55 protein-coding genes (2 of these 55 cut by a window edge) are annotated in these 55,226 nt (G+C 72.5%); 22 read left to right on the top strand and 33 right to left on the bottom strand.

What is annotated here, in order from left to right; genetic code table 11:
* Nucleotides 1-622: the 3' portion of an alpha/beta fold hydrolase gene (locus tag ACZ4QV_RS01050; protein ID WP_467762451.1), read on the top strand. Its footprint begins 236 nt before the window's first position; only the last 622 of its 858 coding nucleotides appear in the window; its start codon lies off the left edge, out of view; its stop codon occupies nucleotides 620-622.
* A gap of 142 nt (nucleotides 623-764) precedes the next feature.
* Here the strand turns inward: ACZ4QV_RS01050 and ACZ4QV_RS01045 are convergent, their stop codons facing one another.
* Nucleotides 765-1,718, bottom strand: a complete 954-nt coding sequence (locus ACZ4QV_RS01045; RefSeq protein ID WP_361146958.1) for an NYN domain-containing protein — start codon at nucleotides 1,716-1,718, stop codon at nucleotides 765-767.
* 212 nt (nucleotides 1,719-1,930) lie between these two features.
* On the opposite strand from ACZ4QV_RS01045, the gene ACZ4QV_RS01040 reads away from it, so the two are divergent.
* Nucleotides 1,931-2,083 (top strand): hypothetical protein, encoded by a 153-nt coding sequence (locus ACZ4QV_RS01040; RefSeq protein WP_361146961.1) that lies wholly within the window; start codon nucleotides 1,931-1,933, stop codon nucleotides 2,081-2,083.
* Between the two features lie 172 nt (nucleotides 2,084-2,255).
* Here ACZ4QV_RS01040 and ACZ4QV_RS01035 read toward each other — a convergent pair whose 3' ends face one another.
* From ACZ4QV_RS01035 to ACZ4QV_RS01025, 3 genes are all read right to left on the bottom strand, one after another.
* Nucleotides 2,256-2,861 (bottom strand): MarC family protein, encoded by a 606-nt coding sequence (locus ACZ4QV_RS01035; RefSeq protein WP_073758457.1) that lies wholly within the window; start codon nucleotides 2,859-2,861, stop codon nucleotides 2,256-2,258.
* Nucleotides 2,862-3,119: 258 nt separating this feature from the next.
* Complete coding sequence (locus ACZ4QV_RS01030) at nucleotides 3,120-3,974, bottom strand: PHP domain-containing protein (RefSeq protein ID WP_361639256.1); 855 nt, start codon at nucleotides 3,972-3,974, stop codon at nucleotides 3,120-3,122.
* Between the two features lie 139 nt (nucleotides 3,975-4,113).
* Entirely contained in the window at nucleotides 4,114-4,752 is a 639-nt protein-coding gene (locus ACZ4QV_RS01025; protein WP_030020315.1) for a DUF6758 family protein, read from the bottom strand.
* 216 nt (nucleotides 4,753-4,968) lie between these two features.
* On the opposite strand from ACZ4QV_RS01025, the gene ACZ4QV_RS01020 reads away from it, so the two are divergent.
* Nucleotides 4,969-6,285: an MFS transporter gene (locus ACZ4QV_RS01020; RefSeq protein ID WP_467762450.1), complete on the top strand. Its 1,317-nt coding sequence runs from the start codon at nucleotides 4,969-4,971 to the stop codon at nucleotides 6,283-6,285.
* A 125-nt stretch (nucleotides 6,286-6,410) separates the two neighbouring features.
* Here the strand turns inward: ACZ4QV_RS01020 and ACZ4QV_RS01015 are convergent, their stop codons facing one another.
* Nucleotides 6,411-7,007: a suppressor of fused domain protein gene (locus tag ACZ4QV_RS01015; protein ID WP_361146970.1), complete on the bottom strand. Its 597-nt coding sequence runs from the start codon at nucleotides 7,005-7,007 to the stop codon at nucleotides 6,411-6,413.
* Nucleotides 7,008-7,516: 509 nt separating this feature from the next.
* On the opposite strand from ACZ4QV_RS01015, the gene ACZ4QV_RS01010 reads away from it, so the two are divergent.
* Nucleotides 7,517-8,659 (top strand): magnesium and cobalt transport protein CorA, encoded by a 1,143-nt coding sequence (locus tag ACZ4QV_RS01010; protein ID WP_361146973.1) that lies wholly within the window; start codon nucleotides 7,517-7,519, stop codon nucleotides 8,657-8,659.
* 50 nt (nucleotides 8,660-8,709) lie between these two features.
* Nucleotides 8,710-9,279 carry a hypothetical protein gene (locus ACZ4QV_RS01005; RefSeq protein ID WP_361146976.1) on the top strand — a complete coding sequence of 190 codons (570 nt, stop codon included), beginning with the start codon at nucleotides 8,710-8,712 and terminating at the stop codon, nucleotides 9,277-9,279.
* Nucleotides 9,280-9,334: 55 nt separating this feature from the next.
* Here the strand turns inward: ACZ4QV_RS01005 and ACZ4QV_RS01000 are convergent, their stop codons facing one another.
* Genes ACZ4QV_RS01000 through ACZ4QV_RS00990 form a run of 3 tightly spaced genes read right to left on the bottom strand, consistent with a single transcriptional unit; the run spans nucleotide 9,335 to nucleotide 10,851 of the window.
* Nucleotides 9,335-9,733: a hypothetical protein gene (locus ACZ4QV_RS01000; protein WP_361146979.1), complete on the bottom strand. Its 399-nt coding sequence runs from the start codon at nucleotides 9,731-9,733 to the stop codon at nucleotides 9,335-9,337.
* Nucleotides 9,730-10,014: a hypothetical protein gene (locus ACZ4QV_RS00995; protein ID WP_361146982.1), complete on the bottom strand. Its 285-nt coding sequence runs from the start codon at nucleotides 10,012-10,014 to the stop codon at nucleotides 9,730-9,732. The genes ACZ4QV_RS01000 and ACZ4QV_RS00995 overlap by 4 nt, the downstream gene beginning before the upstream one ends.
* 42 nt (nucleotides 10,015-10,056) lie before the next feature.
* Complete coding sequence (locus ACZ4QV_RS00990) at nucleotides 10,057-10,851, bottom strand: hypothetical protein (protein WP_467762449.1); 795 nt, start codon at nucleotides 10,849-10,851, stop codon at nucleotides 10,057-10,059.
* Nucleotides 10,852-11,131: 280 nt separating this feature from the next.
* Here ACZ4QV_RS00990 and ACZ4QV_RS00985 point away from each other — a divergent pair, with 280 nt between their 5' ends.
* The 3 genes from ACZ4QV_RS00985 (at nucleotide 11,132) to ACZ4QV_RS00975 (ending at nucleotide 14,291) form a co-directional block, all read left to right on the top strand.
* Nucleotides 11,132-12,430, top strand: coding sequence for a magnesium transporter MgtE N-terminal domain-containing protein (locus tag ACZ4QV_RS00985; RefSeq protein ID WP_361146985.1), 1,299 nt, complete (start codon nucleotides 11,132-11,134; stop codon nucleotides 12,428-12,430).
* Nucleotides 12,420-13,010, top strand: coding sequence for a DUF1003 domain-containing protein (locus tag ACZ4QV_RS00980; RefSeq protein ID WP_361586456.1), 591 nt, complete (start codon nucleotides 12,420-12,422; stop codon nucleotides 13,008-13,010). Before ACZ4QV_RS00985 ends, ACZ4QV_RS00980 begins: the two co-directional genes overlap by 11 nt.
* A gap of 120 nt (nucleotides 13,011-13,130) precedes the next feature.
* Nucleotides 13,131-14,291, top strand: coding sequence for an Mrp/NBP35 family ATP-binding protein (locus ACZ4QV_RS00975; RefSeq protein ID WP_361146989.1), 1,161 nt, complete (start codon nucleotides 13,131-13,133; stop codon nucleotides 14,289-14,291).
* A gap of 126 nt (nucleotides 14,292-14,417) precedes the next feature.
* Here the strand turns inward: ACZ4QV_RS00975 and ACZ4QV_RS00970 are convergent, their stop codons facing one another.
* From ACZ4QV_RS00970 to sigE, 5 genes are all read right to left on the bottom strand, one after another.
* On the bottom strand, nucleotides 14,418-15,143 hold the full coding sequence (locus ACZ4QV_RS00970; protein ID WP_361146992.1) for a hypothetical protein: 726 nt from the start codon (nucleotides 15,141-15,143) through the stop codon (nucleotides 14,418-14,420).
* A 127-nt stretch (nucleotides 15,144-15,270) separates the two neighbouring features.
* Nucleotides 15,271-15,765 carry a sec-independent translocase gene (locus ACZ4QV_RS00965; protein ID WP_361146995.1) on the bottom strand — a complete coding sequence of 165 codons (495 nt, stop codon included), beginning with the start codon at nucleotides 15,763-15,765 and terminating at the stop codon, nucleotides 15,271-15,273.
* A 146-nt stretch (nucleotides 15,766-15,911) separates the two neighbouring features.
* Nucleotides 15,912-18,065, bottom strand: coding sequence for a S1C family serine protease (locus ACZ4QV_RS00960; RefSeq protein WP_467762448.1), 2,154 nt, complete (start codon nucleotides 18,063-18,065; stop codon nucleotides 15,912-15,914).
* Between the two features lie 137 nt (nucleotides 18,066-18,202).
* Entirely contained in the window at nucleotides 18,203-19,216 is a 1,014-nt protein-coding gene (locus ACZ4QV_RS00955) for an anti-sigma factor family protein (RefSeq protein WP_467762447.1), read from the bottom strand.
* Complete coding sequence (gene sigE / locus ACZ4QV_RS00950; RefSeq protein WP_030020300.1) at nucleotides 19,213-19,902, bottom strand: RNA polymerase sigma factor SigE; 690 nt, start codon at nucleotides 19,900-19,902, stop codon at nucleotides 19,213-19,215. The genes ACZ4QV_RS00955 and sigE overlap by 4 nt, the downstream gene beginning before the upstream one ends.
* 276 nt (nucleotides 19,903-20,178) lie before the next feature.
* On the opposite strand from sigE, the gene ACZ4QV_RS00945 reads away from it, so the two are divergent.
* On the top strand, nucleotides 20,179-20,862 hold the full coding sequence (locus tag ACZ4QV_RS00945) for an O-methyltransferase (RefSeq protein ID WP_030020299.1): 684 nt from the start codon (nucleotides 20,179-20,181) through the stop codon (nucleotides 20,860-20,862).
* A gap of 220 nt (nucleotides 20,863-21,082) precedes the next feature.
* Here ACZ4QV_RS00945 and ACZ4QV_RS00940 read toward each other — a convergent pair whose 3' ends face one another.
* Nucleotides 21,083-21,250 carry a DUF3117 domain-containing protein gene (locus ACZ4QV_RS00940; protein ID WP_125045128.1) on the bottom strand — a complete coding sequence of 56 codons (168 nt, stop codon included), beginning with the start codon at nucleotides 21,248-21,250 and terminating at the stop codon, nucleotides 21,083-21,085.
* A gap of 314 nt (nucleotides 21,251-21,564) precedes the next feature.
* Between ACZ4QV_RS00940 and chcB the strand changes: the two genes are divergently transcribed.
* A complete protein-coding gene (gene chcB, locus ACZ4QV_RS00935; RefSeq protein WP_361147006.1) occupies nucleotides 21,565-22,365 on the top strand; it encodes a 2-cyclohexenylcarbonyl CoA isomerase in 801 nt (266 codons plus the stop codon).
* Nucleotides 22,366-22,407: 42 nt separating this feature from the next.
* Here chcB and ACZ4QV_RS00930 read toward each other — a convergent pair whose 3' ends face one another.
* Both ACZ4QV_RS00930 and ACZ4QV_RS00925 read right to left on the bottom strand, forming a co-directional pair.
* Nucleotides 22,408-23,016 carry a DNA-3-methyladenine glycosylase I gene (locus tag ACZ4QV_RS00930; protein ID WP_361147009.1) on the bottom strand — a complete coding sequence of 203 codons (609 nt, stop codon included), beginning with the start codon at nucleotides 23,014-23,016 and terminating at the stop codon, nucleotides 22,408-22,410.
* Nucleotides 23,013-23,453: a DivIVA domain-containing protein gene (locus ACZ4QV_RS00925; RefSeq protein WP_361147012.1), complete on the bottom strand. Its 441-nt coding sequence runs from the start codon at nucleotides 23,451-23,453 to the stop codon at nucleotides 23,013-23,015. The genes ACZ4QV_RS00930 and ACZ4QV_RS00925 overlap by 4 nt, the downstream gene beginning before the upstream one ends.
* An 89-nt stretch (nucleotides 23,454-23,542) precedes the next feature.
* Here ACZ4QV_RS00925 and folP point away from each other — a divergent pair, with 89 nt between their 5' ends.
* Entirely contained in the window at nucleotides 23,543-24,442 is a 900-nt protein-coding gene (folP, locus tag ACZ4QV_RS00920) for a dihydropteroate synthase (protein WP_361586475.1), read from the top strand.
* A gap of 21 nt (nucleotides 24,443-24,463) precedes the next feature.
* Here folP and ACZ4QV_RS00915 read toward each other — a convergent pair whose 3' ends face one another.
* Nucleotides 24,464-25,216: an LOG family protein gene (locus ACZ4QV_RS00915; RefSeq protein WP_361147018.1), complete on the bottom strand. Its 753-nt coding sequence runs from the start codon at nucleotides 25,214-25,216 to the stop codon at nucleotides 24,464-24,466.
* A gap of 111 nt (nucleotides 25,217-25,327) precedes the next feature.
* A complete protein-coding gene (gene dapE, locus ACZ4QV_RS00910; protein WP_361147020.1) occupies nucleotides 25,328-26,419 on the bottom strand; it encodes a succinyl-diaminopimelate desuccinylase in 1,092 nt (363 codons plus the stop codon).
* Nucleotides 26,420-26,460: 41 nt separating this feature from the next.
* On the opposite strand from dapE, the gene ACZ4QV_RS00905 reads away from it, so the two are divergent.
* On the top strand, nucleotides 26,461-27,483 hold the full coding sequence (locus tag ACZ4QV_RS00905; protein ID WP_467762446.1) for a VldE C-terminal domain-containing protein: 1,023 nt from the start codon (nucleotides 26,461-26,463) through the stop codon (nucleotides 27,481-27,483).
* A 573-nt stretch (nucleotides 27,484-28,056) separates the two neighbouring features.
* Entirely contained in the window at nucleotides 28,057-28,623 is a 567-nt protein-coding gene (locus ACZ4QV_RS00900; RefSeq protein WP_361147026.1) for an ATP-binding protein, read from the top strand.
* A gap of 126 nt (nucleotides 28,624-28,749) precedes the next feature.
* Here ACZ4QV_RS00900 and dapC read toward each other — a convergent pair whose 3' ends face one another.
* Nucleotides 28,750-29,847, bottom strand: coding sequence for a succinyldiaminopimelate transaminase (dapC, locus tag ACZ4QV_RS00895; RefSeq protein WP_361586483.1), 1,098 nt, complete (start codon nucleotides 29,845-29,847; stop codon nucleotides 28,750-28,752).
* Between the two features lie 132 nt (nucleotides 29,848-29,979).
* Entirely contained in the window at nucleotides 29,980-30,300 is a 321-nt protein-coding gene (gene fdxA, locus ACZ4QV_RS00890; RefSeq protein ID WP_003985062.1) for a ferredoxin, read from the bottom strand.
* Nucleotides 30,301-30,439: 139 nt separating this feature from the next.
* On the opposite strand from fdxA, the gene ACZ4QV_RS00885 reads away from it, so the two are divergent.
* The gene (locus ACZ4QV_RS00885; RefSeq protein ID WP_361586487.1) at nucleotides 30,440-31,450 is read left to right on the top strand and encodes a GNAT family N-acetyltransferase; all 1,011 of its coding nucleotides are present in this window, start codon (nucleotides 30,440-30,442) and stop codon (nucleotides 31,448-31,450) included.
* A gap of 17 nt (nucleotides 31,451-31,467) precedes the next feature.
* Nucleotides 31,468-32,322 (top strand): transglutaminase-like domain-containing protein, encoded by an 855-nt coding sequence (locus tag ACZ4QV_RS00880; RefSeq protein ID WP_361147035.1) that lies wholly within the window; start codon nucleotides 31,468-31,470, stop codon nucleotides 32,320-32,322.
* On the opposite strand, the gene ACZ4QV_RS00875 is transcribed toward ACZ4QV_RS00880, so the two are convergent.
* The 7 genes from ACZ4QV_RS00875 to ACZ4QV_RS00845 form a co-directional block, all read right to left on the bottom strand.
* Nucleotides 32,289-33,473: a PP2C family protein-serine/threonine phosphatase gene (locus ACZ4QV_RS00875; RefSeq protein ID WP_467762445.1), complete on the bottom strand. Its 1,185-nt coding sequence runs from the start codon at nucleotides 33,471-33,473 to the stop codon at nucleotides 32,289-32,291. The two genes, ACZ4QV_RS00880 and ACZ4QV_RS00875, sit on opposite strands and share 34 nt — an antisense overlap.
* Nucleotides 33,474-33,579: 106 nt before the next feature.
* Nucleotides 33,580-34,218 (bottom strand): response regulator transcription factor, encoded by a 639-nt coding sequence (locus tag ACZ4QV_RS00870; RefSeq protein ID WP_361147039.1) that lies wholly within the window; start codon nucleotides 34,216-34,218, stop codon nucleotides 33,580-33,582.
* Between the two features lie 83 nt (nucleotides 34,219-34,301).
* Nucleotides 34,302-34,493 carry a hypothetical protein gene (locus ACZ4QV_RS00865; RefSeq protein WP_361147042.1) on the bottom strand — a complete coding sequence of 64 codons (192 nt, stop codon included), beginning with the start codon at nucleotides 34,491-34,493 and terminating at the stop codon, nucleotides 34,302-34,304.
* 113 nt (nucleotides 34,494-34,606) lie between these two features.
* Entirely contained in the window at nucleotides 34,607-35,851 is a 1,245-nt protein-coding gene (locus ACZ4QV_RS00860) for a sensor histidine kinase (RefSeq protein ID WP_361147044.1), read from the bottom strand.
* Nucleotides 35,848-36,585 carry an ABC transporter permease gene (locus tag ACZ4QV_RS00855; protein WP_361147047.1) on the bottom strand — a complete coding sequence of 246 codons (738 nt, stop codon included), beginning with the start codon at nucleotides 36,583-36,585 and terminating at the stop codon, nucleotides 35,848-35,850. The genes ACZ4QV_RS00860 and ACZ4QV_RS00855 overlap by 4 nt, the downstream gene beginning before the upstream one ends.
* The gene (locus tag ACZ4QV_RS00850; protein WP_361147050.1) at nucleotides 36,582-37,541 is read right to left on the bottom strand and encodes an ABC transporter ATP-binding protein; all 960 of its coding nucleotides are present in this window, start codon (nucleotides 37,539-37,541) and stop codon (nucleotides 36,582-36,584) included. Before ACZ4QV_RS00850 ends, ACZ4QV_RS00855 begins: the two co-directional genes overlap by 4 nt.
* Nucleotides 37,542-37,687: 146 nt before the next feature.
* On the bottom strand, nucleotides 37,688-38,548 hold the full coding sequence (locus tag ACZ4QV_RS00845; RefSeq protein WP_361147053.1) for a helix-turn-helix transcriptional regulator: 861 nt from the start codon (nucleotides 38,546-38,548) through the stop codon (nucleotides 37,688-37,690).
* Nucleotides 38,549-38,635: 87 nt separating this feature from the next.
* Between ACZ4QV_RS00845 and ACZ4QV_RS00840 the strand changes: the two genes are divergently transcribed.
* Complete coding sequence (locus tag ACZ4QV_RS00840; protein ID WP_467762444.1) at nucleotides 38,636-39,481, top strand: SDR family NAD(P)-dependent oxidoreductase; 846 nt, start codon at nucleotides 38,636-38,638, stop codon at nucleotides 39,479-39,481.
* Nucleotides 39,482-39,558: 77 nt separating this feature from the next.
* Here ACZ4QV_RS00840 and ACZ4QV_RS00835 read toward each other — a convergent pair whose 3' ends face one another.
* The 5 genes from ACZ4QV_RS00835 to ACZ4QV_RS00815 form a co-directional block, all read right to left on the bottom strand.
* A complete protein-coding gene (locus tag ACZ4QV_RS00835) occupies nucleotides 39,559-40,800 on the bottom strand; it encodes a serine hydrolase domain-containing protein (RefSeq protein ID WP_467762443.1) in 1,242 nt (413 codons plus the stop codon).
* A gap of 665 nt (nucleotides 40,801-41,465) precedes the next feature.
* Complete coding sequence (locus ACZ4QV_RS00830) at nucleotides 41,466-43,721, bottom strand: hypothetical protein (protein ID WP_467762442.1); 2,256 nt, start codon at nucleotides 43,719-43,721, stop codon at nucleotides 41,466-41,468.
* A 164-nt stretch (nucleotides 43,722-43,885) separates the two neighbouring features.
* Nucleotides 43,886-44,464: a DUF6113 family protein gene (locus ACZ4QV_RS00825; RefSeq protein WP_361147065.1), complete on the bottom strand. Its 579-nt coding sequence runs from the start codon at nucleotides 44,462-44,464 to the stop codon at nucleotides 43,886-43,888.
* Nucleotides 44,461-45,399 (bottom strand): N-acetyl-1-D-myo-inositol-2-amino-2-deoxy-alpha-D-glucopyranoside deacetylase, encoded by a 939-nt coding sequence (mshB, locus tag ACZ4QV_RS00820; protein ID WP_361586506.1) that lies wholly within the window; start codon nucleotides 45,397-45,399, stop codon nucleotides 44,461-44,463. The genes ACZ4QV_RS00825 and mshB overlap by 4 nt, the downstream gene beginning before the upstream one ends.
* A 136-nt stretch (nucleotides 45,400-45,535) precedes the next feature.
* Nucleotides 45,536-45,730, bottom strand: a complete 195-nt coding sequence (locus ACZ4QV_RS00815; RefSeq protein ID WP_030020272.1) for a hypothetical protein — start codon at nucleotides 45,728-45,730, stop codon at nucleotides 45,536-45,538.
* A gap of 233 nt (nucleotides 45,731-45,963) precedes the next feature.
* On the opposite strand from ACZ4QV_RS00815, the gene ACZ4QV_RS00810 reads away from it, so the two are divergent.
* Nucleotides 45,964-48,147 carry a S9 family peptidase gene (locus ACZ4QV_RS00810; protein WP_361618319.1) on the top strand — a complete coding sequence of 728 codons (2,184 nt, stop codon included), beginning with the start codon at nucleotides 45,964-45,966 and terminating at the stop codon, nucleotides 48,145-48,147.
* A gap of 16 nt (nucleotides 48,148-48,163) precedes the next feature.
* Here ACZ4QV_RS00810 and ACZ4QV_RS00805 read toward each other — a convergent pair whose 3' ends face one another.
* Complete coding sequence (locus tag ACZ4QV_RS00805) at nucleotides 48,164-49,150, bottom strand: hypothetical protein (RefSeq protein ID WP_467762441.1); 987 nt, start codon at nucleotides 49,148-49,150, stop codon at nucleotides 48,164-48,166.
* 445 nt (nucleotides 49,151-49,595) lie between these two features.
* On the opposite strand from ACZ4QV_RS00805, the gene ACZ4QV_RS00800 reads away from it, so the two are divergent.
* The 5 genes from ACZ4QV_RS00800 to ACZ4QV_RS00780 form a co-directional block, all read left to right on the top strand.
* Complete coding sequence (locus tag ACZ4QV_RS00800; RefSeq protein WP_361147076.1) at nucleotides 49,596-50,627, top strand: ABC transporter permease; 1,032 nt, start codon at nucleotides 49,596-49,598, stop codon at nucleotides 50,625-50,627.
* 89 nt (nucleotides 50,628-50,716) lie between these two features.
* Nucleotides 50,717-52,519: an ABC transporter substrate-binding protein gene (locus ACZ4QV_RS00795; RefSeq protein WP_361147079.1), complete on the top strand. Its 1,803-nt coding sequence runs from the start codon at nucleotides 50,717-50,719 to the stop codon at nucleotides 52,517-52,519.
* A 129-nt stretch (nucleotides 52,520-52,648) separates the two neighbouring features.
* Complete coding sequence (locus tag ACZ4QV_RS00790) at nucleotides 52,649-53,626, top strand: ABC transporter permease (RefSeq protein WP_361147080.1); 978 nt, start codon at nucleotides 52,649-52,651, stop codon at nucleotides 53,624-53,626.
* Nucleotides 53,627-53,636: 10 nt separating this feature from the next.
* Nucleotides 53,637-54,698, top strand: coding sequence for an ABC transporter ATP-binding protein (locus ACZ4QV_RS00785; RefSeq protein ID WP_467762440.1), 1,062 nt, complete (start codon nucleotides 53,637-53,639; stop codon nucleotides 54,696-54,698).
* Nucleotides 54,699-54,715: 17 nt separating this feature from the next.
* Nucleotides 54,716-55,226 carry the beginning of an ABC transporter ATP-binding protein gene (locus tag ACZ4QV_RS00780; protein WP_361147086.1) on the top strand. Its footprint extends 644 nt past the window's final position, so the window shows 511 of its 1,155 coding nt (coding positions 1-511); its start codon is at nucleotides 54,716-54,718; the stop codon falls past the right edge of the window.

Genomic DNA, 55,226 nt, shown 5'->3' with positions numbered 1-55,226 from the left:
CGGTCCGCACGACGAATCGGCTTACGCGCAGCACGAGTTGGCGCAGGACGTGGCCGCGCAGGCGCGCGCCCTGGGCGACGGCCCGGTGCATCTCCTCGGGCACTCCCTCGGTGGCCTCCTCACCCGGGCCGCCGTCCTGCACGACCCCGCGCCGTTCCGTTCCCTGACCGTCATGAGCTCGGGCCCGGCCGCCATCGCCGCCTCCCAGCAGGCCCGCGTACGGATGCTCATCGACGCCCTCGGGACGCTGGACATGCAGGCGGTGTGGCTGGCCATGCGCCGGCTGGATCCGCCGGAGGCCGAGGACGCGACCACCCCGCCGGAGATCGGCGCCTTCCTCCACCGGCGCTGGATGAACACCGCCCCGCAGCAGTTGGTCGCCACCGGGCGGCAGATGGTGTCGGAGCCGGACCGGGTGGCGGAGCTGGCCGCCGTACCGCTGCCCAAGCACGTCGTGTCGGGCACCGTCGACTACGCGTGGCCGGTGCCGGAGATGGACGTGATGGCCGGACGGCTGGGAGCCCGGCGTACGGTCGTCGAGGGCGCGGAGCACTCCCCCAACGCGGAACGTCCGGCCGAGACGGCGGCGGCGCTCGCGGAGTTCTGGCACGGCACCCACTGAGCGGGGCGCGCGCCCCGGCGCGCGTCGCCTCCGTACCCCTGCGCAGCCGTCGACGCGCCCGTACGTACGGCTCTCGGCCCTCCCGCGCATCGGGCGCCGGAGCCGACGCCGGGCGCCCGCCCACCAGGCCGCCCGGCCCCCGTCAACACTGTGCCTGTACGTGCTCCCAGAAGCCGTCCCGCAGCGCCCGCCGCAGGTCCGCGTGCCCGCGCAGCGAGTGGTGCAGCAGCGCCTCGGCGGCCGTCAGCAGCTCCTGGTCGACCGCGCCCGGCAGGTACGGGTGTCCGGGCAGCAGCTCGGTGACCCAGGGGACGCCGCGTTCGCCCAGCCATCGCGCGGCGACCCGCGCGCCGACGAAGCGGACCTCGTCGCGGGTGGGCGGTGTGCCGCCGGTGCCGGTGCCGGTGCCGTCGGCCGCCGCGTCGCCGTGGTCGTGGACGACGGCCCGCCGGGTCACGTACGGCTTGCAGAACTCCAGGTCGAAGGTGCGCTGGCTGTCGACCTCCCACAGCAGCGGCTCGGCCTGGTTGCGCCCGCCGACCGCCTCGATGCCCCACAGGTGGACCCGGGCGCCGTAGCCCTGCGCGGCCTCCACCGCCGAGACCAGGTCCTCGTCGCCGCCGATCAGGACCGCGTCACTGATCGCGCGGTGCCGGGCCAGCGACTCCAGGTCGGAGCGGATCAGCGAGTCGACGCCCTTCTGCTGGTTGTTGGCGTTCAGGTTGCCGAGCCGCACCTTGACGTCCGGGAGCTCGGCGACGCGCTGCTGCTCCGTGGTGTGGATGCGGCGCCGGGCGCCGTCGTACCAGTACACGCGGAGCAGCCGGCTGTCCGGGAAGATCGTGCGGGCCTTGTCGATGAATGCCTCGATGAGGCCCTCCGCGTCCAGCTCGAAGGCCCTGCGGTCCTCGGTGCCGGCGACCAGCCGCCCGGCGGCCGCGTACACATAACCCGCGTCGACGAAGGCCGCATGGGTGGACGGGGTGGTGGCGACCTCGGCGAGCACCCGCGTGAGCAGCTCGTTGGTGCGCTCGATCCCCGCGAGTACCGCGGTGAGGTCGGGTGTGGGGCCGGTGGGCCGGGCGTCGTCGTTCATACGGGCCCATTGTCCGGCCGGTCACTCAGCGCGCACAACCGCTCTCTCTACCCACCAGTACTTAGACGACCGAAAATTTTCTTTAGCGTAGGGAATGATTGCAGGCAGCATGTCGTTGTACCCACTGGGAACGCAGGGCACCGTCGCCCCGCGGCCACCCCGTACAACAGCAAAGTTCTCCGCAGGAGGATCAGACGAAGGGAGAAGCCGTTATGCGCTTCGAGATCATGCGCCTGGACGATGTCGACGGCAACGCCGTGGACAGCACCGTCGTGGACGCCGCCTCCGTCAACCGGATCGTGCAGCAGGCCGCCGCAGTCGGCCAGCGCATCTACATCCGCCCAGCCGATACCGCCGCCCGATGACGCCCGAACCGCGTCACTCATGAGCGCGTGACGCGCACATGTCCGGCGCACGGAGCGCCCCGCACGAAACCTTTCGCGCGGGGCGCTTCGCGCGTCCGGACCCGGCCGGGCGCGTCGGGCGCCCGGAACCGTCGACGGCTCGACCGGCCCGGCGCCCCGGCGCGCCGACGGCTCAGCCGCCGCGTACGACCTGCATGACGCCGTTGATGATCTGCTGCACCGCGAGCGCGGAGAGCATCATGCCGGCCAGCCGGGTCACCAGCACGACCCCGCCGTCCTTGATCACCCGGATGATGACCAGCGAGAAGCGCATCACGAGGTAGAGCACCACATGGATGGCGGCGATCGCCGCCCACACCGACAGTTCCCCGCTGATCCCGTCCGCGTGCTGCACCGCGAGGATCACCGAGACGATGGCCCCCGGCCCCGCCAGCAGCGGCATCCCCAGGGGCACCAGCGCCACATTGACGTCCTTGGTCTGCGTGGGCTGCTCCGACTTGCCGGTCAGCAGGCTGAGCGCGACGAGCAGGAGCAGCAGCCCGCCCGCGATCATCAGCGCGGGCGGGGTGATGTGCAGCCGGCCGAGGATCTGCTCGCCGAAGAGACCGAAGACGGCGATGACGCAGAACGCGACGGTGGCCGCCTGCCAGGCCATCTTCCGCTGGACCTTGGCGGGGCGGCCGGAGCTGAGGGCGAGGAAGATCGGGATGATTCCCGGTGGATCCATGATCACGAACAGGGTGACGAAGAGCGTACTGAAGACAGCGAAGTCGAACACAGTGATGGCCTTGCGAGAGGTGGTACGAGAGAGCGGTGTGACGAGAGAACAGCGGTAGGAGAGAGCGGCGGTACGGGAGGGAAAAGGCGGAAGCGTGGTGCGAGAGAGGGGAGCGCGCGCAGCCTCACGCGCGCGGGCGCGTGAGCGGGCGGCAGTGGCCCGGACAGGCACGGCGGGGCGAACACCCGCCGGCCCGGAGCACGAACGTGCCCGTCCGGCCGGGACGGGGACCTGCCCGCCGGCCGGAGCGCGGTACGGTCAGCCGCCCGCGCCGGGAACGGGGAAGGCGCCGAAGGCACGGCGCACGATCTCGCCGTATATCTCGGGGTCGGTGGTGTACTCGCCGAGCGCGACGGTCTTGCGGCTGCCGTGGTAGTCGCTGGAGCCGGTGGTCAGCAGGCCGAGGTCGGCGGCGAGTCCGCGCAGCCGGGACCGCGCGGCGTCGTCGTGGTCCATGTGATCCACCTCGACGCCGTCCAGCCCCGCCGCCGCCAGCTCGGCGATGACGTCCTCGGGGACGGTACGGCCGCGCTTGACCGCCAGCGGGTGGGCGAAGACCGTCACCCCGCCCGCGGCCTTGACCAGGCGGATGGCGTCGAACGGGTCCAGCTCGTGCTTGTCGACGTAGGCCCGGCCGTCATTGGCGAGCCACTGCGGCGTGAAGGCGTCGGAGACGGTCTCGACGACGCCCAGTTCCACCATCGCGGCGGCCACGTGCGGCCGCCCCACGGCGCCGTCGCCGGCGATCCGCGCCACCTGTTCCCAGGTGATCGGGACGCCCAGTTCGCGCAGCTTGGCCACCATGCCGCGGGCCCGCGGCACCCGGTCGTCACGGACCAGTTCGCGCTCCCGGGCCAGCTCGGGCTCCTCGGGGTCGAAAAGGTACGCCAGCATGTGCATGCTCACCCCGCCGACCCGGCAGGACAGCTCGGCGCCGGTGACCAGGGTGAGCCCCTCGGGCAGCGCGGCCCGGGCCTCGGCGTGGCCGCCCACGGAGTCGTGGTCGGTCAGCGCGACGACGTCCAGCCCGGCAGCGGCGGCGTTGCGCACCAGCTCGGCGGGGGTGTCCGTACCGTCGGAAGCAGTGGAGTGGGTGTGCAGATCGATGCGCACGACGCTGAACTCCAGACTGCTGCGGGGCCGGCCAGGGGACCTCAGAAGGATACCGGCCGCCCGCCGGACCCTCGAACACACGCCCGCGCGGGCCGGCCACCGGCCCCGCAGAAGCCCAGGGAACCGGTGGCCGCCCTCCTCACGTGAGCAACCGCGGCGACAGCGCCCCGCACGGCAGCAGATCGACCTCGGCGCCGGCGTCCCGCAGGTCGGTGAGGACCAGTTCGTCGTAGAGCAGCAGCCCCGACTCGGCGGGCCAGACCACCGCCCACAGCCACAGCCCGCGCGCCTCCCCGGCGAAGACCGCCCGGTCCTCGGGCGCCCCTTCGACGTGCCACAGCGGGGTCGGCCGCCCGGCCGCCAGCACCTTCACGTGCGGCGGCTTGTTCACGCACATGTGCGGGCCGGGGTCGGGGCCGTCGATGCCCGCGTACCGCGCGCCCAGGCCGACGCCCAGCTCCTCCGCGATCAGCAGCAGCTCACCGGGCCCGCCCAGCGGTCCCGGCCCCGAGCAGGCCACCGCGGTGGCGCGCCCGCCGCTGCGGTCGTCGCCCGCGCAGGACACGCCCGTGAACAGCCAGCCGACGGGCAGCGGCCACGGCATCCACACCGGCACCCGGGCCCGGCGTACGACCACGGCCAGCGCTTCGACGCTGGGCGGGACGACCGGTTGCAGAGGGTGCACGGTGCCGTGCACGCCGCACTGCCAGGAGTCGGCAAAGAGACCGGGCGCCCGCACCCGGCCACCGCACTTCGGGCAACTGGGTTCGCCCCTCATAGAGCCCCACGGTCCTCCCGGCCGGGCGCCGCGTCAAGGACGATCACCCATCCGGCGTCCCGGGCCGGTGGGCCAGCCCTCGGACCAATTTAGTTGCAGCTTGCATTCTTTAGGTCGGCTAACTTATTGTGTGTAGACAGCAACGTTCCGGTGGGCACGCCGGACGCCCCCGGGGACCGGGGGCTCGCGCCACCCGAGCAGAAAGGGGACAACGGCATGTCGGCACACGGCAAGAGCGGCCACGGCGGCGGCGGAGACGATCCGTTCGACGAGGGCGGCACCGGCATCCTGCGCCAGCCGATGGCCGTCTGGGCCACGGCGGGCGCCTCGGTCGTCGCCTTCATGGGCATCGGCCTCGTCGACCCGATCCTGCCCTCCATAGCCAAGGGCCTGCACGCCTCCACCAGCCAGGTCTCCCTGCTGTTCACCTCCTACTTCCTGATCACCGCGGTCGCGATGCTGGTCACCGGCTTCGTCTCCAGCCGGATCGGCGGCCGTAAGACGCTGCTCGCCGGGCTGGCGCTCGTGGTGGTCTTCGCGGCCCTGTCCGGCACGTCCTCGTCGGTCGGCGAACTGGTCGGCTTCCGGGCCGGCTGGGGCCTCGGCAACGCGCTGTTCGTCTCCACATCGCTCGCCGTCATCGTGGGTGCGGCGAATCCCATAGGGGCATCGCGAAGCGATTCGGCCCGGGGCGGTGGCGGGCGACGGGCGGGCGGGAGCGCCGCGGCGATCCTGCTGTACGAGTCGGCGCTCGGCCTCGGCATGGCGTGCGGGCCGCTGCTCGGCGCGGTCCTCGGCGACATGAAGTGGCGCTACCCCTTCTTCGGCACCGCCGTCCTGATGGCCGTCGGCTTCCTCGCCATCATGGTCCTCCTCAAGGAACAGCCCCGGCCGGCGCGCAAGACCTCGGTACTGGACCCGATCAAGGCCCTGGGCCACGGCGGGCTGGCCTCCGCCGCCGTCTCCGCGTTCTTCTACAACTACGCGTTCTTCACGGTGCTGGCCTTCACGCCCTTCGTGCTGGACATGAGCCCGTACAAGTCCGGCGGGGTCTTCTTCGCCTGGGGCGTGCTGCTCGCCGTCTTCTCCGTGCTGGTGGCGCCGCGCCTCCAGGAGCGCTTCGGGTCGCTGAGGGTCCTGGGCGGCTCACTGGTCCTGCTCGCCGTCGACCTCCTGGTCCTCGGGTACGGCAACCACGTCACGGCCGTCGTCTGCACGATCCTGTCCGGCGCCTTCATCGGCCTGAACAACACCGTCTTCACGGAGCTGGCGCTCGGCGTCTCCGACGCGCCGCGGCCGGTGGCGAGCGCGGGCTACAACTTCGTGCGTTGGTTCGCCGCCGCGGCCGCCCCGTTCCTGGCGCCGAAGATCGAGGAGTGGACCGACATCCACATCCCGTTCGTGGTCGCGGCCCTGGCGGCGCTCGTCGGCGCGGGCATCGTGGCCGTACGGCGCCGGGCGCTGACCGTACGGGCGCACGAGCTGGAGCCGCGGCACGCCACCGAGGACGGTGTGTCCGCCTTCGCCAACTGACGGTCCGCACCACCGCGGTACGGCGCGCCGTCAGGCCGACGCCGCTCCCGTACGCCGTCAGGCCGACGCCACTCCCGTACGCACCGGTGCGGCTCCCCCTCTGAACATCGACTCCACCCGCACCGCTATGCCAGCGCCACCCCTGTACGCAGCGGATCGCGCAGGTCCGTCCCGCCCTTGAGCCACCGTTCCTGGAGCGCCTCGGCGCCGTGCACCCGCTTCCAGGCGGCCTCGTTGGGCGTCATCGGCAGCAGGGGGAGGAAGCGGACCGGGTCCAGCGGCTCGTCCAGCTCCAGGTCCTCCACCAGACCGCCGGGCTCCGCGACCAGTACGGAGGTGAAGGGGGCGCCCGGCCACAGCGGCTCCCCCACGTCCAGCGACGCCCCCGGCGCCACGATCACGCCTTCGACCTGCGGGGAGGCGGCGAGCACGGCGAGCGGCCGCAGCACCTTGTCGACGTCGGCGCGGCCCGCCTTGACCGACAGCACCAGTTCGGCGCGCGGGCCGCGCAGCGGGTCGGCCAGCACGGCCGTGGGGTCGGTCATCGGCCGGTCCGACATGCCGAGCGTGACGTAGCGCACCAGATCGCCGTCCGGGCCACCGCCGGTGAAGCGCAGGACCTCGACACGGTCGGTGCCGAGGAAGGTGACGGCGGCGCGCGCGTCCGGCTCGCCCAGGGTCGTGCGCAGGCGGGCTTCGACCAGATCGAGAACGTCAGACATGCCGCGAGCATAGGCCCGGGTCCTGGCCCGGCCGCAGCCGCCCGGCGGCCCGTCCCGCCGCCCGTGGCGGCCGTTCGTATGGAACGGGCAAAGGCGCGCCGGATCGGTTCTGACGGCTGATAGCCTTGCCGTCTGGTCAGGGAATGACGTTCGTCCCCCAGCGGGGACCGGCCGGAGGAGGTGGGGCTGCGGTGGATCCAAGTCGACCGTGCAGTACCGACAGTTCTCCTGTCATCCCCCAGCGCGCCCAGCGGCTTTCTTGATCCAGGGGCTTCCGTACCCCTGCCGCACGCGGTGAAACCCGCTAAGTGCCTTCGCGCCGGAAACAGATGACGGAAGAGCGCCTTCGACTCTCGTTTCCGTGTTTTCTGCGAACTGCCGTCAGACCTGCGCACGGAGCGCCGCCCGCTTTGCGGACGTACGGCCAGCGCCGTCTTGTACGTCCTCGTTCCGGGCAGCGTTACGCCGCGCGCCCGCGGCTGGCGGCCGGCCCGTGAAGGAGCCTGCCCATGTCGATGATCCGCGACCTGCGTGCCGCCGTCCGCCCCTCCCGCCGGCGTGAGGACTCCCCGTACAAGTACGAGACCGACCCGCACCAGGCGGCGCACACCAACAGCGCCATCGTGGACTGCGGCGTCTACCGTGACGGCCGGCGCGTCAGCGACCACGTCACGCCGTCCCAGGCGATGGCGGGCGTACGCAGCGACGGGGGCTTCACCTGGATCGGGCTGCACGAGCCCACCGAGGCGGAATTCGCCGAGATCGCGCGGGAGTTCGGGCTGCACCCGCTGGCCGTGGAGGACGCGGTCCACGCCCACCAGCGGCCCAAGCTGGAGCGGTACGACGACACCCTGTTCACCGTCTTCAAGACGGTCCACTACGTCGAGCACACGGAGCTGACCGCCACCAGCGAGGTGGTCGAGACCGGCGAGGTGATGTGCTTCACCGGCCGGGACTTCATCGTGACCGTGCGGCACGGCGGCCAGGGCTCGCTGCGCGCCCTGCGCCACCGCCTCCAGGACGACCCCGAGCTGCTCGGCAAGGGCCCGTCCGCGGTGCTGCACGCCATCGCCGACCAGGTCGTGGACGGCTACATCGCGGTGGCCGGCGCGATGCAGGACGACATCGACGAGGTGGAGATCGACGTCTTCAGCTCCGGCTCGGACGGCAAGAACGCGGGCGCCGGCAAGGGCGCGGCGAAGGGCGGTGGCGACGCCGCCGGACGGATCTACCAACTCAAGCGCGAGGTCCTGGAGTTCAAGCGGGCCGTGTCGCCGCTGCTGCGGCCGATGCAGGTACTGAGCGAGCGGCCGATGCGGCTGGTCGACTGCGACATCCAGAAGTACTTCCGGGACGTGGCCGACCACCTGGCCCGGGTCAACGAGCAGGTGCTCTCCTTCGACGACCTGCTCAACTCGATCCTCCAGGCCAACCTGGCGCAGGCGACGGTGGCCCAGAACGAGGACATGCGCAAGATCACCTCCTGGGCGGCGATCTTCGCCGTACCGACGATGATCGCCGGAATCTACGGCATGAACTTCGAGTACATGCCCGAGCTGAAGTGGAGGTACGGCTACCCGCTCGTCCTGCTCGTCACGGTCGGCATCTGCTTCGGCATCCACCGCGGCTTCAAGCGCAACGGGTGGCTGTGAGAGGGCTGAGCGGTCCGGGCACCACGCGCGCCGCCCATTAGGCTGATCCCATGACGGACACCGTGTCGCAGGCGCTGCTGGACCGCGCGCTCATCGAAGAGGCCACGAAGAAGTCCGGCCTCATCTGGGTACGGGGCGCCACCGGCCCGGCGCGGGCCCTGTGGCACGTCTGGCACGACGGCGCCGCGTGCGTCGTCGGAGCGGGCTCCGGCCGTACGGACGGAGTGGCCGACCCGGCCGACGAGCAGCCGCTGCACGACCTCGGGCTGACCGACGGCGGCACCGCGACCGTCACCCTGCGCAGCAAGGACAAGGGCGGCCGGCTGGTCGGCTGGCAGGCCCGGGTCACCGAGCTGGAGCCGGACAGCGAGGCGTGGCAGGCCGCCGTGGAAGACCTCAAGGGCAAGCGGCTCAACGCGCCGGACGCGGAGACCATGCCGCGCCGCTGGGCGCGCGAGTGCCGCGTCCTGCGCCTGGAACCGGTCGCGGACACGTCGGCCACCACGGCCTTCGGCGACGACTCCCGGGCCGCGCGCCCGCTCCCCACCCCGGTCACGACCCGCGAGCCCGTTCCGGCGGCGCTGCCCAAGCTGCTGCGGGGGAAGCGGCGCGGGCGCTGAGGGGCACACCTGGACGGCCCGGCGCACCGCTGCTCCGGCCTGGGCCGACTGCCCGTCAGTGGAAGCCGAGCATGCCGGGTGAGTCGATGTCGACGGTGACCACGCCGGGCGGGTAGGCGTCCTCGTTGCCGGTCAGCAGGATGGGCATGCCGGTGAACTCGGGGCGCGGCAGTGCGCAGTAGAGGGCGTGGCAGGTGTCCGGGCCGCCGTAGCCGTCGCGAATCATGGTGCCGACGCTGACAGCGGCCATCGTGTCGAGGCTGTCGACGACCACTGAGGAAAAGGCCAGGACGCGCTGCGCGAGGTTCTCTTCACCGGCTTCGGCCTGAGTGAGGCACAGAGCGGGGATGTTCAGACGCTCGCCGGGGGTCTCCGCCATATTGCCGGCCAGGAGGTTCAGCGTCTTGTGGCCGCCGGCGAGCGCCATGACGGCGCTGGTGTCCAGGATGATCACGTTGCGACGCCCTTGGCCGCCCGGACCTTCTCAGCAGCGATCTTGTAGATGTTGCCGAGCACGTCGGGGGCTTGCTCGAACTCTTCGTCGCTGATGGCCACGCCCATCATGCGGCGTACGGCTTCCCGGTCGGCGGCCAGCCGCTCGGCCCGCTGCGCTGCCGTCGGCTGCTCCGCGGCAAGCGCTTCGACGAGCTGCCCGATGCTCACACCGCGCTCTCTGGCCAGCTCGGCAAGGTGATCACGGGTCTCTCGCAGAACCTGAATCGTCGTCGTCGCCATAGCCGCAATATAGCCAAACCATGGTGCCGACGTGCGCTGCGTTCAGCCGCCCAGCGTGATCGACTTGCCGTAGTCGATGACCTGGCTGTCCGCCGGTGCCTGGATCTCCACCGGCTTTCCCCAGTCGGTGAGACGCACCTCGCCCGCGTCGCCCGCGCGGCGCAGCCGGAGCGGGTAGGGCTCGCCTTCCAGGGAGACGTCGAGGGTGCCGCCCGCGCCCTGGCCGGCGGCGATGCGGATGGTGCGGGTGCCGTCGAGGGTGCTGCGGTCACCGGTGACGAGCTTGCCTTGCAGGCCGAGGAGGCTGCTGAGCAGGACGTCCTTGTCCGTGAAGCCGCTGAAGCGCTTGTAGACGGGGTCCGTGGCCGGCACCTTCACGTACTTGCCGACGAGCTTGGCGACGGCCGTCTCGTCGTTCTTCGACGGATTGGCGTTCTTCTCGCGGGCCCAGAACCCGGCGTCCGCTTTGAGGTAGAGCGCGCCGTCGGCCCGCAGCAACTGGAAGGTGGCCGCGTCGGTGGCGAGTTCACCCCGGGCGCCCTCGGGGCCGAGCCGCAGGTCCAGCTTGTAGGTGCGGCCCTGGCTGACGAGGTGGCCGAAGAGCCGTACCGTTCTGGCGCCGCGGGCGGCCGTCTGCGCCTTGGCCTGGATCTTTTCGGCGGGCAGTTTGCCGACCCCGTTGGTCCCGGCGTCCGGGTCCTCCGTCGAGCACCCCGCCAGTGCCCCGGCGAGCACCGCGCACACCGCCGCCGTCAGCGTCGCCCCGCGCCTGCGACGGGATGCGGCCGGTCGGCGGGAGCAGGCTCCGGCGGGGCCTGCCGAGGGGAAAGCGGTCACGACGGTTCTGCCTCCTGATACGGATGACCTCGACGGCAGTACGGCAGCGTACCCGGGCCCGGGCACGTCGTACGGCGGAGTGCGCGGTGGACACCGTACGGCCCTTTCCGTCGGGGCGGCACCGGGTGGTGCACGTTAGCCTGATTTCGGATCAAGCCCGCCTGAGGGGCTTCACCTGCGGAGAAGCGGCAACACGTAACGCCAGGGAAGAGGGGGCGCGGCCGCGCGGTGGCGCGGCGGCCCGCTACGGCGCAGCGGAACGGAAGCGGAGGCACTCGGCATGGCGGTGGTCACCCCTCGGGTGTTCGTCTCCCATCTCGCGGGCATCGCCGTCTTCGACCCCAACGGCGACCAGGTCGGCCGGGTCCGGGACCTGGTGGCGATGTTGCGGGTGCGCGGCCGGCCGCCCCGGCTGCTGGGCCTGGTCGTCGAGGTCGTCAGCCGCCGCCGGATCTTCCTGCCGATGACCCGGGTGACGGGGGTGGAGTCCGGCCAGGTCATCACCACCGGCGTGGTGAACATGCGGCGCTTCGAGCAGCGCGCGTCGGAGACCCTGGTCCTCGGTGAGCTGCTGGACCGCCGGGTGAGCCTGGTCGAGACCGGCGAGGAGGCCACCGTCCTGGACATCGGCATCAGCCAACTGCCGGCCCGCCGTGACTGGGAGATCGACAAGGTCTTCGTACGGAAGGGGAAGGGTGGGGCGCTGCGCCGCAAGGGAGAGACCCTGACGGTGGAGTGGTCGGCGGTGACCGGGTTCTCGCTGGAGGAGCACGGGCAGGGCGCGGAGAACCTGCTCGCCACCTTCGAGCAGCTACGTCCGGCGGACCTGGCCAGCGCGCTGCACCATCTGACGCCGAAGCGGCGCGGCGAGGTCGCCGCCGCGCTGGACGACGACCGGCTGGCGGACGTCCTGGAGGAGCTGCCGGAGGACGACCGCGTCGAGATCATGGGCAAGCTCCAGGAGGAGCGGGCCGCCGACGTCCTGGAGGCGATGGACCCGGACGACGCCGCCGACCTGCTCTCCGAGCTGCCGGAGGACGAGAAGGAACGGTTGCTCGCTCTGATGCGGCCGGACGACGCGGCGGACGTCCGGCGCCTGATGGCGTACGAGGAGCGCACCGCGGGCGGTCTGATGACGACCGAGCCGATCGTGCTGCGGCCGGACGCGACGATCGCGGACGCGCTGGCCCGGGTGCGCGACCCGGACCTGTCGCCGTCGCTGGCGGCGCAGGTGTACGTGTGCCGGCCGCCGGACGAGACGCCGACCGGCAAGTACCTGGGGCTGGTGCACTTCCAGCGGCTGCTGCGCGATCCGCCGTTCACCCTGGTCAGCTCCATCGCGGACACCGATCTGCCGCCGCTGCCGCCGGGCACCCCGCTGAACGAGGTGACCAGCTATCTGGCGACGTACAACATGGTGGCGGCGCCGGTCGTGGACGAGAGCGGCTCCCTGCTGGGCGCGGTGACCGTCGACGACGTACTGGACCACCTGCTGCCCGACGACTGGCGGGAGGCGGAGATGCACGGGCCGCCGGGCGCGGCAGCGGACCGGGAGGGAGAGCCGGACGATGGGCGCTGAGGAACGGGACGGTGTCAAGGAGCGTGCGCGGGCGCTGAGTGCGGCGCCGGGGCCCGGGACGGGCGGCGGGCGCCCCCGGGTGCGCCTGGACCAGCCGCGCGCGCCCCGGCGCAGTCTGCTGCCGGAGTACGACCCGGAGGCCTTCGGACGGCTGTCGGAGAAGATCGCCCGCTTTCTGGGGACCGGCCGGTTCATCGTCTGGATGACGGTGATCATCGTGGTGTGGATCATCTGGAACGTCGCCGCGCCCGGTCATCTGCGCTTCGACAACTACCCGTTCATCTTCCTGACCCTGATGCTCTCGCTCCAGGCGTCCTACGCCGCGCCGCTGATCCTGCTGGCGCAGAACCGGCAGGACGACCGGGACCGGGTCACCCGCGAGCAGGACCGCAAGCAGAACGAGCGGGCCATCGCCGACACCGAGTACCTGACCCGGGAGGTGGCGGCGCTGCGGCTGGGCCTGGGCGAGGTGGCCACCCGCGACTGGATCCGCTCCGAACTCCAGGACCTGCTGAAGGAGCTGGAGCTGCGTCAGATGGTGGACGCGGAGAGCGAGCAGGAGAGCCGGCGCCGGGAGTAGCGCGGTCACCCCGGGCGGAGAAGGCGGACGAAGTCGGGGGTGGAGCGGGCGCCGGGAGTGACGAACACGACCGTCACCAGGCCTTTCCGGAGGCCGCCACCACCCCCGTAGTCTTGGGGCATGGCTACCGACACGCCCCGAAGCGCAGCGCCCAGCGAGGACGCGGTCCACGCCGCGCTCGCCACGGTGAACGACCCCGAGATCCACCGCCCCATCACCGAACTGGGCATGGTCAAATCGGTGGACATCGCGGCGGACGGCGCGGTGGCGGTGGCGGTCTACCTGACGGTCGCCGGCTGCCCGATGCGCGAGACGATCACCTCGAACGTGCGCGAGGCGGTGGGCCGGGTCGAGGGCGTCACCGGTGTCTCGGTCGACCTGGACGTGATGAGCGACGAGCAGCGCAAGGAGCTGGCGTCGTCGCTGCGCGGCGGCACCGCCGAGCGCGAGGTGCCGTTCGCCAAGCCGGGGTCGCTGACCCGGGTCTACGCGGTCGCCTCCGGCAAGGGCGGCGTCGGCAAGTCGTCGGTGACGGTCAACCTGGCCGCGGCGATGGCGGCGGACGGCCTGAAGGTCGGCGTGGTGGACGCCGACATCTACGGCCACTCGGTGCCCCGGATGCTGGGTGCGGACGGCCGTCCCACCCAGGTCGAGAACATGATCATGCCGCCGTCGGCCAACGGCGTGAAGGTGATCTCCATCGGCATGTTCACCCCGGGCAACGCCCCGGTGGTCTGGCGCGGGCCGATGCTGCACCGCGCGCTCCAGCAGTTCCTGGCCGACGTGTACTGGGGCGACCTGGACGTCCTGCTGCTCGACCTGCCCCCGGGCACCGGCGACATCGCCATCTCGGTGGCACAGCTCGTACCGAACGCGGAGATCCTGGTCGTCACGACCCCGCAGCAGGCCGCCGCGGAGGTCGCCGAGCGGGCCGGCTCGATCGCCGTACAGACCCACCAGAAGATCGTCGGCGTGGTGGAGAACATGTCCGGGCTGCCCTGCCCGCACTGCGACGAGATGGTGGACGTGTTCGGCACCGGCGGCGGCGAGCGGGTCGCCGAGGGCCTGACGAAGACGACCGGCACCCAGGTACCGGTGCTGGGCGCCATCCCGATCGACGTACGGCTGCGAGAGGGCGGCGACGAGGGCAGGCCCGTCGTGCTGACCGACCCGGAGTCCCCGGCCGGCGCGGCCATCCGTGCCATCGCGGGCAAGCTGGGCGGCCGCCAGCGCGGCCTGTCGGGCATGTCACTGGGGATCACCCCGCGCAACAAGTTCTGAGGCGCCCGGCGGCCGGGGACGGCGGCCGGGACAGGCGGAGGGGCGGGCCCGGCGGGCCCGCCCCTTCGTCGTCGTGCGGCGGGCGTGGCGCCGGGCCGTGCCCGTACGGCCCCGGCCGCGCTCGGCTCAGTCCGCCGCCACGCCTTCCGCGGGCACGTCCTCCGTCCGCGTGTCTCCGGTGGCCGCCGGCCTCGTGACACCGTCGCCGCTCTCGTACGCGGCGATGTCCTTGACCACCGCGAAGCCCAGTCCGTACGCGCTCATGCCGCGCCCGTACGCACCGATGTGCACGCCCTCCGGGCCGTCGCCCGCCGACCCGGCGAGCACCCAGCCGTACTCCGACTCCCGGTAGCGGAACGGCGTCGGCACGCCGTCCACCGGCAGCGTCAGCGCGCTCCAGCCCTCGCCGCCGAGGTCGTCCGCCAGTTCCCAGGCGAGCATCGTCTGCTGGTCGAGCCAGTCCTGGCGGAGCGTGCGGTCCATCTGCGTCGGCCAGGTGCGGGAGAGCAGACCCGATCCGGCGAGCCAGGCCGCGGTGGCGGTGGAGGTGGCGTCCAGGACCCCCGTGCCGTCGGCGCTGCGCCGCACGGGGCGGCTGGCGACGGTCACCACGACCGCGAAACGCTCCGAGTCCGGTGTGCTCTCCACCTTTATGGTGGGCTGCTGGCCGTGGCCGGTCGCGCCGTGCTCGACCGTGCCGTCCGCGGCCGCGCCGACCTGCAGCAGCCAGCGGGGACCGGTGAACGCGTCGTCGAGTCCGTACCACGGGAACGCGGCCGACAGATAGCCGTCGACCTTCCGCCCGGTGTCGGCGGTGACCGCCTGAACTCCTGCCCGACCCGTCGTCTCCATCTGCGCGGAGCCTCCTAGTTGCCCTGCGTCGTGGGCGGCCCGCCCCCCTCAGGCGACCTCACCCCGGACACCGGGAGCATAGTCAACCCGTTCGGCACCAGCGGGCATAAGGCTTGCATAAGACGAGTCAGGTGGCATCGGGATCGAACGGAGGGCGCTCGTTCCGGGCCGGCTTCGCGCCCTTGGTGAACAGGTCCGGCGCGGCGGACCCGCCGCCGGAGCCGGTCCCGGCGGCCGGGGACTCCTTGCTGAAGCTCACCCGGGACGCGGACCCCTGGTCGGCGGAGGAGGCGCTGTCGACGCCGTGCACGGCGTCCGTGACCTCGGCCATCTCCTTCTTCAGGTCGAAGCCGTTACGGATCTCCTGAAGGCCGTACTGGTCGTTCTCCAGCACGTGCTTGCGGACGAAGTTCTTGGGCTTCAGGTCCTCGAACTCGAAGTCCTTGAACTCCGGGCCCAGCTCGCTGCGGATGTCTTCCTTGGCGTTGTCCGAGAACGCCCGCACCTTGCGCACGAACCCCATGACATCGGAGATCACCTTGGGCAGCTTGTCCGGCCCGAAGATCAGTACCGCAAGGATCACGAGCGCGACCAGCTCTAGGGGTCCTATGTCGAAGAACACCTTGCAGCTCCTTGGGTCATCCGTGGCCCACCAGGACCTAGGGGGACGTGTCGGGCCTATGGGCCAGGCCGCCTATCACGGTACCTGGCCCGTGGCGTCCGGCGGGAGTCGCCCGTCCCAACACCGGGCAAACGCTCCCGGGGCCGCTACTCCTGGCCGGCCGCGCCGAGGGTCAGCGGGGCGGTCTGCTCCTTGCCGTCGCGCCGCAGGGTCAGCGTGAGCCGGTCGCCCGGCCGGTGGCTGCGGATCTTGATGATCAGCTCCTCGCCGCTGTGCACGGGCTGCCCGTCCACCTTGGTGATCACGTCCCGCGGCTTGATGCCCGCCTTGGCCCCCGGGCCGCCGGGCGTGACGGGGACACCGCCGTCCTTGCTCTGGGAACTGACCCGCGCGCCGTCGCCCGCGTACTCCATCTCCAGCGTGACGCCGATCACCGGGTGCAGGACCTTGCCCTTGTTGATCAACTGCTCGGCCACCCACTTGCCCTGGTTGATCGGTATGGCGAAGCCCAGGCCGATGCTGCCGCCCTGGCCGCCGCCGTCCAGGCCGCCGCCCGAGCTGTCGGCCGCCCGGATGGCGCTGTTGATGCCGATCACCCGGGCCCGGGAGTCGACGAGCGGGCCGCCGGAGTTGCCCGGGTTGATCGGGGCGTCGGTCTGCAGGGCGTCCACGTACGAGATGTCGCTGCCGTCGCCCTTCTTGCCGCCCGCCGTGATGGGCCGCTGCTTGGCGCTGATGATGCCCGCGGTGACGGTGTTGGCGAGGTCGTACGGTGCGCCGATCGCCACGACCGGGTCACCGACCCGGACCGAGTCGGAGTCGCCGAGCGCCAGCGGCCGCAGCCCGGAGACGCCCTGGACCTGCACGACGGCCAGGTCGTAGCCGCCGTCCCGGCCGATGACCTTGGCCCTGGCCGTCTGGCCGCCGCTGAAGGAGACCGATATCTCCCCGCCGGTGCCGGCCGGCTCGACGACATGGTTGTTGGTGAGGATGTGGCCCTGCTTGTCGAGGACGAAGCCGGTGCCGGTGCCCTGCTCGCTGTTGCCGCGTACGTGCAGGGTGACCACGCTCGGCAGCGCCGCCTGGGCGATACCGGCGACGCTGTCCGGCTTGCGGCCGCCCCGGTCGCCGGTGTCCTGCGGCAGCTCGATGCTGCCGAGGCCGCCGTTGCGTTCGATGTACGCGCCGACGCCGCCGCCGACACCGCCCGCCACCAGCGCCAGGATCACCGCGCCCGCGGCCAGCGCGCCGCGGCGGTTGCGCCGGGGGGCCGGTGGCGGCGGGGGTGGCGTGCCCAGGGGCATCGCCGCGCCGTGCTGCGGCGTCCGCCAGGGGTCGTACTGCTGCCAGTGCCCCTGCTGCTCGCTCTGCGGATGGGACGGGTGGGCGTGGTGGGTCTGCTGGGCCTGGGGGGCCTGGTGGGGCTGTCCGTCCACTGTCGCGCCCGGATGCGGCTCCGTGCCGCCAAGGCCGGGCGGCGGGGCGTGCGGGGGCTGCGGCGCGCCGTGCGCCTCGGGCGGAAGCGGGGCGCCGCCGGACGTGTCGTACGCCGCGGGCGGAAGCGGGGCGCGGCTCGACGTGTCGTGTGCCTCGGACGGAGCCTGCGGCGGCTGGGCAGCCGTCGGCGAGGGCTCGGCCTGCGGCATCGGTGCACGGGCGGCGGAGCCCTCGTGCGGCTGCGGGCCCGCGGGGGGCTGCGGCTGGGCCGGGGACGGCTGCTGGGGCGGCGGTACGGGTGCGCCGGTGCCGTACGCGGGCTGCTGTCCGGCAGGCGTCGGCTGTCCGGCAGAGGTCGGTTGTCCGGCAGGCGTCGGCGCCGGGCTCTGCGGCGCGGGGCCGGTGCCCTGCGGCGGAACGCCCGTGCCGTGCGCCGGGGTGGCCGTCGGACGCTGGACCGGCGGCGCGGGGGCCCAGGGCCCGGGGTCGCCGTACGGAGGTGTGCCGTACGGGTCCTGGGGGTGGAGGGGCTGTTGCCGCGGCGGCGCGGCGGGAGGGCCGACCGGCGGTGCGGGGGCGTGCCGTTCGGGGGCGTGCGGCGCGGGCGCCCGGGGTGCGGGAGTGGGCGCGCTCGGCCTGTGGGGCGCGCCGGTGCCCGCCGCCTGCCCGGTGTCCGGTGACGTACCCGGTGCGGCGTCGGCCTCCCCGGGCAGGGCTGTGAATTCCCGGGTGGCGGCGGCCGCTTCGGCGTCGGGTGCCGCGGGGCCGGGCGCGGCGGGCGCCTGTGCCGGCGGCTGCGCGGGCTGCTGCCCCGACCGGCTCCACCAGTTCCGCTTCGGCCCGGCGGCCGTCCCCTCGTCCATGGTCTCCGTGCTCCCCACCGATTCGCCCGCTGTGTCAGGCGGGCACCACCACCTCGCCGGAGGCCCGCCCCCGCGCGGGGGGAACGCCGTCCGGAGAGCGATTCAACCAGGTTCGCGCGGCCGTGCGCAGAGCCCGGTCAGCGCGGGGCGGGGTGATGGGCGGTCATCGCCTCCCGGGAGGCGGGACCGGACGGTACGGCGGGCCCGGCCAGGGGGCGTCCGGCGTCCGCCGAGGGCAGGTACGGGCCGACGACACGGGCGCCGGACAGCGGGGCGGACGCGCTGCCCCGCGCGGGGTGGTACGGCAGGAGCTGACCGGTCTGGAGCGTCAGCGCGGGCAGGGCGGACCGGCCGTCGGCCGGGAACGCGATCTCGGACAGCGGCAGCGTCGGCGCGGGGCGCGCGGCCGACGGCGCCGACGGGCCGGTCAGACCGAGCGAGCTGGGGGCCGGCTCCACGGTCGGGCCCGCGTCGGGGAGCGACCGCGCCCAGGGGTGGCTCGTCGCGTACAGCAGGGCCTCGCCGCGGGTCGTTCCGGGCGGGCCGACCGGTCCCGGGGTGGCGCTGAGCGGCGTCATCTGGCTGCCCGTACCGTTGCCGCGGCTGCTCGGGGTGTCGACCGCCGCCTCCAGCGGCAGGGCGCCGCCGAGCGCGAACGCCGCCAGGGACACCGCCCCGGCCGCCGCGAAGGCGAACCGGCGGCGCTGCGGCGCGGGCCGGTCCGGCTCGTGGATACGGAAGCCGCGCGAGCGCGGCTGGCGGGGCACCGCGCCGACGGCACGGCTGCCGGACGGTACGTACCGGAACGAGCCGCCGCGCGCCTCGAAATCGCCGCCCTCGGTGAAGTCACCGCCGAAGGCGCCGCTGCCGAAGCGCCCGGGGCCCAGCCGACTTCCGGAGCCGTCGGCATCACCTCCGGGCAGCCCCTGGAGGCGCGCCAGCAGCCCCTCGGAGGGACCGGGGGGCGCCGTCTCGGCGAAGACGTTCTTCAGCTTCCGCTGGTCGTCGGCCTCCGCCTTGCACTTTCCACACGTAGCGAGATGCGCGAGCACCCGCTCGCGCGCGTCATGCCCCAACTCCCCGTCGACCAGAGCCGCGAGGCGGTCGCCGAGATGATGCTCGGCGGGGGACGGACCGCCTGTACCGCTCACGCGATTCCGACCTCCCCTGTAGTGACCGAAGTGAGCGGCCGCCGGTCGCGCTCGCGTTCCTCGGCGCGCGCCGCCGGGGAGCGGTGCTTGAGCGCCTTGCGCAGGTGGGAGCGGCCGCGGTGGATCCGGCTGCGGACCGTGCCCAGCTTCACACCGAGGGTGGCGGCGATCTCCTCGTACGACAGGCCCTCGATGTCGCAGAGCACCACGGCGGCGCGGAACTCGGGCGCGAGGGTGTCCAGCGCCTGCTGCACATCGGCGTCGAAGTGGGTGTCGTTGAAATGCTGCTGCGGGGAGGGCTCGCGGCTGGGGAGCCGCTCGGCCGCGTCGTCGCCGAGGGCGTCGAAGCGGATGCGCTGGCGCCGGCGGACCATGTCCAGGAAGAGGTTGGTCGTGATGCGGTGCAGCCAGCCCTCGAAGGTGCCGGGGGTGTAGGTCGACAGCGAGCGGAAGACGCGGACGAACACCTCCTGCGTCAGGTCCTCGGCGTCGTGCTGGTTGCCGGTGAGGCGGTAGGCGAGACGGTAGACCCGCGCGCTGTGCGTGCTGACGATCTCCTCCCAGCTGGGCGGGGTCCAGGCCTGCGCATCCGCTTCGGCGGCGAACGTCGCTGTCGTAGCGGTGTCGAAGGCCCCTCCCCTACCCTTGAGGCCGTGGGAGCGGGAACGGTCAGCGGTGTCTGTCACGGATTTCGGCTCGGCGGCCGACCGCCTGAGACGCCTGCGCGCCCATCGGTCACCCGTCGCAGCCGCACCTCCCCTGGTGGCTCTGGTGGTGTCCAGTAGAGCCCCTACCATATCCACCTCGCCCGTTAGCTCCGGATAAGCAGATTTGACCTGCTTTTGGCCTGGCTTCGCGTCATCCCGCACATCTCGTTGGGTCTTCACCGATGCATCCCCCCTGCTGTGCTTCAACGCCCGGTCCCATCTGCGGGTTCCCGCACGCAGCGGATACAGTCACGGTTGCGTCAACTACGGGGACAGGAGAGGGCCATTACCGGCAACCGGCAGACGAGCTTGGCATTCGCCGAGGCGTACGGCGCCGGGACCATCGACGACGAGGCCGACGCCGCCCTGCACTGGTCCCGGGAGCGGGCGCGGGAGGCGGGCATCCGTGCGGTGTCCACCGGCACCGGCACCGCGTTGCGCCTGCTCGCCGCGACGGCCGACGCCAAGGCGGTCGCCGAGATCGGCACCGGCACGGGAGTGTCGGGCATCTACCTCCTGCACGGTATGCGTCCGGACGGCGTCCTGACGACGGTCGACCTGGAACCGGAGCGGCAGCAGTTCGCGAAGCAGGCGTTCCGGGAGGCGGGCTTCGCCGGCAACCGCGCGCGCTTCATCCCCGGCCGCGCCCTGGACGTCCTGCCCCGGCTCGCCGACGGCGGCTACGACCTCGTCTTCTGCGACGGCGACCGCATGGAGTGCCTGGACTATCTCGCTGAATCGTTGCGGCTGCTGCGCCCCGGCGGCCTGGTCTGCTTCGAGGGCGTCTTCGCCGACGGCCGTACGGTCGACTCGGCGGCCCAGCCCGCCGAGGTGCTGCGCCTGCGGGAACTGCTGCGCACCCTCCGCGAGACGGACGCGCTGGTCTCGTCCCTGCTGCCGGTGGGCGACGGCCTGCTGTGCGCCGTCAAGCGCGGCTGACCACGGACCGCGGCGCGCACGGCCCGGCCGCCGGAGCGGCGGCGCGACGGGGACCACTGTACGGACGCAAGGCCCGCCGCGGGTGCGGACCGGCCGCACGGGAACGAACACGGCCCCGGTGGGCGCCGCGCCTGCGCGCGGCGCCCACCGGGGCCCGGGTATTCGGCTGGGGGTCCAGGGGTCAGCCCCGGGAAACCGCAGCATCAGGGCGGCTGCCCTGTCAGACGGTGACCTTCTCCAGGGCCTCGCTCAAAGCCTTGGCCTCGTCGGGAGTCAGCTCGACGACGAGTCGACCGCCGCCTTCGAGCGGAACGCGCATGACGATGCCCCGCCCCTCCTTGGTCACCTCGAGCGGGCCGTCGCCCGTCCGCGGCTTCATGGCCGCCATGCTCGTTCCCCTTCCTGAAACCAGCTCACGCAGCCGACAACCCAGGTGTCACCGGCATCGAACACATTGCTTCCAGGCCATTATCCCGCATCGCACGACCCGATGACCAACATCGGGGAGCATCCCTTCGGCAACGCGCTCTCGCAAAACCACCCAATTCGGGGAGTGGGCTGCGATACTTCGCCCTCGTCCGGCGTCCGGTCCTCGCCGGTCGTTTGACGTACGTCACATGACGGGCACCGATGATCTCCGGCATCCTGAGCGCTGGCTGCCACTGCCCGGCAGCGCGAGCCGCTACGGAGGGACCCCTCACCATGGCCGACACCGTGCTCTACGACGTGACCGACGGCGTCGGGACGATCACGATCAACCGCCCCGACGCCATGAACGCGATGAACACGGAGGCCAAGGCCGCCCTGCGGGACATTCTGCGCGAGGCCGCCGCCGACCCGGCCGTACGGGCCGTCCTGCTGACCGCCACCGGACGCGCCTTCTGCGTGGGACAGGACCTCAAGGAGCACATCGGGCTGCTGGCCGAGGACCGCGCGACCGGCTCGGGGCAGACCATGAGCACGGTGCGCGAGCACTACAACCCCGTCGTCACGGCGCTCGCCGGGATGCCCAAGCCGGTGGTGGCCGGGGTCAACGGGGTGGCGGCGGGCGCCGGCGCCGGCTTCGCGCTGGCCGCGGACTACCGGGTCGTCGCCGACACCGCCTCCTTCAACACCTCCTTCGCGGGCGTGGCGCTCACCGCCGACTCCGGCATCTCCTGGACGCTGCCCCGCCTGATCGGCCACGGCCGCGCCGCCGACCTGCTGCTCTTCCCGCGCAGCATCTCCGCTCAGGAGGCGTACGAGCTGGGCATCGCGAACAAGGTCGTCCCGGCGGCGGAACTGGCGGCCGAGGCGGCGGCGGTGGCGCGCACGCTGGCCGAGGGGCCGACCGCCGCCTATGCCGCGATCAAGGAATCCCTCGCGTACGGGGCCGGGCACTCGCTCGTCGAGACGCTGGCCAAGGAAGAGGAACTGCAGACGCGGGCGGGCGCCTCGGAGGACCACCACATCGCGGTCGAGGCGTTCGTGAAGAAGGAGAAGCCGACGTTCCTGGGGCGCTGAGGCCGGCCCGGCCTAGGCCCGCGGCCCCGGCCCGGTCGCGCCTCACACCTCCGCCGCCGCCTCCACCGCGTCCCGCACATGGCAGTCCGCCAGATGGTCGTTGACCAGGCCGCACGCCTGCATCGTCGCGTACGCGGTCGTGGGACCGACGAAGCGGAAGCCGCGCTTCTTGAGGTCCTTGGCCAGCGCCGTGGACTCCGGGGTGACGGGCGCCACGTCGGACAGCGTGCGCGGGGTCCGGCGGGTGCCGCGCTCGGGCGCGTACGACCAGATCAGGCGGTCCAGCTCGCCCGGGGCCAGCTCGGCCGCGACCCGCGCGTTGGTGAGCACCGCGTTGATCTTCGCGCGGTTGCGGATGATGCGGGCGTCGGTGAGCAGCCGCTCGGCGTCCGCGTCGGTGAACCGGGCGACCGCCTCGATCCGGAAGTCCGCGAACGCGGCCCGGAAGCCCTCGCGGCGGCGCAGGATCGTGAGCCAGGACAGCCCGGACTGGAACGCCTCCAGGCTCATCCGCTCGAAGAGCGCGTCGTCGCCGTGGACCGGCCGGCCCCATTCGGTGTCGTGGTAGGTGCGGTAGTCGGCCATTTTCTCCGACTCCATGCCCCAGGGGCAGCGGGGCACCCCGTCCGGAGCCGTGCTCACTCCCGTCATGAGGCGGTCTTCCCCTCTTCCTCGCCCCCGGGGACCGGAGGCTCCGGTGCGGCCGGGCGTTCCCCGGGCCGCTTCCCGTCCCGGTCCCCGGAGCCGTCCTCCGGGCCGTCCTTGATCAGGTCCGGCGGGCCCATCGCCGCGGCGTGCGCGCCCGCGAGGGCCGCCTCCAGCTCGGCGATCCGCGCGTCCCGTTCGGCCAGCTCGGCACCGAGCCGGTCCAGCACGTCGTCGACGTCGTTCATCCGGTAGCCGCGCACCCCCACCGCCAGGCGTACCGCCTCCACGTCGGCGCGGGAGACGGGCCGGTCGGCGGGCAGCGGCTCGTACAGCCGGTCCGGGGCGGCCTCGCCGAGCCCGCCCGCGTCGCCGCCGCCGACCACGGCGAGCGTGACCGCGGCGACCACCACGACCATCGCGATCAGCAAGAACCAGAACACGACCATCTCCCCGAGCTATGTGTTGGCACTGATCGTGCCATGCGGGTGTGACCGTTAGGGTCGCTGCCGGACCAGGAAGAGGAGAAGCAATGCTGCGGCTGGGGAATCGAGAGTTCACCGAGCACGAGCCGGTGATCATGGCCATCGTGAACAGGACCCCGGACTCCTTCTACGACCAGGGAGCCACCTTCACGGACGAGCCCGCGCTCGCCCGGGTGGAGCAGGCGGTGGCCGAGGGTGCCGCGATCATCGACATCGGCGGGGTGAAGGCGGGCCCGGGCGAGGAGGTCAGCGCCGAGGAGGAGGCCCGGCGCACGGTCGGCTTCGTCGCCGAGGTGCGCAAGCGCTTCCCGGACGTGGTGATCAGCGTGGACACCTGGCGGCACGAGGTCGGCGAGGCGGTCTGCGAGGCCGGCGCCGACGTGCTCAACGACGCGTGGGGCGGGGTGGACCCGAAGCTGGCCGAGGTCGCGGCGCGCCACGGCGCCGGTCTGGTGTGCACCCACGCGGGTGGTGTGGAGCCGCGTACCCGCCCGCACCGGGTGGCGTACGAGGATGTGCTGGCGGACATCCTGAGGGTGACGCTGGGACTGGCCGAGCGGGCGGTGGAGCTGGGCGTACGGCGCGACGCGATCATGATCGACCCGGGGCACGACTTCGGGAAGAACACCCGGCACAGTCTGGAGGCGACGCGCCGGCTGGACGAGATGACGCACGCCGTGCCGCGGGACCTCGGCTTCCCCGGGGCGGGGGACACCCCGCTGCCGGTGCTGGTCTCGCTGTCGAACAAGGACTTCGTCGGCGAGACGCTGGACCGGCCGGTCAAGGAACGGCTCCTCGGGACGCTGGCCACGACCGCGGTCTCGGCGTGGCTGGGCGCTCAGGTCTACCGCGTCCACGAGGTCGCCGAGACGCGGCAGGTCCTGGACATGGTGGCCTCCATCGCGGGCCACCGGCCCCCGGCGGTCGCCCGCCGGGGACTCGCGTAGCGCGCTGCCGGGCAGCCGGCGCTACTTCCCGGTCTCCTTGGACACCAGCGCGACCGCCTCGTCCACGTCGTCGGTGACGTGGAAGAGCAGCAGGTCGTGCTCCGACGCCTTGCCCTGCGCGACCACCGTGTCACGCAGCCAGTCGACCAGGCCGCCCCAGTACTCCGTGCCGAAGAGCACGATCGGGAAGCGGGTGACCTTGCGCGTCTGGACGAGGGTCAGCGCCTCGAACAGCTCGTCGAGGGTGCCCATGCCGCCGGGCAGCACGACGAATCCCTGCGCGTACTTCACGAACATCGTCTTGCGGACGAAGAAGTAACGGAAGTTGACGCCGATGTCGACGTGCGGGTTCATGCCCTGTTCGAAGGGCAGCTCGATGCCCAGGCCGACGGAGACGCCCTTGGCCTCCCTGGCGCCCCGGTTGGCGGCCTCCATCACGCCGGGCCCGCCGCCGGTGATCACCGCGAAGCCGGCCTCCACCAGCGCCCGGCCGAGTTCGACGCCCGTCTCGTACTCGGGCGAGCCGACGGGCGTCCGGGCCGAGCCGAAGACGCTGATGGCGCTCGGCAGTTCGGCCAGTGCGCCGAAGCCCTCCACGAACTCCGACTGGATGCGCATGACCCGCCAGGGGTCGGTGTGCACCCAGTCCGTGTCGCCTTCGGCGGTGTCCAGCAGCCGCTGGTCCGTGGTGCCCTTCTGCACCTGCTCGCGTCGGCGCACCACGGGTCCCAGGCGCTGTTCCTCCCACGCCCGCTCTTCCTCGGGGCTGGCCATATCGTGCTCCCTCCGCTGCCGGTCGGTGTCCGGCAAGGGTAGATCGGCGCAGGTGACGGGCAGGGCAATTCCGGATGCCGGGACACCGGTGGGGCACGTGGGGCCGGTGGGTTACGCGGTGAGCCAGGACCGCAGGCGCTCCTCGCAGTGCAGAATCCGCTCGACGGCGACCCGTTCGTCCTTCTTGTGCGCCAGTACGGGGTCGCCGGGCCCGTAATTCACCGCGGGCACGCCCAGGGCGCTGAAGCGCGAGACGTCCGTCCAGCCGAACTTGGGCTTGGCGACGCCGCCGACCGCCTTCATGAAGGCGGCGGCCGCGGGGTGCGACAGGCCCGGCAGCGCGCCCGGCGAGTGGTCGTCGACGATCATCTCGGCGACGCCGCAGTCCGCGAAGACCTCACGGACGTGGTCGAGCGCTTCCTGCTCGCTGCGGTCGGGCGCGTAGCGGAAGTTCACGGCGACGGTGCAGGCGTCGGGGATGACGTTGCCCGCCACGCCGCCCTCGATCCGTACGGCGTTCAGGCCCTCGCGGTATTCGAGACCGTCGATGACGGCCCGGCGCGGCTCGTAGGACGCCAGGCGGGCGAGGATCGGCGCCGCCGCGTGGACGGCGTTGCTGCCCATCCAGCTACGCGCCGAGTGGGCCCGCTCGCCCTCGGTGCGCAGCAGCACCCGCAGCGTGCCCTGGCAGCCGCCCTCGACCTCGGTGTTCGAGGACTCCAGCAGGACGGCGAAGTCGCCCTCCAGCCAGTCCGGGTGCTCCGCGGCCAGCCGCCCGAGTCCGTTGAACTCGGCGGCGATCTCCTCCATGTCGTAGAAGATGAAGGTCAGGTCGCGGTTGGGCGCGGGGACGGTGGCGGCGATGCGCAACTGCACGGCGACGCCGGACTTCATGTCGGTGGTGCCGCAGCCCCACAGGACGCCGTTCTCGTCGAGCCGGGACGGCACGTTGTCCGCGATCGGCACGGTGTCCAGGTGGCCGGCCAGCACGACCCGCTCGGCGTGGCCCTGGTGCGTGCGCGCGACGATGCAGTTGCCGTCGCGCTCCACCGTCAGGTGGGGGAGCGCACGCAGCGCGTTCTCGACGGCGTCCGCGATGGCCTTCTCGTCCCGGCTGACGGAGGGGATGTCGACGAGCTGAGCGGTGAGCTCGGCCGCGTCGCGGGAGAGGTCCAGTGCGGGGGTCTGCGTAGCGGTCTCCATGCGTCCGACCCTACCGGCGCCCCTCCAGTACCGTTGGCTGCGTGCCTCCCCAGTCCTCCGCCCCCTCCCGCGGCACCCGCGGCAAGCGCCTCCTGCGGGCCGGCGCGGCCTTCGCCGTGCTCGTCGGACTGGGCGTGTATCTCGTCGTGCAGTACGTGACCGGCGGCCCGGGTGCGCCGCGCTGCTCGGTGCGGGCCGCGGACGGCGGGCAGCCGTACGAGATCTCGCCGGAGCAGGCCGCGAACGCCGCGACCATCTCGGCCGTCGGCTCCGCGCGCGGGCTGCCGCAGCGGGCCGTGACGATCGCGCTGGCGACCGCCATGCAGGAGTCGGGGCTGCGCAACATCGGCTTCGGTGACCGCGATTCGGTCGGCCTGTTCCAGCAGCGCCCGTCCCAGGACTGGGGCACGGTCGAGCAGATCATGGACCCGGTCTACTCGGCCGGGGAGTTCTACACGCACCTGGTCAAGGTGCCGGGCTACTCGCGGCTGCCGCTGACGGTGGCCGCGCAGAAGGTGCAGCGCAGCGGCTTCCCGCAGGCGTACGCCAAGCACGAGCCGGACGCCGCGCTGCTGACCGGCGCCCTGACCGGGCGCGACGGCGCGGCGATGACATGTTCGGTGAACCGTCCGGCGGACCGGAAGCGGCCGGGCGGTACGGACGAGGTGCGCAAGAAGCTGGTGCGCGAGTTCGGGCCCGACGTCCTGCCGCACACGGACGGGACGGCTCCCGGCGGCGCGGACGGCGGCAAGGACGGCGGCCGGGTGCTGACGGTGCCCGCGCGGCCGGCCTCCCACGGTGACGCCGCGGATTCCGGGGTCTCCGGGGCCGCGGCGGGCGCGGGGCAGGCCGGCGGCGCGCCGGCGGCCGGTCCGGGGACGGAGCGCCGCGGCTGGGAGCTGGCCACCTGGGCGATGGCCCACTCCGGGGCATTGGGCATCGAGCAGATTTCCTACGCCGGGAAGATGTGGTCGGCGGCCGATTCCGGGAAGGGCTGGCAGAAGGCGACCGGCGCGGCGGCGCGGGCTTCCGGTACGGACGTACGGATCGTCACCGCGAAGTGAGCCCGGAGGCGGCTGCCGGAGCGGGTGGCACCGGGGAGCGGCCGCCGGAACGGCCGTGCGCCGGGCGGTGGCGCCGGCCCCGGTGACACGGTCGTCGTCGGCCCCGGTGACGCTGCCGTGCGGCCGGGGCGCCGGGCGGCCGTACCGGCCTCTGGGGACGCGCTCGCGCGACCGCCGCCGGAGCCCCCGCGCGGCGCCGCTCCTCACCCGTACGGCCGTCACGCCGTCAGCCTCGTGCGCACCGCGCAGCCGTCCGGCCGGTCCCTCGGCCGAGTTAACGTCGTCAACCCCGGGCAGCGGCGCCGCCTCACCGTCGCCGGGGTCACTCGAACGGCGTGGGTCCCGCCCGGAGACTGAGGCGTGACGTTTCAGCACCATACTGCGCACGGCGCAGTTTGCCCGGTTTCCTCCGGAGCAGATTATGTGACCCCCCACTGATTCTTTACCGGCCGTGCCGCAACCTTCCCGGGCCTGACGCGGTAGTCACGTCGTGCGTCCGGCAGCCACCGCGCCCCGCCGGCGGACACGGCACGTCTGTCAGAAGAACCAGTCCCTCTCCGTAAAAGGAGCACCATGTCCCTCCCCCTCTCGCGTCGGATCGCCCGAGCCGCGCTGCTGGTCGCAGCCGGCGCAGCCCCCGTGGTCGGTGCGGGCTCCGCGAGCGCCGTGGAACTGCCGAACTCCTCCGACCTGGGCGGACTGAGCGCAGTGGACACCGCGAGCCTCGCCGACACCGCCGACGGCGCGGTCCAGGGTGCCGGCGACCTCGCCGGCGAAACCGGCGCGAACGCCACCGAAGCCGGCAGCAAGGTTGTCCGCAAGGCCGTCCCGGCCCTGAGCAAGACCGCCGGCAAGACCGCGGGCAAGACGCTCGGGGAGACCGCGCCGGCCGCGAAGCAGGCCGCCGGCAACGCCGCCAGCGACACCGCGGACAGCGCGGGGGACATCCTCACCGACACCCTCCACACCGCCACCGAGGACGGCCTGCCGACCGACGGCCTGACCGACGCGCTGCCGGGCGACGGGCTGTCCACCGACGGGCTGACCGACTCGCTGTCCACCGACGGACTGGCCCAGGCGGTCGGCGACAGCGGCCTGGCCTCGGACCTGCTGCCGACGAACGGGCTGCCCATCAGCTGACGGAGTGCCGCACAGCGAAGCCCGGAGCGGACGCCTGAGGTACGGCGTCCGCTCCGGGCTCGTCGCGTCTGCGGCCGCCGCGCCGGGCGTGCGGGTCGGGCCACTGCCCCGGCGTGCGGCTGGGGGCTACTGCGCCAGGCGCCGTACGGCCTCGTCCACCCGCTCGTCGGTGGCGGTGAAGGCGACCCGTACGAAGCGCTCCCCCGCACTCCCGTAGAAGTCGCCCGGCGCGACCAGGATGCCGCGCTTGGCGAGGTCGCCGACGGTGTCCCAGCACGACTCGTCACGCGTCGCCCACAGGTAGAGCGACGCCTCGCTGTGCTCGACGCGGAAGCCGGCGGCCTCCAGAGCCTCGCGCAGGGCCGTACGGCGGCGCGCGTAGCGCTCGCGCTGCTCGCCGACGTGCTCGGTGTCGCCGAGCGCCGCGACGGTCGCGGCCTGCACCGGCGCGGGGATCATCATGCCGCCGTGCTTGCGGATCAGCAGCAGCTCGCCGAGGACGGCGGCGTCGCCCACGAGGAACGCGGCGCGGTAGCCGGCCAGGTTGGACCGCTTGGACAGCGAGTGGACGGCCACGATGCCGTCGTACGAGCCGCCGCACACGTCCGGGTGCAGGACGGAGACCGGGTCGGCCTCCCAGCCCAGTTCGATGTAGCACTCGTCGCTGAAGAGCAGGACGCCGTGCTCGCGCGCCCAGGCGACCGTACGGCGCAGCTCGTCGGCGCTCAGCACGCGGCCCGTCGGGTTGGACGGCGAGTTCAGCCACAGCAGCTCGAGGCCGGTGGGGTCCAGCTCCCAGGGGTCGTCGTAGACGACCGGTTCGGCGCCCGCCAGGCGCGCGCCGACCTCGTAGGTCGGGTAGGCCAGGCGCGGGTACGCGACGCGGTCGCCGGCGCCCAGGCCGAGCTGGGTCGGCAGCCAGGCGACCAGTTCCTTGGAGCCGACGACCGGCAGCACGTTGGTGTGGTCCAGGCCGGTGGCGCCCAGGCGCTCCCCGGCCCAGCCGGTGATCGCGTCACGCAGGGCGGCGGTGCCCCACACCGTGGGGTAGCCGGGGCTGTCGGCGGCGTCCGTGAGGGCTGTGCGCACGAGCGCGGGCACGGGGTCGACCGGAGTGCCGACGGACAGGTCCACGATGCCGTCGGCATACGCGGCCGCCGTGGTCTTGTACGGCTCCAGCCGGTCCCAGGGGAAGACCGGAAGACGGGACGAAACGGTGCCCACGTTGCTCTCTTTCCTCACGTTCCTCTGGCCGCACAGGTCGGGAAACGCCTCGGCCCCGTGCGGCGTCGGCTGCCCGATCTCAGGTGACGGGGAGGCCGGCCGTACGGGACCGGGGCGGCGCCATGCGGCCGCTCAGCCGTTCTGCGGCGGCAGCGCTGCGATGAAGGGGTGGTCGCGCTCGATCAGGCCCAGCTTGCTGGCACCACCGGGCGAACCGAGCTCGTCGAAGAACTCGACGTTCGCCTTGTAGTAGTCCTTCCACTCCTCCGGGGTGTCGTCCTCGTAGAAGATCGCCTCGACCGGGCAGACCGGCTCGCAGGCGCCGCAGTCGACGCATTCGTCCGGGTGGATGTACAAGGACCGGGAGCCCTCGTAGATGCAGTCGACGGGGCACTCCTCGATGCATGCCTTGTCCTTGACGTCGACACAAGGCTGCGCGATGACGTAGGTCACGCTGTCGTTCCTCCTCGGTAGGGCTGGCGGACCGATTGGCAGTTCCGCCGCGGGGCGCGCGGGAGCGCGGCGTCGTCGATGCCCGCACCTAGTATCTCCGTTCCCGGGCACGAGACGAACAAGAGGGGCGGGTAGAGCCGTGGAATTCACTACCGGCGGACGGCTGGAGGTCCACATCACCCGTGCTGACGTGGGCAAAAGGGTATCTGTCCGGCGCTTGAGCGGGGCCGGGGAGGGGGCCGCCAGGTTCACCGACACGGTCGGTGTTCTCACATCCTGGGACGGCGGTGTGCTGAGCATCACACGACGGAACGGAGAGACCGTCCGGATCCCCGAGACCACTCTGGTCGCCGGGAAGACGGTTCCGGCGGCGCCGGCCCGCCGCCGCTCCCCCGCGACGAGCACACCGGAACTGGACCGGGTGGCCGCCCGCGGCTGGCCGCCGGTGGAGAGCGCGTGGCTGGGCGAGTGGCAGTTGCGGGCCAGTGCCGGGTTCACCCGGCGGGCCAACTCGGTGGCGGCGTCGGGCGACCCGGGGCTGCCGCTGGACGCCGCGCTGGACCGGGTCCGCACCTGGTACGCGGAACGCTCACTGCCCGCGTACATACAGGTCAGTACGGGCGCCCAGGGCGCCGGGGAAGACCTGGCGGCCGCGCTGGACCGGCGCGGCTGGACGCGCGAGGTGACGGCGGAGCTGCGTACCGCCGCGCTGGCCCCCGTCGGCGACCTGGACGCGGACGTGTCCCGGGTGGCGCTCACCCGGGAGGCCGGACCGGCCTGGCTGCGCCGCTACCGGCGGTCCGGGGTGCCGGGGCCCGAGGTGCTCAAGGTGCTGCGGGGCGGCCCGTCCGTGTGGTTCGCGGGCGTTCCGGACGACGCGGGCGGCCTGGCCGCGATCGGACGGTGCGTGGTGGACGGGCGCTGGGCCGGGTTCGCGGCGGTCGAGGTCGGCCCGGAGCACCGGCGGCGCGGCCTGGCCTCGGCCGTGATGGCGGCGCTCGCCCGCAAAGCCCTGGACGAGGGCGCCTCGGCCGCGTACCTCCAGGTGGAGACGGACAACGACCGTGCCCGCGCGCTGTACGACGGGCTGGGCTTCGTCACCCACCACCACTACCACCACTGGCGCGCCTCCCAGGGAGGCCCGAGCTGAACGGGTACGAACCTCGTATGCACCCGGACCCGGACGGGGACGACACGTCCGCAGAGCGGCGCCGGCAGTTCGCCGAGGCCGCGCGCGACGAACGGCCGGACCTCGCCCGGCTGTGCCTGCTGATCGCGGCGGAGGCGGATCCCGCGCTGGACGAGGCGGCCCTGGACGCGGCGCAGATCGAACTGGACGCGCTGGCCGGGTGCCTGCCGTACGCCCCCACCGGCGGCCCGCGCCCCTGGGCCCGCAACGTCGCCGAACTGCTCGGCGCGCGCCTCGGGTTCCGCGGCACGCCCACCGACTACCGGCGGCTGGAGTCGTCGCTGCTGCACGAGGTGCTGCGGCGTCGGCGGGGTCTGCCGATCCTGCTGTCGGTGGTGTGGATCGAGGTCGCGCGCCGGGCGGGCGCTCCGGTGTACGGGGTGGCGCTGCCGGGCCACTTCGTCGTCGGTTTCGGCGACCCGCACGGCACGCACGTCCTCGCCGACCCCTTCGACGGCGGGCGGCTGCTGACCGACGAGGACGCGGGGGTGCTGGTCGCGGGCGCGACCGGCGCGCCGCTGACCGAGCAGATGCTCGCTCCGGCCGGCCCGCTGGAGATCGTGCTGCGCGTCCTGAACAACATCCGGGCGTGGGCGGCGGCCCGGCCGGAGCGCAGTGACGTGCAGCTGTGGGCGGTCGAGCTGTCCCTGCTGCTGCCCAGCCACCCGGCGCGGCTGCGTCACGACCACGCGCAACTGCTCGTGCAGCGCGGAGATTTCCTGGGCGGCGCGGCCGGGCTGGAGGAGTACGCGAAGGTGGTGGAGGAGATCGACCCGGCCACCGCCGCTGCGGTACGGCGTCAGGCGGCCGCGGCCCGCGCCATGCTCAACTGATCCGCCGTGGCCTGCCCTGTCCGCTCTGTCTGCCCTGTCCGCTCGGCGGCGGGCTGCTGTCCGGCGGTGTGCGGGCCGCGGCGCACGATCAGTACGGTCGCGTCGTCCTTCAGCTCACCGCCGGTGAACCGCTCCAGGTCGGCGCGGAGCGTGCGCGCCAGCTCGTCCGGCTCCAGGTGCGTCCAGCGGGCCAGCCGGTCGGCCAGCGGGTAGAACGCGCCGTCCGCGCCGCGGGCCTCGGTCACGCCGTCGGTGCACAGCACGATCCAGTCGTCCGCCACCGGTTCGACGGCCACGCTCTGCCGCGGCTCGTCGGTGAGCCGGCCGAGCCCCAGGGGCAGACCGCCTTCGCCGTCGTTGCGTTCGGTGACCTGGCCGTCCCGTACGAGGTAGTACGGGATGTGGCCGCAGGACAGCACCTTCGTACCGTCCTCGCCGCGTACTTCCAGCAGCAGGGCGGTGACGAACCGCTCCTGGCCGCCGCGCTCGGCGGAACGGGCGTTGTAGCGGGCCAGTGCCTGCTCCATCCGCTCGGCGACGGCTTCGAGGCTGTCCGTGTGGTACGCCGCCTCCCGGAAGGAGGCCAGCACCTCGTGCCCGGCGCCGATCGCGGGCATCCCCTTGCCCTGGACGTCGCCGATCATCAGCCGCAGTCCGTGCGGCGTCTCCACGGCTTCGTAGATGTCCCCGCCGACCCGGGCCCCTTCCTGGGCGGAGACATAGAACCCGTACGCCTCCAGCGGTCCGGCGGTCAGCGGCAGTTCGCGCAGCATCTCCCGCTGCACGGCGTCGGCGACCATGCTCGTACGGGCGTACAGCGCCTCCCGCTCCAGCCGGGTACGGCACAGCACCAGCGCGAACACCGCGACCAGCAGCGCCCCGAAGACCCCGACGACCTTGCTGGCCACCGACCAGTCCGGCACCAGCCGCACCTGGATGAACACCTGGCACAGCACGTACACGGCGGCCACCGCGGCCGTCCACCGGTAGCCGCAGCGCAGTGCGGCGATCAGCGGCGCGATGCCCATGAACAGGGCGAAGTGCAGTTGCGGGCCGGTCCCCGCGTCCGCCAGCGTGATGGCCAGGGTCGCGACGATCAGCGGCACCGCCACACCGCGGTCACGCGCCGGGGATCGCTGGAAAGTCGTCACACATTCCAGCGTGCTGGCGCCGTTCCGCCTCGCACAGGGTCGAAAGTCCTGGTGAGGCGGTTGCGGGGGTGAGACTGCTTACAGCGCGGACCGGCACCGGGCGGGGTTACAGCCAGCCCTTGGCGCCTGCCGTGCGGACGGCTTCGGCGCGGTTGCGGGCGCCCGTCTTCTGGATGGCGGTGGACAGGTAGTTGCGCACCGTGCCGTGCGAGAGGTGCAGGGCGGCGGCGATCTCCGCGTTGGTGGAGCCGTCCGCCGCCGCGCGCAGCACGTCGCACTCCCGGTCGGTGAGGGGGCTCGCCCCCTCGGACAGCGCGGCGGCGGCGAGCGCGGGGTCGATGACCTGGTCACCGCGGAGCACCCGCCGTACGGCGTCCGCCAGCTGCGCGGCCGGGGCGTCCTTGACCAGGAACGCGTCGGCGCCGGACTCCATGGCGCGGCGGAGGTAGCCGGGCCGTCCGAAGGTGGTGAGGATGACGACCTTCAGCGCCGGGAACTCGGCGCGCAGCAGCGCGGCGGCGTCCAGGCCGCTGAGGCCGGGCATCTCGATGTCGAGCAGCGCCACGTCCACGGACTGTTCCCGCACCGCGCCGATCACCTCGTCACCCCGCGCGGCCTGGGCCACGACCTCCATGTCGGGTTCCAGCCCCAGCAGCGCGGCCAGCGCTTCCCGGACCATGGACTGGTCCTCGGCGAGGAGGAGGCGCACTTTCTTCACGGGCTGCTCGCCGTGCGGGTCAGTCATGCGGCCACCCTAGCCAGGCCAGGGAAGGCGCAGGTCGGCGGGCGACGGCAGCGCGGGCGGCCGGTGCGGGCGGGGCGCAGGGCTCACATGTAGAAGCGCTTGTGCTGCGACGTCGGCTCGAAGGTCTGGCGGCAGCCGGAGCACCACCAGTGCCAGGTCTCCGGTGCCCGGCCCGAGTCGCTGGTGTCCTTCCACAGGCGGCGCCGGTCGCGGCAGGCCGGACAGCCGGGCGGGGCGAGGGGGCCGACGACGGCCCGCGGGTCGATGGGTGGCATGGCGCCAGCCTGCACAACCCGGAGGGCCGCTGCGCCGGTTCCCGCGCCGGGCCACTCCAACGGGCGGAGCGGGAGCGCGCGCCCGCGCGCCGGAGCCACCGGGGCGCACGGCCCTACGCCTCACGCCCCGACGGGCTCTGCTCCGCGGGCCGGGCGACGGCGCCGGGCACCGGCGGGCCGCCGAGCGGCACGTACGCGCGCAGGGCGAAGCCGCGGCCGCCCGGCGCCGCACCCGTCTCCAGGCGGCCGTCGGTCAGCGCCAGACGTTCCCGCAGCCCGCTCAGGCCGTTCCCGTCGTGGCTCCCGCCGCGCGGCGGTCCGGTGCCGTCGTCCACGACGGACAGGCACAGGTACCGCCGTTCGTCGGCCTCCCACTCCTCGGTGAGCAGCACCTCGCAGCGGCCCGCACCACTGTGCCGTACGACGTTGGTGACGGCTTCCCGCAGCGCCCAGGCCAGCGCGCCCTCCCCGTCCTCCGCGAGGCCCCGGTGCTCCTGTTCCACCGCCGGGTCGATGTCCGCCGTGATCGCCGCGGTGCGCAGCGCGGCGCGTGCCCCGGCCAGTTCGACGGTCAGGCGGGGGCGCCGGTAGCCGGTGACGGCCTCGCGTACGTCCACCAGTGCCTGGCGGCTGACCCGTTCGATGTCGGCGACCTGCTGGGCCGCGCCGGCCGGCTCGCCGGGCAGCATCCGGCCGGCCAGTTCGCTCTTGAGCGTGATCAGGGAGAGCGAGTGGCCGAGGAGGTCGTGCAGGTCGCGGGCGAGCCGCAGCCGCTCCTCGTTGGCGGCCAGCCGCGCGACCTCCTCCCGCGCCTCGCGCAGTTCTTTCGTCGTACGGATCAGATACTGCACGCCGACCATCGCGAAGCCGCTGAGCAGGCAGGGCAGGGCGTACGCGAAGAGGTAGGCGTGGATGTCCTCGTAGCGCAGGCCGACCAGTACGAGAGTGGCGGTCAGCGCGGGAATGGCCCATCGCGAGACGCCGAAGGGCTGGGTGACGGCCACCGCGACGCCCACGAAGGTGAAGAGCACCAGCCAGTTCGGCCCGAGGACCGAGGACAGCAGGACGGCGAGCGCGGCGATGACGGCCACGGCGGACCGGACCAGCGGGTTCTTCACGGGCCGGTGGGCCATGTGGCGGAAGAGCACGACGAAGTAGACGGCGACGAACGTCAGGAGACCGGCGCAGCCCAGCAGCTCGTGCGCCGGGGACATCCCGCCGTCGGCCAGGTCCCCGATCGGCCCCGCCAGGTACAGGAACCAGATGACGACCCAGGCGCTCTTCACCAGCGCCTGCCGACGGGTGCGGGGTGCCGATCCGATCAGCACCGGGTTGGGCTCGGTCTCCGCCGTCCTCATGCCGTACGCGTGTCCTTCCGGTAGAGCCAGCCCGCGCCGCCCGCGAAGACGAGCAGGTAGCCGACGAGGATGGCCAGGTCCTTGGCGTCCGGGGCGTGGCCGCCCTCGATGGCCGTGCCGAGCGCGGCGTACGCGTGGGTCGGCAGCCACTCGGCGATGTTCTGCACCCATTCCGGCAGGATCGTCAGCGGCATCCACAGCCCGCCGAGGAACGCCAGCACGAAGTAGATCATCATCGCGATCGGGCGGACCGCGTCGCCGCTGGCCAGGTAGCCGATGGCGACGCCGAGCGCGGCGAAGACGAAGCTGCCGAGCCAGGTGGCGACGAGGATGGCGATCCACTGCCAGGCTTCCAGGCGGACGCCCTTGACCGTCGCGGCGACGAGCATGACGAGCACGATGGACGGCAAGCTGACCGTCGCGGAGGCGCCCATCTTCGCGGCGACGTAGCCCCGTCCGGGCAGCGCGGTCAGCCGTAGCTGCCGTACCCAGCCCTTCTCGCGCTCCTTGGCGATCGCCTCGCTGTTGCCGATCAGGACGGCGGTCATCGCGCCGAACGCCGCCATGGCGACCATGAAGTACAGCGGCATGTCCAGGGTCATGCCCGGGATCGGTTTGCTGCCGGCGCCGCCCGCGATGATCAGGTAGAGCACCGGCGGGTAGATCACCGAGAAGAACATGAACTTCTTGTTCCGCAGGGAGCGGACGATCTCCAGCTTGATCAGGGTGGTCATCGTGCCGCCTCCTCGGCGGTCGCTGCGTCGGTGATGGCGATGAACGCCTGCTCCAGGCCGAGTCCGGCCACTTCCAGGTTGCGCGGGTACAGACCGAGGCCGTACGCGGCGTGCACCGTCGCGTCGGCGTCCCCGGACTGCATGCGCACGGTACGCCCGGACACCTCCAGGGAGGTCAGGTACGGCAGGCGGCGCAGCGCCTCGCGGTCGACCGGCCCGTCCAGGTCGAAGGTGATGCGGCGGGCGCCGGCCCGTGCCTTGATCTCGGCGGCGGTGCCGTCGGCCAGCACCCGGCCGCGGTGCAGCACGATCACGCGGTCCGCGATCTCGTCCGCCTCTTCGAGGTAGTGGGTGGCGAACAGCACCGTACGGCCCTGCCGGGCCTGCGCCCGCATGGTGCCCCAGAACGTCTGCCGGGAGGAGACGTCCATACCGGTGGTCGGCTCGTCCAGCACGATCAGGTCGTTGGCGCCGGCCGTGGCGAGCGCGAAGCGCACCCGCTGCTCCTGGCCGCCGGAGAGCTTGTCGACCATCCGGTCGGCGATCTCGGTGATGCCGGCGGCGTCCATGATCTGCTCGACCGGGTGGCCGCCCGGGTGCAGGTCACTGGCGAGCTTGACCAGCTCACGGACCTTCACGCCGGTCATCAGGCCGCCACTCTGGAGCATGGCCCCGACCTTGCCCTGCTCGATGGCGCGCTGCGGGCTGGTGCCGAAGAGCGACACGGTGCCGGCGTCGGCGGTGCGCAGGCCCAGGAGCAGGTCGAGGGCGGAGGACTTGCCGGCGCCGTTGGGGCCGAGGAGGGCGACGGTCTCGCCCGGGTGCAGCTCCAGGTCCAGGTCGGCCACCGCCCGTACGGCGCCGTAGTTCTTGCTGACTCCCCGGAAGCTGACCACGGGCGCCGGGCCCGCCCGTCGCCCGGCGGCCCGGTCTGTGGTGGTGGCTGTGCTCGTCATGGTTCCAGCCTCACAGTGAGGCGGGGGCCTGCGGCAGTGTCGCCTGTCGCAAGTACGGGATGACAGATGTCATGGGTGGTGTCCCTGGATCCGGCCCGGCGGCCCCGGAAACGGCTCCGGCCGCCCCGGAAACGGCCGTGGCGGGGTCAGCCGGGCACGCTCATGCGCTGTGTGCCGACGACCGACAGCAGCCGCAGTGCCTCCGCCGACGGCGAGCCGGGCGCGGCGGTGTAGAGGAAGACGCGCTGGTCCCGGTCGGCGATGTCCAGGACGTCGCAGTCGACGCTGACGGGGCCGACCAGGGGGTGCTCGAAGGTCTTGCAGAGGGTGGGCCGGGCGGCCACGTCGTGGGCGGCCCAGAGCCGGGCGAACTCCTCGCTGCCGGCCAGCAGCTCCTCGACCAGGCCGGTCACCTCCGGGTCGTCGGGGTAGCGGGCCGCGGTGGCGCGCAGTTGCCGCGCCGCGGTCCGGGCGAACGCGTCCGCGTCGGAGACGCCGTACAACCGTCGGCCGTGCGGGTGCGGCCCCAGGAAGGCGCGCCGGACGAGGTTGCGGTCCCGGCGTGAGAGGGCGGAGAAGTCCTCCATCAGCGCGGCGGCCGGCTCGTTCCAGGCGATGACCTCGTACGTCGCCGAGACGACGAGCGCCGCGGCCTCCGGCAGCCGCCGCAGCAGGTCGACGATGCTCTGCCGTACCTCGCGGGACGGGCCCGGAGGGGGCCCGGGCGGGGCGCCGGCGAGGTGGTGGAGATGGTCGCGCTCGGCATCCGACAGGCGCAGCGCGCGGGCAAGCTGGGCCAGCACCTCACGGGACGGCTGCGGGCCGCGGGCCTGCTCCAGCCGCGTGTAGTACTCGGTCGAGATGAACGCCGACTGCGCCACCTCCTCGCGGCGCAGTCCCGGGGTGCGGCGGCGCGCTCCGGCGGGCAGCCCCACGTCGGCGGGGGTGATGCGCTCGCGCCTGCTGCGCAGGAAGTCGCCCAGTTCTCGTCGTACGCGTCGGTCCACCTCCCCAGTGTGCGCGGACGCCGGGCGGCCCAGCCAGGTACAGCCGGTGCCTGGCTGGGCCGGGCGGCCGGGCACAGGCTCGTCGGCATGAACGACCTGTCGACCACACCGACCACACCGACCCCGCCGATCACGCCGACCTCGCCGACTGCACAGGCCCCGTCCACCGCGCCCGCGGGCCTGCTCAGCGGCAAGGTCGCCTTCATCACCGGAGCCGGCCGCGGCATCGGCGCCGCCGCGGCACGGCTGTTCGCCCGGGAGGGGGCCCAGGTGCTTCTCGCGGCACGCACGGAAGCCCAGCTCAAGGCGGTGGCCGAAGAGATCGGGGCGGTCGGCGGGACCGCGGACCACGTGGTGTGCGACCTGGCCGACGCGGCGAGCGTCCGCGCCGCCGTCGACCGGGCCGTGCAGTTGTACGGACGGCTCGACGTGGCCTTCAACAACGGGGCCACGGGGCAGCCGCCCGGCCCGCTGGACGAGCTGCCGGAAGCCGGATTCGACCTCGTGAGCGCCGTCAACTTCAAGGGGCCGTGGCTGGCGATGACCGCCGAGGTCGCCGCCATCCGCGCCACCGCGGGTCGCGGGGCGATCGTCAACACCTCCAGCGTCGGCAGCCTTGCGGGCAACCCTCAACTGCCGGTCTACGGCGCGGCGAAGCGGGCGGTCAACAGTCTCACCGAGTCGGCGGCCGTCACGTACGGCCCTGAGGGCATCCGCGTCAACGCCGTCGCGCCCGGCACCACGCTCACCGAGATGCTGCACGCGTGGGACGAGCGGTCCCCCGGCACCATCGAGCAGCTCAACGCCCGCACCCCGCTGGGCCGCGCCGCCGACCCGGAAGAGATCGCCCAGGCCGCGGCCTGGCTGCTCAGCGACCGCGCCTCGTACGTGACCGGAACGGTTCTGCGGGTCGACGGCGGTATGTGCGCCTGAGCGACGGGTGCGGGTGCGGGCGCCGGCACGGGCGCCGGCACGGATGTGGGTGTGGGCGCCGGCGCGGCGCGGCGCGTTCAGCCCTTGCGCGCGCCGCAGAACTCGGCTTCCACGACCCCCACGTACGTGGCCGCGTCGCCCGTCCAGTCGCCGTTGATGTTGAACGTCAACTGGTGGCCGCCGTCCCGGGTGCCGACGACCCCGGACACGGAGCCGTTGGCGCGGCCCGTCTTGCCCACCACCGTCACCCCGCAGGAGAGGGTGACGGACTCGATGCCGAGCCCGTAGCGGTAGCCTGCGACCTCCGCGGGCACGGTGGTGAACATCGCGCGGGTCGCCGCGGGGCCGAGCAGTTGCCCCTTGGTCAGGGCCCGGAAGAAGGTGTTCAGGTCACCGGTGGTGGAGATCATGTCGCCTGCCGCACCGAGCCACGACATGTTCTGCTCGGTGGCGTCCACGACCGGCGCGTCGGGTTGCTTCTGCCGCAGCCGCGAGTAGGCGGTGGGGTGCGGCAGCGGCATCCGGGGGTCCAGGCCGGGGAACGAGGTCTCGCGCAGCCGCAGCGGGGCCAGGATGCGCCGCTCCGTCTCATGGGCGTAGGAGCGGCCCGTCGCCTTCTCGATGATCATGCCGACGAGGAGGTAGTTGGTGTTGCTGTACCGGGCCGCCTTGCCCGGAGCGCTGTGCGGGGGCCGTTTCAGGGCGAGAGCCACCAGGTCGGTGGGACGGTAGGTGTCGTAGCGGTGTCCGGGGAACGCGGGACCGGAGGAGCGGCGGGCGAACTCGGCGTCCTCGGAGTAGTTGGCGAGGCCGCTGGTGTGGTTCAGCAACTGGCGCAGCCGGACGGCGCGGCCGTCGTTGCCGTTGCCGCGCACGAGTCCGGGCAGCCACTTCTCGACGCTGTCGTCCAGGTCGAGCACGCCCTCTTCCGCCAGTTGGAGGAGGACGGTGGCGAGGAAGACCTTGGTGATGCTGGCGGCACGGAAGTGGTCGGCGCGGGTCCGTTCGCGGTGCGTGGACGTGTCCGCGTACCCGGCCGAGCCGGACCACCGGCCCCGCCCGTCCCGAATTTCGGCGACGACCCCGGGAAGGCCACCCTTCTCCACCACGTCCCGCAGCGCTTGTCGGATCGCCTGGTGGCGGCCGGTCCCGTGCTGGGGAGTTGCGGCCTCGGCGGCCGGACCGGTGGCGAGGACGGCCGTCACGGCCAGGGCCAGTGCCGTGGCGCGGGTGGCGGCCGGACGGTGGGAACGGTGGGAGGCGCTGCGCGCGGGGGCGGACCCGGCGGTGCGGGTCCGGCGGTCGGTTACGGAGATCATGCCCGGGACGCTATGGCGCGCCGCGGCCGCACAGTACCGACGAAAGTAAGGTCCGCGCTCTTGCCTTTGGGGATTGCAACGGGCGGGTTCCGACCGCCACGGCACAGCAGCGCCACGACGCCCTGATAGCCGCAAGGAGGCCCGGCCCGGCGGGTGGGGCGACGTCGAGACGGTTCCGTACGACGGTACGGGGGTGAAGCGACGGTGCGGGGGTGAAGCGCCGTGACGGGAGCGGAGCGACGATACGGGGGCGGAGCGTCACGTCGGGGGTGGGACGACGTAACTGGCCCGACTCGACGCACCGGAGGTGGAGCGTCGTACCGGGCCCGACTCGACGCTCCGGGCCCGGCTCGACGCTCCGGGCCCGACTCGTCGCACCGGGACCGGCTCGACGCTCCGAGGGCGGAGCGACGCAACAGGTCCGATTCGACGTAACGGGACCGTATCGACGCAACGGGCTCGGCACGACGTACCGGCACCGGATCGACGTACCGAGGGCGGAGCGACGCAACAGGCCCGACCCGACGTACCGGCACCGACCCGACGTACCGGCACCGACTCGACGTAATGGGCCCGTCCCGACGCACCGACACCGACTCGACGCTCCGGGGCGGAGCGGCGCACCGGGCCCGGCTCGACTCAGCCGGGCCCGGTGTGACGGTGGGTCAGCTCGTCGTGGCTCCCTCGACCTTGGCGACACGCTTCTGCGGCGCGGGCGGTGCCGGCTTCCTGAGAGCCTGCGTCATCGCCGCGGCGGCGTGCTGCGGGGTCATCTTGACCTTGCCGGCGCCACCGTCGATCGACACGTTGTCGAAGGCGTGGCCGTACTTCTCCTCCAGCTTGGCCAGGTCTATGACCGGCTGGAGCTTGCCGTCGGGAGCGGCGGTGAAGGTGAGCAGTTCGCCGATGGAGCGCTGACTGAACGGCACCTCGACGCCGCCCGCCGACAGGTACACCCACCCGGAGACGGCCGGTTCGGCCATCTCCCGCAGGGCCCGGTCGACCTCCGCCTTGCCCGCCTTCGGCTGCTGCTCGACGGCGGCCAGCACCACCGGGGTGTTCTTGCCGGTGGCGGCCCGGTCCAGGTACGCCTTTTCGATCTTGCTCTTGGACGCCTTGACGTCGACGGCCTTGTAGGGCGTGCCGTAGTGCGGGACGGCCTTGCCGTTCTCGAAGGTGATGCTGCCGTCCTTGGCGGCGCCCGCCGGGCCGGCCACCGCCTTGAGCGCGACGTCCAGCTTCTCGTCGTCGGTGATCATCGCGGGCTCGGCGGTGCGTGTGCCGCCGAACAGCGAGCTGATGACGGAGACCGGGTTGTAGTCGCGGCCGGAGGCGTCCCGGACCGTGGCCTGGGTGTCGATGTTCAGCCCGGCCTTGGCCGGCACGAGCGTCTGCTCCTTGCCGTCCACGGTCAGCTTCAGCGGCTCGTTGCGGGTCTTCTGGACGGCCGCGTCGAGCTTCTTGACGGCCTCTTCCTTCGTGGCGCCGCCGATGTCCACGCCCAGCGCGGTGGTGCCGTTGGGCACGTCCGCGTGGTCGAGCAGCAGCCCCGCGCCGTACGCGACACCGGCCAGCACGACGACCGCGACGCCCAGCAGGACGACCTTGTTGCGGCCCTTCTTCTTCGGGTTTATCGGCTCGGGGATCTTGGCGCGCGGCGGGGCCGGGGTGTCCTGGCCCGCGCCCGGTCCGGGCGGGAAGGGCGCCGGAGCGGCGTCGGCGGGGACCGTCGGGATGCCGCCGACCAGGGTGTCGCTGGAGATCTGGTCGCCGCCGGGACGGCCGGCGCCGGTGGGCGCGCCGCCGGGGAAGTCGCCGGCGTTGCCGGCGTTGCCGCCCTTGCGACCCTTGCCGCCGGACGTACCGCCGTGGACGCCCGTCCCCTGGCCCCCGGCCGGTACCCCGCCCGTGACGCCGGTCCCGCTGCCGGGTCCGCCCGGCGGGGCGGGGGGCTGCGGGGTGAGCACCGCGGTGTCGTCGGTCATACCGGGACCACCGTCCGCACCCGGCGTGCCCGGAGCGCCCGGGGTACCCGGCGTGTGGAACCCGGTGGGCAGGTCGAAGGCCGAGTCACCCGTGGCCGGACCGGTCGTCGGGCCACTCGGACCACCGGGGCCACTCGGACCGGTCAGACCGCCGCGGTCGGCCCCCTGGCCGAAGCCCCCGCCGACGCCGGTGCCGACACCACTGCCAGCGCCAAGACCGGTGCCGGTGCCGCCGAGCGTGTCGAACGGATTCGCCCCGCTCTGCGCAGGCCCGTCGAACGGGCTGGACGGCGAGTCGAACGGCGACGGGGCCTCGTCGAACGGCGAGCCGCTGCCCGACGCGGGCGCGTCGGAGAAGTACGGCAGGTCCGGGCGCTGCTGCGCGTCGTCGGCGCGGTCCTGCGGCGCGGCGGGAGCCTGCGGGCCCGGCGCGGGCGACGAGGCGGGCGCCGGGGTACCGGTGGAGGCCGCCGTCGGCTTGCGGGGCGAGAACCAGTCGCTGGTCTTCTCGGCCGGAGCGCTCTTGGCGCCGTCGGCCCCCGGCGCGTCCGGCCTGCGGGTGCTGCCCGTGCGCTCGGACCCGCCGGCCCCTCCGTCGGACGCCCTCTGGCCGAGCGCTCCGGACGTACCGGACGTACCGGAGGTGCTGGACAAGGGGGACGGGCCGGTACCGGCCGATCCGCCCGCCCCCGGCTCCTCACCGACGGGCTTGCGCACGACGACCGGCGGGATGGGGCGGGACCCCGGAATATTGATCTTGATCCGCGTGGTCAGCGTGGTCTCGGTCTTCGGCTCCTCCGGCTTGGCCGCGGCGTCGGCCGCCACCGCGTCGTCCGCCTCGGACCGAGGCGTTCCGTACGGCGGTGTCCCCGACGGGTACGCGGCACCGCCGCGCCCCGGGGCGCCGGAGGACGAACTGTCAGATTCACGACTCAAAGCAGGTTCTCCCGGTTGGCTCCGCCGCTCGTCAGTACGGTGCTTGGGCGGCTCGGCGGCGCGCACCACCATACTGGCCGCTGTCGGCGGTCACCCCGGGAGCAGGACAACGCCCCGCTCCCGGACCGCCGTGCGGTCCTGAAAATGATCACTGGGGCCGGTACTTACTTGCCAAGTCGGGCCGCTTGCGCACCGTTGGCCCGCATCTGCGATCCGGTGGCACAGATCACAGCGAGCACGATGCCGCCGACGAGGAAGACGTACGTGCCCAGGCCGGCGCCGAAGAGGAAGTCCCCTTCGGGGCGGGCGTCGCTGAGCAGGATCACGGCCAGCAGCCAACCCGCGCCCGACGCCAGCACACCACCCGTACGGCCGAGCGCCACCTGCCCCCCGTAGAAGAGGCCGCCGGCCGCCGCCAGCGCCAGCAGCAGCCCACCGGGGAACCACGCCGCCTGGACGAGCCCGCCCGCGGCCGCCACGACCGCGCCGAGGACGAACAGCAGGACGTACGCGGCCACCCGGCCAAGGCTCAGCGGCGCGGCGAGCCCGGTTCCGGCCGCCGCGCCCCGCGCGCTTCCCGCGCCCGCGCCCGCCCCGGCACCGGACCCGGCACCCGTACCGGCGCCGCCACCGGCACCGCCCTTGGCCGCCGCGCCCTTGCCACCCTTGGGGACCGCCGACGCGCCCGCCTTCGGCCCCTTGCCGCCCGACGTGGCCCTGGTGCGCTTCTTCCCGCCGCTCATACCGCCTGCTCCTTCTCGTCCTCGGCGCGCTCCCCGTTCCCCGTGCCGTCCGCCACACCCGCGAAGAGATCGTCCTCGCGCTCCCCTGCCGCGGCGCCGGATCTGCCCCGTACGAGCTGGTAGTACTCGGTTTCGAGCAGGGGTTGCCCCAGGCCGTTGGAGAGCGCGAAGAAGGGGCCCTCGACGGCGATCTGCGTGGCGTGCGCCCGCATCGCCGCCGCCTTCGCGGCCCCGTACCGCTCACCTCCGGAGACCGCGGCGGTCACCACGGTCTCGTCCACGATCCCCGGCACGTCCTCCGCCGCGCCGACGCCGGGGAAGGACGGGCCCGCCGCGCGCAGCCGCGCGAAGCCCTCCTCGACCACCGGGCGCGGATTACGGTTCCAGTAGATCTTGCCGATCCGGTGCGGCGCCCCCAGCTCGGGGCGGAAGTCCGGGTCGGCGGCGAGGTCCGCGGCGCGCATGGCGACGCGGTGCGCCTGGATGTGGTCCGGGTGACCGTATCCGCCGTTGTCGTCGTAGGTGACCAGCACCTGCGGCCGTACCTCGCGGACGACGGCGACCAGGTGACCGGCGGCCTCGTCCAGGTCGGCCCGCCAGAAGGCGCCCGGCCGGTCGTTCTGCGGGGCGCCCATCATCCCGGAGTCGCGGTAGCGGCCGGCGCCGCCCAGGAAGCGGTGGTCGGTGACGCCGAGCGCCTCCATGGCGGCGGCCAGCTCGTCGACGCGGTACGGGCCCAGGGCGTCGTCCCGGTCCGGCGCGAGGTGGGCCAGGTCCGGCGGGATGACCTCGCCCTCTTCGCCGCGGGTGCAGGTCACGAGCGTGACCAGGGCTCCTTCGCCCGCGTACTTGGCCATCGTGGCGCCATTGTTGATGGACTCGTCGTCGGGATGCGCGTGCACGAGCAGCAGCCGGCGGGCGGGAAGGTCGGTCATGGAGACAGCGTACGAGCCGGGCGGCCGGGACCCCGCATCCCGATCCGGCCCGCCCGGCCCACCCCCGGTCCGAGGCCGGAGCCGCCGCTTCCGCGCACGGGCTCCGGCGCCCGCGCGGCACCGCGCGGGCAGGGGCCTAGAACTTGATGCCGCCGAGCATCCCGGCGACGTTCGTCGTCAATTGCTTGATGGTCGGGCCGATCGAGGAACTGGCCAGATAGAAGCCGAGCAGCATGCACACCAGCGCATGTCCCGTCTTCAGCCCGGACTTCTTGACGAGCAGGAAGACGATGATCGCCAGCAGCACCACCGCCGAAATCGTCAGTGCCACGGCGGCTCACCTCCAAGTACGCACGGTCCGGACAGCGTTGGGACGACGCGGGGCCGACGGGTGACGGCCCCGCGGGCACGGGGATGTCACGCTCCACTCCCATACCCACTCCGCGGAGGGGATCATAACTTTCCACGCTCGCGCATATGTCGGTGCACGGGAGCAGAACGGGGGCGCACGCGATCATCGCGGAAGCGGGCACGGCCGGGGCGCGGCGTCGTAGGCTCCTCCGCATGACCGGACAGCTCTCTTTTCCTCGGCAACACGCCCGTACCCAGCGCTTCTCCCTGGGCGCGCCGCGCGGCTTCGCGGTGGCGCCGGACGGCTCACGCGTCACGTTCCTCCGCTCCCGTACGGGCACCGATCGAGCGAATCTGCTGTGGGTACTGGATCTTGACGAGGGACGGGAGTACGCCGCCGCCGACCCGGCGGCGCTGCTCGCCGGCGCGGACGAGGAGCTGTCGCCCGAGGAGCGGGCGCGCCGGGAACGTACGCGCGAAGGATCGTCCGGTGTGGTGGGCTACGCCGTGGACGCCGCGGTGGAACTGGCCGCCTTCACCCTCTCGGGCCGCCTGTTCACCGCCGAACTGCGCGCCGGCACCGCCCGTGAACTTCCCGTTCCGGGCCCGGTGGTGGACCCCCGCCCGTCGCCCGACGGGCGGCACATCGCGTACGTGTCCCAGGGCCGCCTGCGGGTCGTCCCGGCCGACGCCGCGCCCGGCGACGGCGACAGCGTGCCCGGCGGCGACGGCGTGCCCGGCGACCGTTCCCTCGCCGAGCCGGACGGCCCGGACGTCACCTGGGGCCTCGCGGAGTTCCTGGCGGCCGAGGAGATGGGCCGCTACCGCGGCTTCTGGTGGTCACCGGACAGCGACCGGGTGCTGGCCGCACGTGTCGACGACGCGCCCGTACGCCGCTGGTGGATCGCCGACCCGGCGCACCCGGACCGCGAACCGGACCGGGTCGCCTATCCGGCGGCCGGCACCCCCAACGCCTCCGTGGGCCTGGCCCTGCTCGGTCTGGACGGCTCGCGCACGGACGTCACCTGGGACCACGAGCGGTACCCGTACCTGACGCGCGTGCACTGGTCGGCGGCGGGCCCGCCCCTCCTCCTCGTACAGAGCCGTGACCAGCGCGCCCAGCGCTACCTGACGGTCGATCTCAAGACCGGCGCGACCAGCACCGCGCACGCCGACGAGGACCCCCGGTGGGTGGAGCTGACCGCCGGGTCGCCCGCCTGGACGCCGGACGGGCGCCTGGTGCGCGTCGCGGACGAGGGCGGGGCCCGCCGGCTGTTCGTCGGCGACCGGGCCCTGACGGCGGCGCCGCTGCACGTACGGGCCGTGCTGGACATCGGCGAGGACGACGTGCTGTTCACGGCGAGCGGCGAGGAGCTGCACGACATCGGCGTCTACCGCGCCTGGTACCGCGGCAGCGGCGACCAGGGCGGCTGGGAGCGGGTCGGCAAGCGACCGTACCCGTCGGTGTCCTCCGCGGTGCGCGGCGGGGCGGTTACGGTCCTCTCGCACGCCTGTCCGGACCGGCCGGGAGCGCAGACGGAGGTGGTGCGCCTGGAGGCGGACGGCGGCGAGACCTGGCTGGCCGCGGTCGGCTCGTACGCCGAGGTGCCGGTGCTCGCCACCAGCCCGCGCTTCGTCCTGTCCGGCGAGCGGCAGATCCCCTGCGCGGTGCTGCTGCCGACCGGCTACCGGGCGGAGGACGGGCCGCTGCCGGTCCTCATGGACCCGTACGGCGGGCCGCACGGGCAGCGGGTGGTGGCCGCGCACAACGCCTACCTGACGTCGCAGTGGTTCGCCGATCAGGGCTTCGCGGTGGTCGTCGCGGACGGGCGGGGCACCCCGGGCCGCTCCCCCGAGTGGGAGAAGGCCATCCACCGGGACCTGGCGGCGGTGGTCCTCCAGGACCAGGTCGACGCGCTGCACGGGCTCGCCGACCGCTTTCCGCTGGACCTGGACCGGGTCGCGATCCGGGGCTGGTCCTTCGGCGGCTATCTGGCCGGGCTGGCGGCGCTGCGCCGCCCCGACGTCTTCCACGCCGCCGTCGTGGGCGCCCCGGTCACCGACCAGCGGCTGTACGACACCCACTACACGGAGCGGTACCTGGGGCACCCGGACGAGGACCCGGCGCTCTACGCCGAGAACTCCCTGGTCGACGACGACGGCCTGGTGGGCGCCGTGGAGCCGCACCGGCCGATGATGATCGTGCACGGGCTGGCGGACGACAACGTGGTGGTGGCGCACACCCTGCGGCTCTCCTCCGCGTTGCTCGCGGCGGGCCGGCCGCACGAGGTGCTGCCACTGTCGGGCGTCACCCACATGACACCGCAGGAGCAGGTGGCCGAAAATCTCCTGCTGTTGCAAGTCGACTTCCTGAAGCGCTCGCTGGGGACGGACTGAGCCGTCCGGCTCTCCTTCACCAGTTCGGCGGAAGGTCCGAGGGCGGGGGCGGCGGCGCGTACCCCGGCGGCAGCCGCCCGCCCACGGTCCCGCGCGTTGCGGCCGCCCCGGCCGCCGGGCGGGCCAGCGCCAGCAGCACCACAAGACCGGCCAGTACGGTGAACGCGGCGGTGCCGACGTCGAGTTGCGTGCGTGGGGCCAGGGCACGGAAGTGTCCGATCAGTCCCGCGCGCTGCTCGGCGGCCAGCACCGCGGCACCGTGCGCCACCAGGAGTGACGCGGTCAGCAGGCCCAGTGGCCGTAAGGACGCCGAGCGCCGGGCCGCCCCGACGGCGGACACCAGGGACAGCAGCGCCAGAGACAGCAGGGTCCAGTTGACCGGAGGCTGCAAGAGCGCGCGGTACGTGTCACCGACGACACTGCCCCAGTACGCGCTCCACCCCAACTCCCTTAGCGAGTAGACCTGCCAGGCCGCCAGTATCAGGCCGGAGCAGGCCAGCAGCATCAAGGCCACCACCGCGGGTGCGCGGCGCAGGCGACTCTCCCGGCGGTCCGCGCCGCTCCGTCCGGCCGAGGCGGCGATCAGCAGCAGGCCACTCACCACAAGGGCGACACCGGCCGTGATCAGCGCCCACTCCCTGGCCCCGGCCCCCGCCCCGGGAAGCCCTTCCGCGCCGAGGTTCCACAGCGGCGGCGCCCGGAACAGCAACGTCACCCCGGCCACCGCGCCCAGCGCGCACGGGGCGGACGGCGAGCGGCGCAGCACCGCCACCGCCGCGAGGAGGCAGCCGAGCCCCGACACCGGGTCCAGCAGCGTGGTCGCCCACACCCGCGCGCCGTCCGGCCGCGTCGGCACAGCCGCCCACACCCACCAGAGGTCCGAGGGGCGTTGCGCCACGAAGAGGTCGCGAGTGATCCATCCGGCGCTCAACAGCGCGAGCAGCAGGCACAACAGCGCGCCGAACCCTCCGACACCGCGCGCGCGAGCCCTTCTCCGCCCCATGTCGTGGCCCACCCCCTGCCCCCGCACGGACAGGTCTACTCCACCCACCGCACCGGGACAACCGCGCGGCAGCAGACGGCGGACGGCGGGCGCGCCGCCGCCGGCCGGGGTGATCGCAGGACCACCCCGGCCGGTTCACGGCACCCGCACGGCCGTACGCTGTCGAGTATGGCGCGTCCGTATATCGGCGTGACGACAGTCAAGTTGCCCCGGCGTTACGGACGTTGAGCAGGATATGTCGCCCATGCCGTACGCCGCGTACCGCTGTCAAGCACGCCATGGCGTCAATCTGCGCAATCTTCGCTCAAGAAGAGGACACCGCCCCACCGAGCGTTCACCGTCCTCTTGACTGGGCCATAAATCACTTGCCAAAGTCCGCTCAACCAGCGGTGCGAATCAGCTCCGCTTCCTGTTGCAAGTGAACTCGGTGCGGGGGAACTTCGCGATGACCAGTCCGTCCCAGACCGCGGTAACGCAGACCGATCCCTCCGGACTCGGACCCGAAGGGCTGCGGAAAGTCAAGGACCGCAAGGGTGGGGAACTGGTCGGCCGTTCCCCCGGCCAATTGATGTGGATCAGGTTCAAGCGCGACCGGACCGGAGTGATCAGTGGCTGCGTCGTACTGGCGTTCTTCTTGATCGGTCTGCTCGCCCCGCTGATCTCCGCGCTGTACGGCAAGGATCCGTACACCCGGTACGGACAGATCACTCCGGGCCTGCTGGTGAACGGATATCCGGCGCAGCCGAACGGAGGCATCTCTTCTGAATTCTGGTTCGGAATCGAACCGACCCTCGGGCGTGACGTGTTCATGCAACTCGTCTACGGCATCCGCACCACTCTTTACCTCTCAGTCGCCATCACTCTCGTTTCGGTGCTCACGGCAATCGTCATGGGAGTCGCCGCCGGATACTTCGGCGGCCGGGTCGACTACTTCATCGGCCGCGTCATCGACCTGCTGATGGCCTTTCCCAACCAGCTCTTCTTCGTCGCGTTCGTCCCCGTGGTCGGCGCGATCTTCGTGGCCCCCGAGGACGCGATGGCGACCTGGATGCGCTGTCTCATTCTCATCCTGGTGCTGTGGTTCCTGGGCTGGATGAGCCTGGCCCGGCTGCTGCGCGGCACCGTCCTGTCGCTGCGCGAGCGCGAGTTCATCGACGCCGCCAAGGTCAGCGGCGCCTCCCCGGCCCGGATCATCCGGCGTGAGCTGCTGCCGAACGTGATGACGCCGATCCTGGTGCAGACGACCTACATGCTCCCCAACTTCGTCACCTCGATCGCGGGCCTGTCCTTCCTCGGCGTCGGGCTCGTCGAACCCACCCCGGACTGGGGCCGGATGTTCGCCAACGCGGCGGACTACTACCGCAACGACATCACGTACTTGTTCTTCCCCGGCATCGCGATGGTGCTCTTCATCGTCGCGTTCAACCTCCTCGGGGATTCCGTCCGGGATGCCTTCGACCCGAAGCGCGCCCGGTGAACCGTGTTCCACGGGGGGTGCTGCCACCCCAGCACCGCACACGTCAGGCAGCGGCCACGGAACTACGACAGGCAGGTGCATCCACCACCATGAACACAGCCCGTACGCACAGAGCGCGCGCCACGGTCGTGGCGCTGTCCGCGGGGGCCCTGGTCCTGACCGCCTGCAGCAGCGGCGCCGGTCAGGGGGCGGAGGACGACCAGGGACGCAAGAAGGCCGAGGGCCAGCGCGCCCAGATCGCCTTCGGCGACGCCAAGGCGTCCACCGGGCCGGCCGAGCCGGTGCCCGGCGCGACCCCCGGCGGCACGATCAAGGTCTACCAGCGCGACACCTACGACCACCTGGACCCGGCGCAGATCTACGTCAGTGACGAGGGCACCCTCTCCACGCTGATCTTCCGCCGGCTGACCTCCTACCACCTGGACAACAAGGGGAAGTACACGGTCGTCGGCGACCTGGCGACGGACAGCGGCAAGTCCACCGACGGCGGCCGGACCTGGACGTACACCCTGAAGAAGGGCGTGAAGTTCGAGAACGGCCGGCCGATCACGTCCAAGGACATCCGGCACACCTTCGAGCGGACCTTCGCCAACTTCATCTCCAACGGCCCGACGTACGTCCAGCGCTGGCTGGCCGACGCGGAGGGCAACGAGTACCGCAAGCTGCTGCCGGGCGGCCCGTACGGCGGCAAGCACCTGCCCGACAGCGTGCTGGAGACCCCGGACGAGAGCACCATCCGCTTCCACTTCAAGAAGCCGGTGGGCGACCTCCCGTACGCGCTGGCGATGGCCGGTTACGCCGTCGTACCGGAGCAGGGCGACACCAAGGAGCGGTACGACAAGGCCCCGGTCTCCTCCGGGCCGTACAAGATCGCGCCGGGATCGTTCAAGTCCGGCAAGGGCATGTCCCTGGTCAAGAACCCCAACTGGGACCCGGACACGGACATCACCCGGCACCAGTACGTGGACAAGTTCGACATCCAGTTCGGCGTCTCCTACCCCGACTCCACCCAGCGGCTGATGTCCGACAGCGCCGACAACCAGACGGCCGTCAGCTTCAACAACCAGGTCGACGCGGCCAGCCTCCAGCAGGTGGCCTCCACCCCGGACATCAAGAAGCGCTCCACCAGCGGCTACCAGCCCTACGTCGGCGTCATCAACTTCAACATGAAGCGCCTGAAGGACAAGAAGGTCCGTGAGGCCATCGCCCACGCGATCCCGATCCAGGCGGTGCTGGACGCGTTCGGCACGCCGGGCGGCGGCGAGCTGGCGGGCAGCTACATCAGCCCGACGCTGACCGGGCACAAGGACATCGACCCGTACGGCAAGCTCAAGAAGCCGATGGGCGACGTGGAGAAGGCCAAGCAGTTGCTCAAGGAGGCCGGCAAGGTCGGCATGAAACTGACCTTCGCCTACACCAACGCGCCCGAGCCGCAGAAGTACTCGGTCGCGATCGCCGACAACCTGCGCAAGGCCGGCTTCAACGTGCAGAACAAGGACCTGCCCTCGGACACGTACTACGACATCATCGGCAAGGTCGACAACCAGTTCGACATCTACCCGTCCGCGTGGGGCGCCGACTGGCCCAGCTCGCTGACCGTCATCCCGCCGGTCTACGACGGCCGCCAGATCCAGGACAACGCGCCGAACTACTCGCACTACAACAACCCGGCCGTCAACAAGGAGATCGACCGGATCTCCCAGATGACCGACCAGAAGCAGGCCGCGCACGACTGGTTCGCGCTCGGCGAGAAGATCCTCAAGGAGGACCTGCCGCAGCTGCCGACCTTCTACTACAAGCAGATCCAGCTGCACGGCTCCAAGGTCGGCGGGGTGGTCAACAACGACATCATCAGCTCCGTCGACCCGACCAAGATGTTCGTGAAGAAGTAGCGGGGCCGGCGCCCCGGCGCCGCCCGCGCGCCGTGCGCCGCCCGCGTCCGGTGTGCCCGCCGTCCCGGGCGGGCACACCGGCCCGGCGCACTCCCGACCCTCTGGCTGCCCAAGAGAGCTGCGACCGCCATGCTGCGTTTTCTCTTCCGCCGGTCCCTCGGCGCGATCGTGATCCTGCTGATCATCAGCGCGTTCACGTTCTTCCTCTTCTTCGCCGCCCCCCGGGATCCCGCGCTGCTGGCCTGCGGAAAGAACTGCACGCCTGACGCCATCGCAGTGATCCACAAGAATCTCGGGCTCGACAAACCCGTACCGGTCCAGTACTGGCTGTTCATGTCCGGCATCGTCACCGGACGGGATTTCGCCGTGGGGCACTGCCCCGCCCCCTGCTTCGGCTATTCCTTCGCCAACGGCGACCCTGTCTGGGACACGATCGTGGACCGGTTCCCCACCACCGTCTCGCTGACCATCGGGGCCGCCGCGGTGTTCCTGAGCGTCGGTGTCGGAACCGGAATGATCGCCGCCTGGAAACAGGGCCGGCTCATCGACAAAATCTTCAGCTCGTCCTCGCTGGTGCTCTCCTCGATGCAGATCTATTTCATCGGGCCGATCGTGCTCGCGCTGCTGGTCTACAACCTCGGCTGGTTCGGTCAGCCGAAATACGTGCCGATCACCGAGGATCCGCTGGGCTGGTTCCTGGGGCTGATCATTCCGTGGTGCGTGCTGTCCGTCATCTTCACCGCGCAGTACACGCGTATGGCCCGCTCGTCGATGATCGAACAGTTGCAGGAGGACCACGTACGGACCGCCAAGGCCAAGGGAATGGCGTCCCGTACGGTCTTCTTCCGTTACGCCTGGCGCGGCTCGCTCATTCCCATCGTGACCATTTTCGGTATCGACCTGGGGTCGCTGTTCGGCGGCGCGATGATCACCGAATACACCTTCGCGCTGCCCGGCCTGGGGACCCTCGCCGTGAAGTCGGTGCAGAACACCGACCTGCCCATGACCATGGGCGTGATGCTGTTCGCCGCGACCTTCATCATCCTGTTCAACATCGTGGTGGACGCCTGCTACGCGTTCATCGACCCGCGCGTGCGGCTGTCCTAGGAGAGGCCCCGTGTCCACACTCACCCAGCCCGCGGGCGCGCCGGCCCCGGCCGCCTCGGACCCGTTCCTGTCCGTACGCGACCTGTACGTGCGGTTCGCCACCGAGGACGGCGTCGTCAAAGCGGTCGACGACCTCTCCTTCGACCTGGAGCGCGGCCGTACCCTCGGCATCGTCGGCGAGTCCGGCTCCGGCAAGTCGGTCACCAACCTCGCCATCCTGGGCCTGCACAGCCCCAGCCACACGACGATCACCGGCGAGATCCTGCTGGACGGCGACGAGCTGACCGGCGCCCGGGAGCGGGACCTGGAGAAGCTGCGCGGCAACAAGATGGCGATGATCTTCCAGGACCCGCTGACGTCGCTGTCGCCGTACTACACGGTGGGCCGCCAGATCGCCGAGCCGTTCGTCAAGCACACCGGCGCGAGCAAGCGCGAGGGCCGGCAGCGCGCGGTCGAGATGCTGGAGAAGGTGGGCATCCCGCAGCCGACGCTGCGGGTGGACGACTACCCGCACCAGTTCTCCGGCGGGATGCGGCAGCGCGCCATGATCGCCATGGCGCTGGTGTGCAACCCGTCGCTGCTGATCGCCGACGAGCCGACCACCGCGCTGGACGTCACCGTGCAGGCGCAGATCCTGGACCTGCTCAAGGACCTCCAGCAGGAGTTCGGCTCGGCGATCATCCTGATCACCCACGACCTGGGCGTGGTCGCCAACACCGCCGACGAACTGCTGGTGATGTACGCCGGGCGGGCCGTCGAGCGCGGCACCGTCAAGGAGATCCTCACCGAGCCGCACCACCCGTACACCTGGGGGCTGCTGGGCTCGATGCCGCGGCTGTCGGCGAGCGTGGAGGAGCCGCTGACACCGATCCCCGGCACCCCGCCGAGCCTGCTCTCCCCGCCGACGGGCTGCCCCTTCCACCCGCGCTGCGGTTTCGTCTCCGAGGTCGGCGGCACCCGCTGCCAGGACGAACGCCCGCCGCTGGCCCCCGGCCGGGCGGCGGCCTGCCACCTGAGCCCCGAGCAGAAACACACCCTGTTCACCGAGCAGATCAAGCCCCGGCTGGGCTAGGAAGCGAAGCGACGACCATGAGCGCACCCGAAGACGTCATCGTGCCCGCTCCCCGGCCGGCCGCCGCCGGACCCGGCGAGGTGCTGCTGACCGCCCGGGGCCTGACCAAGCACTTTCCGATCATGGCCGGGTTCCCGTTCAAACGGCGGGTCGGCGCGGTGCAGGCGGTGGACGGCATCGATCTGACCGTGCACAGCGGCGAGACGTTCGGCCTGGTCGGCGAGTCGGGTTGCGGCAAGTCCACCACCGGGCGGCTGCTGACCCGGCTGCTGGAGCCGACCGCGGGAACGATCACGTACCGGGACCGGGACATCACCCACGCCGGGCGCAGGGAGCTGGCGCCGGTCCGCTCCGAGATCCAGATGATCTTCCAGGACCCGTACTCGTCGCTGAACCCGCGGCAGACGGTCGGCACCATCATCGGCGGGCCGATGGAGATCAACGGCATCGCCCCGGAGGGGGGCATGGAGCGGCGGGTACGCGAACTCCTGGAGATCGTCGGCCTGAACCCGGAGCACTACAACCGCT

The organism is Streptomyces sp. NPDC026394 (assembly GCF_055567735.1).
The sequence above is the reverse complement of the archived record's forward strand: the minus strand, read 5'-3'. Positions and strand labels throughout refer to the sequence as shown.

Bases quoted from the DNA above. Each gene is read 5' to 3' on its own strand.
- ACZ4QV_RS01045 (WP_361146958.1), bottom strand. From the start codon at position 1,718: ATGAACGACGACGCCCGGCCCACCGGCCCCACACCCGACCTCACCGCG.
- ACZ4QV_RS01040 (WP_361146961.1), top strand. From the start codon at position 1,931: ATGCGCTTCGAGATCATGCGCCTGGACGATGTCGACGGCAACGCCGTG.
- ACZ4QV_RS01025 (WP_030020315.1), bottom strand. From the start codon at position 4,752: ATGAGGGGCGAACCCAGTTGCCCGAAGTGCGGTGGCCGGGTGCGGGCG.
- ACZ4QV_RS01020 (WP_467762450.1), top strand. From the start codon at position 4,969: ATGTCGGCACACGGCAAGAGCGGCCACGGCGGCGGCGGAGACGATCCG.
- ACZ4QV_RS01015 (WP_361146970.1), bottom strand. From the start codon at position 7,007: ATGTCTGACGTTCTCGATCTGGTCGAAGCCCGCCTGCGCACGACCCTG.
- ACZ4QV_RS01010 (WP_361146973.1), top strand. From the start codon at position 7,517: ATGTCGATGATCCGCGACCTGCGTGCCGCCGTCCGCCCCTCCCGCCGG.
- ACZ4QV_RS01005 (WP_361146976.1), top strand. From the start codon at position 8,710: ATGACGGACACCGTGTCGCAGGCGCTGCTGGACCGCGCGCTCATCGAA.
- ACZ4QV_RS00995 (WP_361146982.1), bottom strand. From the start codon at position 10,014: ATGGCGACGACGACGATTCAGGTTCTGCGAGAGACCCGTGATCACCTT.
- ACZ4QV_RS00985 (WP_361146985.1), top strand. From the start codon at position 11,132: ATGGCGGTGGTCACCCCTCGGGTGTTCGTCTCCCATCTCGCGGGCATC.
- ACZ4QV_RS00980 (WP_361586456.1), top strand. From the start codon at position 12,420: ATGGGCGCTGAGGAACGGGACGGTGTCAAGGAGCGTGCGCGGGCGCTG.
- ACZ4QV_RS00975 (WP_361146989.1), top strand. From the start codon at position 13,131: ATGGCTACCGACACGCCCCGAAGCGCAGCGCCCAGCGAGGACGCGGTC.
- ACZ4QV_RS00970 (WP_361146992.1), bottom strand. From the start codon at position 15,143: ATGGAGACGACGGGTCGGGCAGGAGTTCAGGCGGTCACCGCCGACACC.
- ACZ4QV_RS00960 (WP_467762448.1), bottom strand. From the start codon at position 18,065: ATGGACGAGGGGACGGCCGCCGGGCCGAAGCGGAACTGGTGGAGCCGG.
- ACZ4QV_RS00940 (WP_125045128.1), bottom strand. From the start codon at position 21,250: ATGGCGGCCATGAAGCCGCGGACGGGCGACGGCCCGCTCGAGGTGACC.
- chcB (WP_361147006.1), top strand. From the start codon at position 21,565: ATGGCCGACACCGTGCTCTACGACGTGACCGACGGCGTCGGGACGATC.
- ACZ4QV_RS00930 (WP_361147009.1), bottom strand. From the start codon at position 23,016: ATGACGGGAGTGAGCACGGCTCCGGACGGGGTGCCCCGCTGCCCCTGG.
- folP (WP_361586475.1), top strand. From the start codon at position 23,543: ATGCTGCGGCTGGGGAATCGAGAGTTCACCGAGCACGAGCCGGTGATC.
- ACZ4QV_RS00915 (WP_361147018.1), bottom strand. From the start codon at position 25,216: ATGGCCAGCCCCGAGGAAGAGCGGGCGTGGGAGGAACAGCGCCTGGGA.
- dapE (WP_361147020.1), bottom strand. From the start codon at position 26,419: ATGGAGACCGCTACGCAGACCCCCGCACTGGACCTCTCCCGCGACGCG.
- ACZ4QV_RS00900 (WP_361147026.1), top strand. From the start codon at position 28,057: ATGTCCCTCCCCCTCTCGCGTCGGATCGCCCGAGCCGCGCTGCTGGTC.
- ACZ4QV_RS00880 (WP_361147035.1), top strand. From the start codon at position 31,468: ATGCACCCGGACCCGGACGGGGACGACACGTCCGCAGAGCGGCGCCGG.
- ACZ4QV_RS00870 (WP_361147039.1), bottom strand. From the start codon at position 34,218: ATGACTGACCCGCACGGCGAGCAGCCCGTGAAGAAAGTGCGCCTCCTC.
- ACZ4QV_RS00865 (WP_361147042.1), bottom strand. From the start codon at position 34,493: ATGCCACCCATCGACCCGCGGGCCGTCGTCGGCCCCCTCGCCCCGCCC.
- ACZ4QV_RS00860 (WP_361147044.1), bottom strand. From the start codon at position 35,851: ATGAGGACGGCGGAGACCGAGCCCAACCCGGTGCTGATCGGATCGGCA.
- ACZ4QV_RS00855 (WP_361147047.1), bottom strand. From the start codon at position 36,585: ATGACCACCCTGATCAAGCTGGAGATCGTCCGCTCCCTGCGGAACAAG.
- ACZ4QV_RS00850 (WP_361147050.1), bottom strand. From the start codon at position 37,541: ATGACGAGCACAGCCACCACCACAGACCGGGCCGCCGGGCGACGGGCG.
- ACZ4QV_RS00840 (WP_467762444.1), top strand. From the start codon at position 38,636: ATGAACGACCTGTCGACCACACCGACCACACCGACCCCGCCGATCACG.
- ACZ4QV_RS00835 (WP_467762443.1), bottom strand. From the start codon at position 40,800: ATGATCTCCGTAACCGACCGCCGGACCCGCACCGCCGGGTCCGCCCCC.
- ACZ4QV_RS00825 (WP_361147065.1), bottom strand. From the start codon at position 44,464: ATGAGCGGCGGGAAGAAGCGCACCAGGGCCACGTCGGGCGGCAAGGGG.
- mshB (WP_361586506.1), bottom strand. From the start codon at position 45,399: ATGACCGACCTTCCCGCCCGCCGGCTGCTGCTCGTGCACGCGCATCCC.
- ACZ4QV_RS00810 (WP_361618319.1), top strand. From the start codon at position 45,964: ATGACCGGACAGCTCTCTTTTCCTCGGCAACACGCCCGTACCCAGCGC.
- ACZ4QV_RS00805 (WP_467762441.1), bottom strand. From the start codon at position 49,150: ATGGGGCGGAGAAGGGCTCGCGCGCGCGGTGTCGGAGGGTTCGGCGCG.
- ACZ4QV_RS00800 (WP_361147076.1), top strand. From the start codon at position 49,596: ATGACCAGTCCGTCCCAGACCGCGGTAACGCAGACCGATCCCTCCGGA.
- ACZ4QV_RS00795 (WP_361147079.1), top strand. From the start codon at position 50,717: ATGAACACAGCCCGTACGCACAGAGCGCGCGCCACGGTCGTGGCGCTG.
- ACZ4QV_RS00790 (WP_361147080.1), top strand. From the start codon at position 52,649: ATGCTGCGTTTTCTCTTCCGCCGGTCCCTCGGCGCGATCGTGATCCTG.